This window comes from Escherichia sp. MOD1-EC6842 (genome assembly GCF_002965705.1).
GTDB lineage: Bacteria > Pseudomonadota > Gammaproteobacteria > Enterobacterales > Enterobacteriaceae > Escherichia > Escherichia ruysiae.
The window spans coordinates 1-57,671 of the sequence record NZ_PTRF01000020.1; the positions used below are offsets into that span (position 1 = coordinate 1).

The 57,671-nt window shown below is 52.0% G+C and carries 52 protein-coding genes, 4 tRNA genes and 1 pseudogene (1 of these 57 running past the window's edge); 16 read left to right on the forward strand and 41 right to left on the reverse strand.

What is annotated here, in order from left to right; all coding sequences use genetic code 11:
• Positions 1 to 306: 306 nt before the first annotated feature.
• The 4 genes from hemG to pepQ are packed head-to-tail and all read right to left on the reverse strand — an operon-like array spanning position 307 to position 4,299.
• Positions 307 to 852 carry a menaquinone-dependent protoporphyrinogen IX dehydrogenase gene (gene hemG / locus A7Z29_RS19325; protein WP_000853955.1) on the reverse strand — a complete coding sequence of 182 codons (546 nt, stop codon included), beginning with the start codon at positions 850 to 852 and terminating at the stop codon, positions 307 to 309.
• An 11-nt stretch (positions 853 to 863) separates the two neighbouring features.
• The gene (gene trkH / locus A7Z29_RS19330) at positions 864 to 2,315 is read right to left on the reverse strand and encodes a Trk system potassium transporter TrkH (RefSeq protein WP_000545681.1); all 1,452 of its coding nucleotides are present in this window, start codon (positions 2,313 to 2,315) and stop codon (positions 864 to 866) included.
• Positions 2,316 to 2,353: 38 nt separating this feature from the next.
• Positions 2,354 to 2,968 (reverse strand): IMPACT family protein, encoded by a 615-nt coding sequence (locus A7Z29_RS19335; RefSeq protein WP_001353706.1) that lies wholly within the window; start codon positions 2,966 to 2,968, stop codon positions 2,354 to 2,356.
• Entirely contained in the window at positions 2,968 to 4,299 is a 1,332-nt protein-coding gene (gene pepQ, locus A7Z29_RS19340; RefSeq protein ID WP_000444561.1) for a Xaa-Pro dipeptidase, read from the reverse strand. The genes A7Z29_RS19335 and pepQ overlap by 1 nt, the downstream gene beginning before the upstream one ends.
• 189 nt (positions 4,300 to 4,488) lie before the next feature.
• Between pepQ and fadB the strand changes: the two genes are divergently transcribed.
• Both fadB and fadA read left to right on the forward strand, forming a co-directional pair.
• Positions 4,489 to 6,678, forward strand: coding sequence for a fatty acid oxidation complex subunit alpha FadB (gene fadB / locus A7Z29_RS19345; RefSeq protein ID WP_105290660.1), 2,190 nt, complete (start codon positions 4,489 to 4,491; stop codon positions 6,676 to 6,678).
• Positions 6,679 to 6,687: 9 nt separating this feature from the next.
• Complete coding sequence (gene fadA / locus A7Z29_RS19350) at positions 6,688 to 7,851, forward strand: acetyl-CoA C-acyltransferase FadA (RefSeq protein WP_000438749.1); 1,164 nt, start codon at positions 6,688 to 6,690, stop codon at positions 7,849 to 7,851.
• A 182-nt stretch (positions 7,852 to 8,033) separates the two neighbouring features.
• Here fadA and fre read toward each other — a convergent pair whose 3' ends face one another.
• Positions 8,034 to 8,735 carry an NAD(P)H-flavin reductase gene (gene fre, locus A7Z29_RS19355; protein WP_000209826.1) on the reverse strand — a complete coding sequence of 234 codons (702 nt, stop codon included), beginning with the start codon at positions 8,733 to 8,735 and terminating at the stop codon, positions 8,034 to 8,036.
• 45 nt (positions 8,736 to 8,780) lie between these two features.
• A complete protein-coding gene (ubiD, locus tag A7Z29_RS19360) occupies positions 8,781 to 10,274 on the reverse strand; it encodes a 4-hydroxy-3-polyprenylbenzoate decarboxylase (RefSeq protein ID WP_000339815.1) in 1,494 nt (497 codons plus the stop codon).
• A gap of 166 nt (positions 10,275 to 10,440) precedes the next feature.
• Here ubiD and rfaH point away from each other — a divergent pair, with 166 nt between their 5' ends.
• Positions 10,441 to 10,929: a transcription/translation regulatory transformer protein RfaH gene (gene rfaH / locus A7Z29_RS19365; RefSeq protein WP_001192393.1), complete on the forward strand. Its 489-nt coding sequence runs from the start codon at positions 10,441 to 10,443 to the stop codon at positions 10,927 to 10,929.
• On the opposite strand, the gene tatD is transcribed toward rfaH, so the two are convergent.
• The 9 genes from tatD to udp all read right to left on the reverse strand — a co-directional run bounded on the left by tatD (position 10,926) and on the right by udp (position 18,828).
• On the reverse strand, positions 10,926 to 11,708 hold the full coding sequence (gene tatD, locus A7Z29_RS19370; RefSeq protein WP_024212574.1) for a 3'-5' ssDNA/RNA exonuclease TatD: 783 nt from the start codon (positions 11,706 to 11,708) through the stop codon (positions 10,926 to 10,928). The genes rfaH and tatD overlap by 4 nt on opposite strands.
• Before the next feature lie 41 nt (positions 11,709 to 11,749).
• Complete coding sequence (gene tatC, locus A7Z29_RS19375; RefSeq protein ID WP_000109945.1) at positions 11,750 to 12,520, reverse strand: Sec-independent protein translocase subunit TatC; 771 nt, start codon at positions 12,518 to 12,520, stop codon at positions 11,750 to 11,752.
• 2 nt (positions 12,521 to 12,522) lie between these two features.
• A complete protein-coding gene (tatB, locus tag A7Z29_RS19380; protein ID WP_105290661.1) occupies positions 12,523 to 13,038 on the reverse strand; it encodes a Sec-independent protein translocase protein TatB in 516 nt (171 codons plus the stop codon).
• A 3-nt stretch (positions 13,039 to 13,041) separates the two neighbouring features.
• Complete coding sequence (tatA, locus tag A7Z29_RS19385) at positions 13,042 to 13,311, reverse strand: Sec-independent protein translocase subunit TatA (RefSeq protein WP_001295260.1); 270 nt, start codon at positions 13,309 to 13,311, stop codon at positions 13,042 to 13,044.
• 78 nt (positions 13,312 to 13,389) lie between these two features.
• Positions 13,390 to 15,030, reverse strand: a complete 1,641-nt coding sequence (gene ubiB, locus A7Z29_RS19390; protein ID WP_000187537.1) for a ubiquinone biosynthesis regulatory protein kinase UbiB — start codon at positions 15,028 to 15,030, stop codon at positions 13,390 to 13,392.
• Complete coding sequence (gene ubiJ / locus A7Z29_RS19395; RefSeq protein WP_001116106.1) at positions 15,030 to 15,635, reverse strand: ubiquinone biosynthesis protein UbiJ; 606 nt, start codon at positions 15,633 to 15,635, stop codon at positions 15,030 to 15,032. Before ubiJ ends, ubiB begins: the two co-directional genes overlap by 1 nt.
• Positions 15,636 to 15,648: 13 nt before the next feature.
• Positions 15,649 to 16,404: a bifunctional demethylmenaquinone methyltransferase/2-methoxy-6-polyprenyl-1,4-benzoquinol methylase UbiE gene (ubiE, locus tag A7Z29_RS19400; protein ID WP_000227958.1), complete on the reverse strand. Its 756-nt coding sequence runs from the start codon at positions 16,402 to 16,404 to the stop codon at positions 15,649 to 15,651.
• Between the two features lie 94 nt (positions 16,405 to 16,498).
• Positions 16,499 to 17,926, reverse strand: a complete 1,428-nt coding sequence (gene rmuC, locus A7Z29_RS19405; RefSeq protein ID WP_105290662.1) for a DNA recombination protein RmuC — start codon at positions 17,924 to 17,926, stop codon at positions 16,499 to 16,501.
• A 140-nt stretch (positions 17,927 to 18,066) separates the two neighbouring features.
• The gene (gene udp, locus A7Z29_RS19410) at positions 18,067 to 18,828 is read right to left on the reverse strand and encodes a uridine phosphorylase (protein WP_000045180.1); all 762 of its coding nucleotides are present in this window, start codon (positions 18,826 to 18,828) and stop codon (positions 18,067 to 18,069) included.
• Positions 18,829 to 19,089: 261 nt separating this feature from the next.
• On the opposite strand from udp, the gene A7Z29_RS19415 reads away from it, so the two are divergent.
• On the forward strand, positions 19,090 to 19,905 hold the full coding sequence (locus A7Z29_RS19415) for a dienelactone hydrolase family protein (RefSeq protein WP_010353608.1): 816 nt from the start codon (positions 19,090 to 19,092) through the stop codon (positions 19,903 to 19,905).
• 39 nt (positions 19,906 to 19,944) lie between these two features.
• Here A7Z29_RS19415 and metE read toward each other — a convergent pair whose 3' ends face one another.
• On the reverse strand, positions 19,945 to 22,206 hold the full coding sequence (metE, locus tag A7Z29_RS19420; RefSeq protein WP_000153913.1) for a 5-methyltetrahydropteroyltriglutamate--homocysteine S-methyltransferase: 2,262 nt from the start codon (positions 22,204 to 22,206) through the stop codon (positions 19,945 to 19,947).
• Positions 22,207 to 22,323: 117 nt separating this feature from the next.
• On the opposite strand from metE, the gene metR reads away from it, so the two are divergent.
• Positions 22,324 to 23,277: an HTH-type transcriptional regulator MetR gene (gene metR / locus A7Z29_RS19425; protein WP_000573632.1), complete on the forward strand. Its 954-nt coding sequence runs from the start codon at positions 22,324 to 22,326 to the stop codon at positions 23,275 to 23,277.
• On the opposite strand, the gene bioP is transcribed toward metR, so the two are convergent.
• The 3 genes from bioP to pldB all read right to left on the reverse strand — a co-directional run bounded on the left by bioP (position 23,165) and on the right by pldB (position 25,970).
• Positions 23,165 to 24,064, reverse strand: a complete 900-nt coding sequence (bioP, locus tag A7Z29_RS19430; protein WP_001196253.1) for a biotin transporter — start codon at positions 24,062 to 24,064, stop codon at positions 23,165 to 23,167. The genes metR and bioP overlap by 113 nt on opposite strands.
• Before the next feature lie 75 nt (positions 24,065 to 24,139).
• On the reverse strand, positions 24,140 to 24,940 hold the full coding sequence (yigL, locus tag A7Z29_RS19435; RefSeq protein ID WP_000285344.1) for a sugar/pyridoxal phosphate phosphatase YigL: 801 nt from the start codon (positions 24,938 to 24,940) through the stop codon (positions 24,140 to 24,142).
• A gap of 7 nt (positions 24,941 to 24,947) precedes the next feature.
• Positions 24,948 to 25,970: a lysophospholipase L2 gene (pldB, locus tag A7Z29_RS19440; protein WP_000487635.1), complete on the reverse strand. Its 1,023-nt coding sequence runs from the start codon at positions 25,968 to 25,970 to the stop codon at positions 24,948 to 24,950.
• A 110-nt stretch (positions 25,971 to 26,080) separates the two neighbouring features.
• Here pldB and rhtB point away from each other — a divergent pair, with 110 nt between their 5' ends.
• Positions 26,081 to 26,701 carry a homoserine/homoserine lactone efflux protein gene (gene rhtB, locus A7Z29_RS19445; RefSeq protein ID WP_000142514.1) on the forward strand — a complete coding sequence of 207 codons (621 nt, stop codon included), beginning with the start codon at positions 26,081 to 26,083 and terminating at the stop codon, positions 26,699 to 26,701.
• Positions 26,702 to 26,762: 61 nt separating this feature from the next.
• Here rhtB and rhtC read toward each other — a convergent pair whose 3' ends face one another.
• The 3 genes from rhtC to pldA all read right to left on the reverse strand — a co-directional run bounded on the left by rhtC (position 26,763) and on the right by pldA (position 30,278).
• Complete coding sequence (gene rhtC, locus A7Z29_RS19450; protein ID WP_000928824.1) at positions 26,763 to 27,383, reverse strand: threonine export protein RhtC; 621 nt, start codon at positions 27,381 to 27,383, stop codon at positions 26,763 to 26,765.
• Between the two features lie 63 nt (positions 27,384 to 27,446).
• Positions 27,447 to 29,276, reverse strand: coding sequence for an ATP-dependent DNA helicase RecQ (gene recQ, locus A7Z29_RS19455; RefSeq protein WP_105290675.1), 1,830 nt, complete (start codon positions 29,274 to 29,276; stop codon positions 27,447 to 27,449).
• A 132-nt stretch (positions 29,277 to 29,408) separates the two neighbouring features.
• A complete protein-coding gene (gene pldA, locus A7Z29_RS19460) occupies positions 29,409 to 30,278 on the reverse strand; it encodes a phospholipase A (protein WP_001259600.1) in 870 nt (289 codons plus the stop codon).
• Positions 30,279 to 30,440: 162 nt separating this feature from the next.
• Between pldA and yigI the strand changes: the two genes are divergently transcribed.
• Positions 30,441 to 30,908 (forward strand): acyl-CoA thioesterase YigI, encoded by a 468-nt coding sequence (gene yigI / locus A7Z29_RS19465; protein WP_001277144.1) that lies wholly within the window; start codon positions 30,441 to 30,443, stop codon positions 30,906 to 30,908.
• Between the two features lie 198 nt (positions 30,909 to 31,106).
• Positions 31,107 to 31,994 carry an EamA family transporter RarD gene (gene rarD, locus A7Z29_RS19470; RefSeq protein ID WP_105290663.1) on the forward strand — a complete coding sequence of 296 codons (888 nt, stop codon included), beginning with the start codon at positions 31,107 to 31,109 and terminating at the stop codon, positions 31,992 to 31,994.
• A gap of 46 nt (positions 31,995 to 32,040) precedes the next feature.
• Here rarD and A7Z29_RS19475 read toward each other — a convergent pair whose 3' ends face one another.
• From A7Z29_RS19475 to ysgD, 3 genes are all read right to left on the reverse strand, one after another.
• A complete protein-coding gene (locus A7Z29_RS19475; protein ID WP_000427365.1) occupies positions 32,041 to 32,340 on the reverse strand; it encodes a hypothetical protein in 300 nt (99 codons plus the stop codon).
• A gap of 624 nt (positions 32,341 to 32,964) precedes the next feature.
• A complete protein-coding gene (corA, locus tag A7Z29_RS19485) occupies positions 32,965 to 33,915 on the reverse strand; it encodes a magnesium/cobalt transporter CorA (RefSeq protein ID WP_000947159.1) in 951 nt (316 codons plus the stop codon).
• A 151-nt stretch (positions 33,916 to 34,066) separates the two neighbouring features.
• Complete coding sequence (gene ysgD, locus A7Z29_RS23825) at positions 34,067 to 34,123, reverse strand: protein YsgD (protein ID WP_211180520.1); 57 nt, start codon at positions 34,121 to 34,123, stop codon at positions 34,067 to 34,069.
• A gap of 161 nt (positions 34,124 to 34,284) precedes the next feature.
• Between ysgD and A7Z29_RS19490 the strand changes: the two genes are divergently transcribed.
• A complete protein-coding gene (locus A7Z29_RS19490) occupies positions 34,285 to 35,049 on the forward strand; it encodes a phosphodiester glycosidase family protein (RefSeq protein ID WP_105290664.1) in 765 nt (254 codons plus the stop codon).
• A 136-nt stretch (positions 35,050 to 35,185) separates the two neighbouring features.
• Here the strand turns inward: A7Z29_RS19490 and uvrD are convergent, their stop codons facing one another.
• The 6 genes from uvrD to lptM form a co-directional block, all read right to left on the reverse strand.
• Positions 35,186 to 37,348, reverse strand: a complete 2,163-nt coding sequence (gene uvrD, locus A7Z29_RS19495; RefSeq protein WP_000383446.1) for a DNA helicase II — start codon at positions 37,346 to 37,348, stop codon at positions 35,186 to 35,188.
• An 83-nt stretch (positions 37,349 to 37,431) separates the two neighbouring features.
• Entirely contained in the window at positions 37,432 to 38,148 is a 717-nt protein-coding gene (gene yigB / locus A7Z29_RS19500; protein ID WP_105290665.1) for a 5-amino-6-(5-phospho-D-ribitylamino)uracil phosphatase YigB, read from the reverse strand.
• Complete coding sequence (xerC, locus tag A7Z29_RS19505; RefSeq protein WP_105290666.1) at positions 38,148 to 39,044, reverse strand: tyrosine recombinase XerC; 897 nt, start codon at positions 39,042 to 39,044, stop codon at positions 38,148 to 38,150. Before xerC ends, yigB begins: the two co-directional genes overlap by 1 nt.
• Complete coding sequence (locus tag A7Z29_RS19510; RefSeq protein WP_000812782.1) at positions 39,041 to 39,748, reverse strand: DUF484 domain-containing protein; 708 nt, start codon at positions 39,746 to 39,748, stop codon at positions 39,041 to 39,043. The genes xerC and A7Z29_RS19510 overlap by 4 nt, the downstream gene beginning before the upstream one ends.
• The gene (gene dapF, locus A7Z29_RS19515; RefSeq protein ID WP_001160645.1) at positions 39,745 to 40,569 is read right to left on the reverse strand and encodes a diaminopimelate epimerase; all 825 of its coding nucleotides are present in this window, start codon (positions 40,567 to 40,569) and stop codon (positions 39,745 to 39,747) included. Before dapF ends, A7Z29_RS19510 begins: the two co-directional genes overlap by 4 nt.
• A gap of 36 nt (positions 40,570 to 40,605) precedes the next feature.
• Positions 40,606 to 40,809 carry an LPS translocon maturation chaperone LptM gene (gene lptM / locus A7Z29_RS19520; protein ID WP_000799886.1) on the reverse strand — a complete coding sequence of 68 codons (204 nt, stop codon included), beginning with the start codon at positions 40,807 to 40,809 and terminating at the stop codon, positions 40,606 to 40,608.
• 197 nt (positions 40,810 to 41,006) lie between these two features.
• On the opposite strand from lptM, the pseudogene A7Z29_RS23510 reads away from it, so the two are divergent.
• Together A7Z29_RS23510 and cyaY are read left to right on the forward strand one after the other, a co-directional pair.
• Positions 41,007 to 41,183 (forward strand): annotated as a pseudogene (locus A7Z29_RS23510) (DKNYY family protein); the annotation flags it as partial.
• A gap of 47 nt (positions 41,184 to 41,230) precedes the next feature.
• Positions 41,231 to 41,551, forward strand: a complete 321-nt coding sequence (gene cyaY / locus A7Z29_RS19525) for an iron donor protein CyaY (RefSeq protein WP_000999935.1) — start codon at positions 41,231 to 41,233, stop codon at positions 41,549 to 41,551.
• Positions 41,552 to 41,590: 39 nt separating this feature from the next.
• Here cyaY and cyaA read toward each other — a convergent pair whose 3' ends face one another.
• Positions 41,591 to 44,137: a class I adenylate cyclase gene (gene cyaA / locus A7Z29_RS19530; protein WP_000281706.1), complete on the reverse strand. Its 2,547-nt coding sequence runs from the start codon at positions 44,135 to 44,137 to the stop codon at positions 41,591 to 41,593.
• Between the two features lie 385 nt (positions 44,138 to 44,522).
• Between cyaA and hemC the strand changes: the two genes are divergently transcribed.
• The 5 genes from hemC (at position 44,523) to aslA (ending at position 50,930) form a co-directional block, all read left to right on the forward strand.
• Positions 44,523 to 45,464: a hydroxymethylbilane synthase gene (hemC, locus tag A7Z29_RS19540; RefSeq protein WP_094185021.1), complete on the forward strand. Its 942-nt coding sequence runs from the start codon at positions 44,523 to 44,525 to the stop codon at positions 45,462 to 45,464.
• Positions 45,461 to 46,201, forward strand: coding sequence for a uroporphyrinogen-III synthase (hemD, locus tag A7Z29_RS19545; RefSeq protein WP_000026036.1), 741 nt, complete (start codon positions 45,461 to 45,463; stop codon positions 46,199 to 46,201). Before hemC ends, hemD begins: the two co-directional genes overlap by 4 nt.
• 21 nt (positions 46,202 to 46,222) lie before the next feature.
• Positions 46,223 to 47,398 carry a uroporphyrinogen-III C-methyltransferase gene (gene hemX, locus A7Z29_RS19550; RefSeq protein ID WP_000139133.1) on the forward strand — a complete coding sequence of 392 codons (1,176 nt, stop codon included), beginning with the start codon at positions 46,223 to 46,225 and terminating at the stop codon, positions 47,396 to 47,398.
• Between the two features lie 2 nt (positions 47,399 to 47,400).
• A complete protein-coding gene (gene hemY / locus A7Z29_RS19555) occupies positions 47,401 to 48,597 on the forward strand; it encodes a protoheme IX biogenesis protein HemY (protein WP_000921807.1) in 1,197 nt (398 codons plus the stop codon).
• A 677-nt stretch (positions 48,598 to 49,274) separates the two neighbouring features.
• The gene (aslA, locus tag A7Z29_RS19560; RefSeq protein WP_105281094.1) at positions 49,275 to 50,930 is read left to right on the forward strand and encodes an arylsulfatase AslA; all 1,656 of its coding nucleotides are present in this window, start codon (positions 49,275 to 49,277) and stop codon (positions 50,928 to 50,930) included.
• Between the two features lie 100 nt (positions 50,931 to 51,030).
• Here the strand turns inward: aslA and A7Z29_RS19565 are convergent, their stop codons facing one another.
• The 9 genes from A7Z29_RS19565 to rffT all read right to left on the reverse strand — a co-directional run.
• The gene (locus tag A7Z29_RS19565; protein ID WP_105290667.1) at positions 51,031 to 52,266 is read right to left on the reverse strand and encodes an anaerobic sulfatase maturase; all 1,236 of its coding nucleotides are present in this window, start codon (positions 52,264 to 52,266) and stop codon (positions 51,031 to 51,033) included.
• Between the two features lie 147 nt (positions 52,267 to 52,413).
• Positions 52,414 to 52,490 (reverse strand) — tRNA-Pro (locus tag A7Z29_RS19570).
• A 42-nt stretch (positions 52,491 to 52,532) separates the two neighbouring features.
• Positions 52,533 to 52,619 (reverse strand) — tRNA-Leu (locus A7Z29_RS19575).
• A 20-nt stretch (positions 52,620 to 52,639) separates the two neighbouring features.
• Positions 52,640 to 52,715: transfer RNA gene (locus A7Z29_RS19580), tRNA-His, on the reverse strand.
• A gap of 58 nt (positions 52,716 to 52,773) precedes the next feature.
• Positions 52,774 to 52,850, reverse strand: a tRNA-Arg gene (locus A7Z29_RS19585).
• Between the two features lie 102 nt (positions 52,851 to 52,952).
• On the reverse strand, positions 52,953 to 54,338 hold the full coding sequence (gene thrP, locus A7Z29_RS19590) for a bifunctional threonine/serine APC transporter ThrP (protein WP_000774731.1): 1,386 nt from the start codon (positions 54,336 to 54,338) through the stop codon (positions 52,953 to 52,955).
• Positions 54,339 to 54,529: 191 nt separating this feature from the next.
• On the reverse strand, positions 54,530 to 55,270 hold the full coding sequence (gene wecG / locus A7Z29_RS19595) for a lipopolysaccharide N-acetylmannosaminouronosyltransferase (RefSeq protein WP_001064054.1): 741 nt from the start codon (positions 55,268 to 55,270) through the stop codon (positions 54,530 to 54,532).
• A 2-nt stretch (positions 55,271 to 55,272) separates the two neighbouring features.
• Entirely contained in the window at positions 55,273 to 56,625 is a 1,353-nt protein-coding gene (gene wzyE / locus A7Z29_RS19600; RefSeq protein ID WP_105290668.1) for an ECA oligosaccharide polymerase, read from the reverse strand.
• A protein-coding gene (gene rffT / locus A7Z29_RS19605) for a TDP-N-acetylfucosamine:lipid II N-acetylfucosaminyltransferase (RefSeq protein WP_105290669.1) crosses the window boundary here: on the reverse strand, positions 56,622 to 57,671 show its 3' portion. It continues 30 nt past the right edge of the window; only the last 1,050 of its 1,080 coding nucleotides appear in the window; its start codon lies beyond the right edge, outside the window; its stop codon occupies positions 56,622 to 56,624. The genes wzyE and rffT overlap by 4 nt, the downstream gene beginning before the upstream one ends.

Below are 57,671 nucleotides of genomic sequence, written 5' to 3' on the forward strand. Positions count from 1 at the left end.
TTTATCGTCTTGCGACGTTAAGAATCCGTATCTTCGAGTGCCCACACAGATTGTCTGATAAATTGTTAAAGAGCAGTGCCGCTTCGCTTTTTCTCAGCGGCGCGGGGTGTGCATAATACGCTTTCCCGCTACAGAGTCAAGCATTTTTTGCTTTTCTCTGTTGAGATTCTCAGGAGAATCCCTCTGACCCGGCGGCGTGTTTGCCGTTGTTCCGTGTCAGTGGTGGCGCATTATAGGGAGTTATTCTGAGCTGACAAGAGGAAATTTAAAATAATTTTCCGAATGCGCGTTTTTTATCCTTTATGCTTATTTCAGCGTCGGTTTGTCGGTTAAATGGGCGATTTCTCGGGCGAAATTCGCCACTTGCTCCCAATCGGTGTAGACAACTTCTTTGCGCGTATCCGTTTCTCCGCCTGACATCTTCATAATCAGCTTGATCATAAAGCGGTCGTACCAACGATAGCGTGGATAACGCAGCGCCCCGGCAATGACTGCACAGCGATCGGGACGCCATTGTGAGTTCATCAGAAACTTCCGCGCGTAGCTATTGGTCTGCACAGTACGCTTCTCCGGTTTGCGCGCCACCAGATTCACGGAGTAAAAGGCGCTCGGCATCGAGTTCAGCTGCGTCGCATGTTTTTTGACAAATTCCTGGAACGCAGAATGGTAGTGACCGTAGCGAATAGAAGCGCCAATAACCACGCGATCGTAGTTTTCCCACTGTGGCTCTTCAATGCGGTGCACATTAGCGACATCCGCCTGTATCCCCAGTTCTTTCAATTCCGAAGCCAGGTAGGAGGCAATCTCGCGCGTTTGTCCGTCCCTTGTTGAGAAAAGAATTAATGTTTTCACGTATTACTCCATCATTCACGCCAGAAAGTCGGGGTAAAGAGCACCAGCAATGTAAAGACCTCCAGACGACCAAACAGCATGTTGGCAATCAGGATCCATTTAGCCACCGGGTTCATACTGGTAAAGTTATCAGCAACCACGCCAAGCCCTGGCCCCAGGTTATTCAATGTCGCAACAACCGAGGCAAAGGCAGAAAAGTCATCCACGCCCGTGGCGATAATCGCCAGCATACTGACAATAAACACCAATGCATAGGCGGAGAAAAATCCCCAAACGGCTTCGAGGATACGTTCCGGCAGTGCGCGATTCCCCAGCTTAATGCTATAGACGGCGTTCGGATGCACCAGTCGTTTCAGCTCACGGTTCCCCTGCTTGAACAGCAGCAGGATGCGGATCACTTTCAGGCCACCGCCCGTTGACCCGGCGCAACCACCGATAAAAGCAGAGCATAACAGCAGTACTGGCAAGAAGAGCGGCCAACGGGCAATGCTGTCTGTCGTAAATCCGGCAGTCGTCGCCATAGACACCACCTGGAAAAATGCCTGGTTAATCGTCATCAGCGCCGAACTGTAGACATTATGAAACCACAGAACGAGTGTACAAATAACCACCAGCGTAAACTGTACGCCGATAAACATGCGAAATTCCGGATCGCGCCAATAAACCTTCAGACTGCGCCCACTTAACAGCGAAAAGTGCAGACCGTAGTTACAGCCGGAGATCAGCAGGAAGATAGCAATGATGGTGTTAATCGTCGGGCTGTCGAAATAGCCAACGCTGGCATCATGGGTTGAGAAGCCACCAATGGCGATTGTAGCGAAGCTATGTCCGATGGCATCAAAGGCATTCATTCCGGCAAACCACAGCGCCAGCGCACAGGCGACGGTCAGCAAGACATAAATCAGCCACAAGGTTTTCGCCGTTTCCGCAATACGCGGGCGCATTTTGTTATCTTTCAGCGGGCCGGGCATTTCCGCGCGATAGAGCTGCATCCCACCAACGCCGAGGATAGGCAGTATCGCTACCGCCAGCACGATGATCCCCATCCCGCCAAACCATTGCAGCATCTGGCGATAAAAGAGGATAGCGTGAGGGAGTGAATCCAGCCCCACCAGCGTAGTGGCCCCGGTGGTGGTCAGGCCGGAGAAAGATTCAAAAAACGCATCGGTAATCGTAAGGTTCGGGCTTTCCGAGAAGATAAAAGGGAGCGCACCGACGCTACCCAGCACCGTCCAGAACAGCACCACAATCAGAAACCCTTCGCGGGATTTCAGTTCGCCCTTCTCTTTACGGTTCGGCCACCACAGCATAGAGCCAATGGCGAGGGCGACAAAAAAGGTCTGGGTAAAAGCGCGGCCTGCCCCATCCCGGTAGATGAGTGCTACCAGCCCAGGGATAATCATGGTCCCTGAAAATAAGATGACCAGTAGTCCAACGATTCGGGTAATGGCGCGAAAATGCATCTCTGCCGCTTCCTTAGTTCTGCAAAACGAAGTGGGGATTATTCTTCAATCGCTAACAATTGCAATGAACCACGGCTAAAATCCGCCAGCTTTGCGGAAAATTCAGCCACTTTCGCCGCCGGAAGCGCCACCCGCAGCAGAACGAATGCCTGATAATCACTGTTGATAATTTTGCCGCCACACTGCCCCAGCAACGCTTCAATGCCGGTTAACTGACTATATTCACATTGCAAAGTATATTCGGTTAATGGCGTCTTGCGTTGGGTCGTTAGCTGGCGCAGCGCCTGATTCACGCCACCGCCATACGCTTTCACTAACCCACCAGTGCCCAGCAAGATGCCGCCGTAGTAGCGCACCACCACAGCGGTAATTTCCCCGACGCCGCTGCCCATTAGTTGGGCGAGCATCGGTTTACCTGCCGTTCCTGCCGGTTCTCCATCATCAGAGAAACCCAGTTGTTGAGAATCATCCGGTGCGCCAGCTACCCACGCCACGCAATGGTGGCGGGCATCGGGGTGCTCTGCCCTTACTGATTCAACAAACGCTTTCGCCGCCTCGACGCCATCGGTATGTGCCAACAGCGTAATGAAGCGGCTCTTTTTGATCTCTTCAACAACCGTGACCGGTGCCGCAGGAATTAACCAGCTTTCCATCACGCCAGTTTCAGATCCCGGGTCATGTTTTCCACGTTGTTTTCGTGGATCACCACGTTGTCTTCGATACGAATGCCGCCGAACGGTTTCAGTGCTTCAATTTTCTGCCAGTTGAAATGTTTGCTGAACTGCCCTTCACGCCACGGCGCCAGCAACGATTCGATGAAGTAGATACCCGGTTCGATGGTTAAAACCATGCCTGGCTGGAGAATACGGGTGCAACGCAGGTACGGATATTTTGCCGGTGCCGCGAGGTGCGTACCGCTATCATCCTGCATAAAACCGGCTACGTCATGCACCTGCAGACCAAGCGGATGGCCAATACCGTGCGGCATAAACGGTCCGGTGAGATCGTTTTCGACCATCGCTTCTTCACTCATATCGGTGATGATTTGATGTTTACGCAGCAGTTTGGCGATGCGCTGATGGAACTGGATGTGGTAATCCACATAGCTTACGCCTGCTTTCATGGTGGCGATCAGCGCCAGTTGTTCATCATTTACGTCTTTCACCAGCTGTGCATAGTCGTTGTCGCTTTTTGCTGACCAGGTACGGGTCAGGTCAGCCGCATAGCCGTTATATTCTGCCCCGGCATCCAGCAGGAAGCTGCGCATCTCTTCCGGCGCCTGATGATCCAGTTTGGTGTAATGCAGCACCGCAGCATGTTCGTTAAGCGCCACAATGTTGCTGTAAGGCACGTCGGTATCACGATGACCAGTCGCAGTCAGATAGGCAATATTGATATCGAACTCGCTCATGCCAGAACGGAAGGCTTCTTCTGCCGCGCGATGACCGTTGACTGCCATTTTCTGCGCTTCACGCATACAGGCCAGTTCGTACTCGGTTTTAAAGGAGCGGTAATAATGCAGGTAGTCGATAACCCCTTTCGGGTTAATGTTACTGGCCTCAATGCCCAGTTGCAGCGCACGTTCCGGCACAGGGCCGATATAACCGATATTGCCGCGCGCAGCGGGCAGCAGGCTACCAATGCCATCGGCTTTCGGCAGCGCGATCACTTCCACATCCTCAGTCCAGAAAGAGGTCGGCAGCGGTTCGACGTTGTGCCAGTAATCAACCGGCAGATAAAACCACAGTTTCGGCTTGTTCACGCCATCCACCAGCAGCCAGCAGTTTGGCACCTGAGTTACCGGCACCCACGCTTTGAATTGCGGGTTCACTTTAAACGGATAGGGATGATCGTCGAGAAAAACGTTGAATAGCTCGCCGGAGTGAATAAGTAATGCATCCAGCTTGAAACGCGCCAGCGCATCGCGAGTCCGTTCCTGTAAGGTAGCTATATGATTTTTATAGAGCGAGGCCAGTGATTCCATTTTTTACCCTTCTGTTTTTTTGACCTTAAGTCTCCGCATCTTAGCACAACGTTAATACAGAGCGTGATTTCTGCCGAGCGTGATCGAATTGGCATTTCTTTAATCTTTTGTTTGCATATTTTTAACACAAAATACACACTTCGTTTCATCTGGTACGACCAGATCACCTTGCGGATTCAGGAGACTGACATGCTTTACAAAGGCGACACCCTGTACCTTGACTGGCTGGAAGATGGCATTGCCGAACTGGTATTTGATGCCCCAGGCTCAGTTAATAAACTCGACACTGCGACCGTCGCCAGCCTTGGCGAGGCCATCGGTGTGCTGGAACAGCAATCAGATTTAAAAGGGCTGCTGCTGCGTTCGAACAAAGCAGCCTTTATCGTCGGTGCTGATATCACCGAATTTTTGTCCCTGTTCCTCGTTCCCGAAGAACAGTTAAGCCAGTGGCTGCACTTTGCCAATAGCGTGTTTAATCGCCTGGAAGATCTGCCGGTGCCGACCATTGCTGCCGTCAACGGCTATGCGCTGGGCGGTGGCTGCGAATGCGTGCTGGCAACCGATTATCGTCTGGCGACGCCGGATCTGCGTATCGGTCTGCCGGAAACCAAACTGGGCATCATGCCGGGCTTTGGCGGCTCCGTGCGTATGCCACGTATGCTGGGCGCTGACAGTGCGCTGGAAATCATTGCCGCCGGTAAAGATGTCGGCGCGGATCAGGCGCTGAAAATCGGTCTGGTGGATGGCGTAGTCAAAGCAGAAAAACTACTTGAAGGCGCAATGGCGATTTTACGCCAGGCCATTAACGGCGACCTCGACTGGAAAGCGAAACGTCAACCGAAGCTGGAACCGCTAAAACTGAGCAAGATTGAAGCCACCATGAGCTTCACCATCGCTAAAGGGATGGTCGCACAAACAGCAGGGAAACATTACCCCGCGCCCATCACCGCAGTAAAAACTATTGAAGCGGCGGCCCGTTTTGGTCGTGAAGAAGCCTTAAACCTGGAAAACAAAAGTTTTGTCCCGCTGGCGCACACCAACGAAGCTCGCGCACTGGTCGGCATTTTCCTTAACGATCAATATGTAAAAAGCAAAGCGAAGAAACTCACCAAAGACGTTGAAACCCCGAAACAGGCCGCCGTGCTGGGCGCAGGCATTATGGGCGGCGGTATCGCTTACCAGTCCGCGTGGAAGGGCGTGCCGGTTGTCATGAAAGATATCAACGACAAGTCGTTAACCCTCGGCATGACCGAAGCCGCGAAACTGCTGAACAAGCAGCTTGAGCGCGGCAAGATCGATGGTCTGAAACTGGCTGGCGTGATCTCCACAATTCACCCAACGCTCGACTACGCCGGGTTTGACCGTGTGGATGTTGTGGTAGAAGCGGTTGTTGAAAACCCGAAAGTGAAAAAAGCCGTGCTGGCAGAAACCGAGCAGAAAGTTCGCCCGGATACCGTGCTGGCTTCTAATACTTCAACCATTCCTATCAGCGAACTGGCCAATGCGCTGGAACGCCCGGAAAACTTCTGCGGGATGCACTTCTTTAACCCGGTGCACCGGATGCCGTTGGTGGAAATTATTCGTGGTGAGAAAAGCTCCGACGAAACCATCGCGAAAGTCGTCGCCTGGGCGAGCAAGATGGGCAAGACGCCGATTGTGGTGAACGACTGCCCCGGCTTCTTCGTTAACCGCGTACTGTTCCCCTACTTCGCCGGATTCAGCCAGTTGCTACGCGACGGCGCGGACTTCCGCAAAATCGACAAAGTGATGGAAAAACAGTTCGGCTGGCCAATGGGTCCGGCATACCTGCTGGATGTCGTGGGGGTTGATACCGCGTACCACGCTCAGGCCGTGATGGCAGCAGGCTTCCCGCAGCGGATGCAGAAAGATTATCGCGATGCCATCGACGCGCTGTTTGATGCCAACCGCTTTGGTCAGAAGAACGGCCTCGGTTTCTGGCGTTATAAAGAAGACAGCAAAGGTAAGCCGAAGAAAGAAGAAGACGCCGCCGTTGACGACCTGCTGGCAGAAGTCAGCCAGCCGAAGCGCGATTTCAGTGAGGAAGAGATTATCGCCCGCATGATGATCCCGATGGTCAACGAAGTGGTGCGCTGTCTGGAAGAGGGCATTATCGCCACTCCGGCAGAAGCGGATATGGCGCTGGTCTACGGCCTGGGCTTCCCTCCGTTCCACGGCGGCGCGTTCCGCTGGCTGGACACCCTCGGCAGCGCGAAATACCTCGATATGGCACAGCAATATCAGCACCTCGGCCCGCTGTATGAAGTGCCGGAAGGTCTGCGTAATAAAGCACGTCATAACGAACCGTACTATCCCCCGGTTGAGCCAGCCCGTCCGGTTGGCGACCTGAAAACGGCTTAAGGAGTCACAATGGAACAGGTTGTCATTGTCGATGCAATTCGCACCCCGATGGGCCGTTCGAAGGGCGGTGCTTTTCGTAACGTGCGTGCGGAAGATCTCTCCGCTCATTTAATGCGTAGCCTGCTGGCGCGTAATCCGGCGCTGGAAGCGGCTGCTCTCGATGATATTTACTGGGGCTGTGTGCAGCAAACGCTGGAGCAGGGTTTTAATATCGCCCGTAACGCGGCGCTGTTGGCAGAAGTGCCGCACTCTGTCCCGGCAGTTACCGTCAATCGCTTGTGTGGTTCATCCATGCAGGCACTGCATGACGCAGCACGAATGATCATGACCGGCGATGCGCAGGCATGTCTGGTTGGCGGCGTGGAGCATATGGGCCATGTGCCGATGAGTCACGGCGTCGATTTTCACCCCGGCCTGAGCCGCAATGTCGCCAAAGCGGCGGGCATGATGGGCTTAACGGCAGAAATGCTGGCGCGTATGCACGGTATCAGCCGTGAAATGCAGGATGCCTTTGCCGCGCGATCACACGCTCGCGCCTGGGCCGCCACGCAGTCGGGGGCATTTAAAAATGAAATCATCCCGACCGGTGGTCACGATGCCGACGGCGTCCTGAAGCAGTTTAATTATGACGAAGTGATTCGACCGGAAACTACCGTGGAAGCCCTCGCCACGCTGCGTCCGGCGTTTGATCCAGTCAGCGGTACGGTAACGGCGGGTACATCTTCTGCGCTCTCCGATGGCGCAGCTGCCATGCTGGTAATGAGTGAAAGCCGCGCCCGTGAATTAGGTCTTAAGCCGCGCGCCCGTGTGCGTTCGATGGCGGTTGTTGGTTGTGATCCGTCGATTATGGGTTACGGCCCGGTTCCGGCCTCTAAGCTGGCGTTGAAAAAAGCGGGGCTTTCTGCCAGCGACATCGGCGTGTTTGAAATGAACGAAGCCTTTGCCGCGCAGATCCTGCCGTGTATTAAAGATCTGGGACTGATGGAACAGATTGACGAGAAGATCAACCTCAACGGTGGCGCGATCGCGCTGGGTCATCCGCTGGGTTGTTCCGGTGCGCGTATCAGTACCACGCTGCTGAATCTGATGGAACGCAAAGACGTCCAGTTTGGTCTGGCGACGATGTGTATCGGTCTGGGTCAGGGTATTGCGACGGTGTTTGAGCGGGTTTAAACACTTGCCGGATGCGGCGTGACGCCTTATCCGGTCTACCGTTCCAGCACCAATTGTAGGTCTGATAAGACGCGACAGCGTCGCATCAGGCACTGTTTGCCGGATGCGACATAGATCTAAATGCCACTGATAAAGTTTTAGTTGCCGTTCTTCCCGCCTGTCAGGGGCGGGTTTTTTATGGCTTAGATAAACGCAAACGCATCGCCAAACAGGCGATCTTCCCGCGCATTACGCTCACTGCAAAACAGGTCACGGGCTATTTTCGCCATCTCAAAACGTCCGGCAATGTAGATATCATGCTCTGCCAGCGTACCGTGATCCTGCAATACCGCCGTTAACACTGTGCCAGTACGCCCACGCCAGCCCGCTTCCGGTTGTTCAACCACCGGCACCACTTGCAAACCTGGATGCTTAAGCGAAAGCGCCTCAAGCTCGCAGAGATCATAAAGATGCTGCTCTTCACGCCCGCCCCAGTAAATGGTGATATCACGATTGGGATTACGCGCCAGCGCCGTCAGCAAAATCGAGCGCGCATAAGAGAAACCGGTGCCGCCCGCAATCAGAATCATTGGTCGTTCTTCATCATCGCGCAGCCATGCCTCACCGTGCGGAATATCGACCACGATTTGATGATCTTTAAGAATGCGATCCATGACTGCTTTCGCGTAAAGGTTGATTTCAGAAGCGCCAATATGCAGCTCAATGAAACCTTTTTCATCCGGCGTCGAGGCCATTGAGAACGGACGTTTGTCGCGCTCATCCATCACTACCATCAAATACTGACCAGCACGAAAAGAAAAGGCCGCGTCTGGCACGATTCGGACACGATATACAGTATCCGTGATAGCTTCTACCGAGGTCACTTTACAGCTTAAGGTTGTCATGCGCTTTCTCTGTCGGATCGATAAATAGGGCAATACAAACGCGCCTCAGGCGCTTTTACCGTTGTTAAAAATAGCCAGCTCATCCCAGATTGCGTCAATACGCGCGACAACGTCCGGATCTTTTTTGATAGGACGCCCCCACTCGCGCTGGGTTTCCCCTGGCCATTTATTCGTGGCATCCAGCCCCATTTTTGAACCCAGCCCGGAAACAGGCGAGGCAAAATCCAGATAATCAATGGGCGTGTTTTCAACCAGCACCGTATCCCGCGCTGGGTCCATACGGGTAGTAATCGCCCAAATCACATCGTTCCAGTCGCGTGCGTTGACATCATCATCGCAAACGATCACAAATTTGGTGTACATAAACTGGCGTAAAAACGACCAGACGCCCATCATGACGCGCTTCGCGTGCCCGGCGTATTGCTTTTTGATCGTCACGACCGCCAGACGATAAGAGCAACCTTCCGGCGGAAGGTAGAAATCGACAATTTCCGGGAATTGTTTTTGCAGAATCGGCACGAACACTTCGTTCAACGCCACGCCCAGTACCGCAGGTTCATCCGGCGGGCGACCAGTATAGGTGGAGTGGTAAATCGCATCTTCACGCTGAGTAATATGCGTCACGGTAAATACCGGGAAACTATCGACTTCGTTATAGTAACCGGTGTGGTCGCCATACGGCCCTTCTGGCGCCGTTTCGCCTTGTTCGATATACCCTTCCAGCACAATTTCCGCACTGGCGGGCACTTCAAGGTCATTGGAGATACACTTCACCACTTCGGTCTTGGTGCCGCGCAGCAATCCGGCAAACGCATACTCTGAAAGTGTATCCGGAACGGGGGTGACTGCACCGAGAATAGTAGCGGGATCAGCACCCAGCGCCACAGAAACCGGGAAACGTTCACCCGGATGCGCCGCACACCACTCCTGGAAATCCAGCGCACCGCCGCGATGCGACAACCAGCGCATAATCAGTTTATTTTTACCAATCAACTGTTGACGATAAATACCCAGATTCTGCCGCTCTTTGTGCGGGCCACGCGTTACGGTCAACCCCCAGGTAATCAGCGGAGCGGCATCTTCCGGCCAGCAGGTCATAATGGGAATACGGTTAAGATCGACATCCTCGCCGGAGACGATTTTTTGCTGACAAGGCGCACCACGTAACCGTTTCGTTGGCATGTTCAACACCTGCTTAAACTGCGGCAGCTTATCAAACAGGTCGCGGAAACCTTTTGGCGGCTCCGGCTCTTTCAGAAACGCCAATAATTTACCGACTTCACGCAGCGCCGAAACATCTTCCTGCCCCATGCCCATCGCTACACGCTTAGGCGTACCGAACAGGTTACACAGCACCGGCATTGAGTACCCTTTAGGGTTTTCGAACAACAGCGCAGGCCCACCGGCGCGCAAAGTGCGGTCAGCAATTTCAGTGATTTCCAGATGCGGATCCACCGGGAGCGTGATACGTTTTAGCTCACCCTGCTGTTCAAGCAGCGTCAAGAAGTCGCGTAAATCGTTATATTTCATGGCGTCCATTGTAGCCTCTTAATCTGCGCCCATTATACGGCGTTCATCTTCGCGATGCTGTAAATTTGTTAAATTAGCGTGAACTCAGGCGCTATAACGCAAACCGGGGAATATAATTAACTTAACGCATCGCTTTTGCTATTCTTGCGCCCCGATTAAACGGATAAGAGTCATTATGCAATCCTGGTATTTACTGTACTGCAAGCGCGGGCAACTTCAACGTGCCCAGGAACACCTCGAAAGACAGGCCGTTAATTGCCTGGCGCCGATGATCACCCTGGAAAAAATCGTGCGTGGCAAACGTACCGCAGTCAGTGAGCCGTTGTTCCCCAACTACCTGTTTGTGGAATTTGATCCAGAAGTGATTCATACCACTACCATCAACGCTACACGTGGCGTCAGCCACTTCGTGCGCTTTGGTGCATCGCCAGCGATAGTCCCATCGGCAGTGATTCATCAGCTGTCGGTGTATAAACCGGAAAACATTGTCGATCCGGCAACACCATACCCAGGTGATAAGGTGATTATTACCGAAGGCGCATTCGAAGGTTTTCAGGCCATTTTCACCGAGCCTGACGGCGAGGCACGCTCCATGCTATTGCTTAATCTTATCAATAAAGAAATTAAGCACAGCGTGAAGAACACCGAGTTCCGCAAACTCTAGAACGCAATCCCAAACAGTGTTTTGACATTCGCATCTGTGGTAGCCGCCAGCCACGCAGCATCCTCCCCTCGCCAGTATGCAATACGTTGCAGAATATGGGGCAGATACGCAGGCTCGTTACGCCGTGACGATGGCTTTGGCGTGAGATCGCGCGGGAGCAAATACGGCGCATCGGTTTCGATCAGCAATTTCTCCGCAGGAATAAGTGGCAACAGATCACGCAATTCCTGCCCTCGTCGTTCATCGCAAACCCAACCTGTAATGCCGATATAAATTCCACGCGCCACGCACGCCTGCATCTCTTCGCGTGTGCCGGTAAAGCAATGAAGAACCGCACCAGGAAGTTTATCCAGCCACGGCTCCAGCAATGTCATAAACCGCTCGTGGGCATCGCGACAGTGCATAAATACCGGCATGTTTAATTCTGCGGCAATACGTAGCTGGGCAACAAAAGCACGTTCCTGCTCTTCCGGCGTAGAAAAGTTGCGGTTAAAGTCGAGCCCACACTCACCAATTGCCACCACTTCTGGCAGCGCGGCCAGCTCAATAATCGCTTCTTCGGTCGCAGCTTGCCACTGGCTGCTGTCATGAGGATGCACGCCCGCCGTTGACCAACAGTGCGGATACTGACGCGCCAGTTTTTGCGCCTGCTGGCTTTCTCGCAGGTTAGTACCGGTGATAAGTAGCCCATCAACTCCCGCGCCAAAAGCGCGCTCTACAACATCATCACGATCTTTCGCAAATTGTGAACTGGTCAAATTAACGCCGATATCAAACATCCTGCACTCCATATGACAACCGCCCTGACGGGCGGTTGAATTTATTCTTCAGTTTTTTCGCTTTCAGCGTCGTTTTCTTCTTCCCGGTTTCGGCCTTTACCAACATAAAAGCGTGAGAAGAAGACACCGATTTCAAACAGGCAGTACATCGGAATCGCCAACAGCGTTTGCGAGAAGACATCCGGCGGCGTCAGCAGCATCCCGACGACGAATGCGCCAACCAGCACATACGGGCGTTTTTTGCGTAAGTCTTCTGGCGAGGTGATCCCCATCCAGCACAGCAGCACAATGGCAACCGGCACTTCAAACGAAACACCAAATGCCATAAACAACGCCATAACGAAGCTTAAGTAGCTGGCGATGTCGGTGGATACCTGTACCCCTTCCGGCGCAGTATTGGCGAGGAAGCCAAATGCCAGCGGAAAGACCACGAAGTAAGCGAACGCCATGCCGATATAAAACAGCAGAGAGCTGGAAACCAGCAGGGGCACCACCAGGCGACGTTCGTGCTTATACAACGCCGGGGCGATAAACGCCCACACCTGATAGAGAATCACCGGCGCTGACAGAATCAGCGACACCATAAAAGTCAGCTTGATCGGCGTAAAGAACGGCGAGGCCACATCGGTGGCGATCATCGTTGAACCTTGCGGCAATTGCTTGATCAACGGCGCGGATACCAGGTGATAGATATCATTGGCGAAATAGACCAGGCACAGAAATATCACGATCACCGCGATAATGCAGTTCAGCAGACGCTTACGCAGCTCAATCAGATGCGTGATAAGCGGTTGAGTATCTTCTACAGACATGTTTACGGTTTATCACTCGACGAAGGGGAAGGTGCAGCGGTTTTTGGTTCAACGTCCGCAGCAGGTTTTACCACCGGCTCTGGCGTGGTTTCTGGCTTCTGTTCCGGCGAACTGGCCTGCGTTTGTGCAGAGGCAGGGGTTACTCCCTCATGCGCAGCTTCATTATCTTTCACCACCGGGTTATGGATGGTGTGCGCTTCATCGCTCGCCTTTTCAGGATCGTTTGCAACATAGGAACGCTTCATCGATTCCGCAGCCTGGCGCAGTTCATCCATTGACGCTTTCAGTTCAGGCGTCAGGTTGGTCAGGCTTGCCTTTTCAACCTTTTTCAGGCTGTCCTGAAACTCCTGGAGTTTTAACTCCTGAGTCAGTTCGTTCTGCACCGTTGTCGCCAGTGAACGCAACGCGCGAATCCAGCCCGCTACCGTTTTTACCGCCACAGGCAGTCGTTGCGGCCCCAGAACGACGAGGCCGATGATGAACACCAATAGCAGTTCGCTAAAACCGATATCAAACACGGATTACACCTGCTCTTTATCGTGGCGCTTTGCGTCTTCTGTTTTAGCCTGTTCCTGATTCGTATCCGCCTGCTTATCGGCGATAGTTTTCGCAGTAAAATCAGCATCCTGACTGGTTTTATCCTGCTTTGGTTCATCATCGCTCATTGCTTTTTTAAAGCCTTTGATCGACGCACCAAGATCGGAACCGATGGAGCCGAGCTTTTTGGTGCCAAAAAGCAGTACAACGATGACGGCAATAATCAATAACTGCCAAATACTGATACCACCCATACATGTTCCTCTGTGGTAGATGATGATTAAACAAGGCCGCATTATACGTTACACGGCCCGCCTTGAGCGATGAAAAAATCAGCGTGTTTTGCGCCAACCGACAAACCAGGCGATCAAACCACCTGCCATTAACCAGCCGGGCATCAGCCCCCATTCAGGTCGGTTGACCAACAAGAATGTGCCGCTTAATACTAACGTCGCGCCAATTCCAAGAAAATAACGCGATTGTCCCTGACGTACATGATTTGACTGAAGCTCGCGGGCAATCTTATCAACACTGTGCTGTAAATACTTGCCCTGGCGCAAACTGTCGTAAACCAGTTCAGGCAGTTCTGGCATTTTTTCGACCCAGAACGGCGCTTTTTCTTTAAATGCTCTCACCAGCGCAGGAATACCGACCTGATCTTTAATCCACGACTCCAGGAAAGGCTTCGCCGTTTTCCATAAATCGAGCTGCGGATAAAGCTGGCGTCCTACCCCTTCGATGTAGAGCAAGGTTTTCTGGAGTAACACCAGTTGCGGCTGTACTTCCATATTGAAGCGACGCGCCGTATTAAACAGATTTAACAGCACATGTCCAAACGAAATTTCGGCCAGGGGTTTCTCAAAGATTGGTTCACAGACAGTACGAATAGCAAATTCGAACTCTTCAACGTTGGTATCTGGCGGCACCCAGCCAGAATCAACGTGCAGCTCTGCCACTTTGCGATAATCGCGGTTAAAGAAGGCGATAAAGTTTTCTGCCAGATAGCGTTTATCTTCTTTGTTTAGCGAGCCAACAATCCCGCAATCAATGCCGATATATTTCGGGTTTTCCGGGTGTTCATAGCTTACGAAGATATTGCCAGGGTGCATATCGGCATGGAAAAAGCTGTCGCGAAAGACCTGAGTGAAGAACACCTGCACGCCGCGTTCAGCCAGCAATTTCATGTTGGTGCCGTTTTTCTCCAGCGCCGCAACATCAGACACCGGAATGCCGTAAATGCGCTCCATCACCATCATCCCTTCACTGCAATAGTCAGGGTAAACCTCCGGGATGTAGAGCATCGGGCTATTTTCGAAATTACGCCGAAGCTGAATGGCGTTGGCAGATTCCCGCAGCAAATTCAGTTCATCAATCAACGTCTTTTCGTACTCGCGCACCACTTCGGTTGGACGCAGACGGCGACCATCCGGCAGTAAACGCGGCACCCAACGCGCCAGACGATAGATGAGTTTCAGATCCGCTTTTATGACCGGCAAAATATCCGGGCGAATGACTTTAATCACCACCTCTTTGCCATTCGATTTCAGCCGCGCAGTATGTACCTGTGCAACGGAAGCCGATGCCAGCGGCTTAATGTCAAAATCATCAAACCACGCTTCCACCGGCAGACCGCCCATCGCCGCTTCAATTTGTGCTTTCGCCAGTTCGCCGTCAAAAGGCGCGACTTTATCCTGCAAGAGCGCCAGTTGGTCAGCAATATGCGGCGGAAAAAGGTCACGGCGGGTCGATAGCATCTGTCCAAATTTGATCCATACCGGACCCAGTTCTTGCAGCGCCAGTCGCAGTCGTTCACCTAATGGTTTGTCTTTATGCCGATTCGGCATCCAGAATAACGAGTATCGCCATAACCGCAACGGCAAAGTGATACGCATTTTAGGGATCAGTTCATCAAGTCCGTAACTTAAAAAAGTGCGAATGATGAAATACAGGCGCCGTACTTCACCTGGCGTCATTAAACTGCCTCCAGTTTTTCCAGCCGTTTGGTTAGCGCATCGACAGCACGTTCAACGGCGGATGTCTCTTCCGCAAACCAGGCCACTTCAAGCGGACCAGGTGCCATACGCCACTCTTCAGTAATGGCTTCAGCCACGTAGCGTTGCTGGCGTTTAATACCGTGATGCAGGAACTTCGCGCCACCACGCAGGGCTTTGCTGATGCCTTCGGCGGCGATATCACCCGTATAAGGTGCCAGCAGTTCAGCAGGGTCGAACTCCGCCAGATCTGCCAGCGCAACAAAGTTTTGCACCACCTGAATATCGCCCTGCACTTCCAGCTCACCACTGCGAATCAGTGCAGCAAGCTGCTGGCGATCGCGAAGTTTCGGCAACACGCTGGCATAAGCGATAACAGTGCAGTCAGCATCGCCTGCCCATTCTCCCAGTACATCGACCTGACGTTCGCTGAACACCAGAATCAACGATGTCGAAAAGCCTTTTACCTCCACGCGCAATACTTTACCCAGCAGACGCGAGCGGGCGGTTTTCAGCGCGGGTGAGCGATACAGGAAGGTGTTGAGCAGACTTTCGATTCCTGCCGTCACTAAAGGTTTAAAAGGCATTTCCGGTCTCCTGTCAGAACTTATAACCACGATGCAGCGCCACAACGCCAGCCGTCAGGTTGTAATAATCGACACTTTCGAATCCGGCATCTTGCATCATGGCTTTCAGAGTATCCTGATCGGGATGCATACGGATGGATTCAGCCAGATAACGGTAGCTGTCGGCGTCATTCGCGACTAGCGAGCCAATACGCGGCAGAACATGGAAGGAGTAAGCGTCATAAGCTTTGCTTAATGGTTCGATAATCGGTTTCGAGAACTCAAGCACCAGCAGGCGGCCGCCGGGTTTCAGCACGCGATACATTGAACGCAGTGCTTTATCTTTATCGGTGACGTTACGCAGACCAAACGAAATGGTGATGCAATCAAAGGTGTTATCCGGGAACGGCAGCGCCTCGGCGTTCGCCTGAACATACTCAACGTTGCCAATCACGCCGATATTACGCAGTTTCTCGCGCCCCATTTTGAGCATGGATTCATTGATATCGGCGAGGACTACCTTGCCAGTTTCACCGACCAGGCGGGAGAATTTCGCTGTCAGGTCGCCGGTGCCGCCAGCCAGATCCAGCACAGTTTGCCCACGGCGTACGCCGCTGCAATCGATCGTGAATCGCTTCCACAAACGATGAATACCAAATGACATCAAATCATTCATAACATCGTATTTCGATGCCACGGAATGGAAAACGTGGGCGACCATATCCGCTTTTTGCTCTTTCGCGACGGTCTGAAAACCAAAGTGCGTCGTTTCTTGTGACTTATCCACCATCTCAATGCCTGCTCATCAAAAAATTGTTCCAGAAGTGTAACAGATTGGGCGTCGATGCCCTAGATTTCTACCCGGCGTAACTACCCCCAATGGGCTAGCGCGACTGCTGATTATATTCATCATCGCGTTGATAAGCTTCATCATTCGGCTGCCCCGGAACCGACCGCAGTCGATACTCTTCATCCTGACTCACCGCCTGTTCAGCCAAATCCGGATTAATCTCGCGTTTAATTTCTACCCCTAAACCGCGGAACGCTTCTGCCTGCGCCAGCACATTTCCGCGACCTGAAGAGAGTTTTTTCATTGCCTGGCGGTAGTTATCCTGCGCTTTGTCGAGACTTTGACCAATCGCTGACATGTCATCGACGAACAAACGCATCTTGTCGTACAGCTTGCTGGCGTGATCGGCTATTTTCTGGGCGTTACGACTTTGATGCTCATAGCGCCACAGGTTGGCGATAGTACGCAACGCCACCAGCAGCGTGGTCGGGCTAACCAGCATGATATTGTTTTTCAACGCTTCTGTTATCAGCTCCGGCTGGCGGTCAAGCGCCAGTAAAAACGCAGGTTCGACGGGGATAAACATCAGCACGTAATCCAGCGTTCTTAGCCCTGGTAGCTGTTGATAATCTTTACGCCCCAGCAAGCGGATATGGTTACGCACCGACGCGATATGTTCCTGTAGCGCGCTTTCGCGGGTGTAGTCGTCTTCGGCGTTAAAATAGCGTTCATAGGCGACCAGCGTCATTTTGGCGTCGATCACCACATCTTTTCCCTGCGGCAGCCGCACGATGACATCCGGCTGCATCCGCGAGCGGGCGTCATTTTCGATGCTGACCTGGGTTTCATATTCATACCCTTCACGCAGACCGGAAGCCTCCAGCACCCGCGTCAATACTACCTCGCCCCAGTTGCCCTGAGTTTTATTGTCGCCTTTCAGCGCGCGCGTCAGGTTGATCGCCTCCTGGGCCATTTGCGCGTTGAGTTGCTGGAGATTGCGAATTTCGTGGGTCAGGGTATGGCGTTCTTGTGCTTCTTTACCGAAGCTGTCCTGAACCTGACGGCGGAAACCGTCCAGTTGTTCACGTAGCGGCGACAACAGGCTGTTCAGACTCTGACGGTTTTGTTCATCAACCCGGCGATTGCTGTGCTCAAAAATACGGTTGGCGAGGTTTTCAAACTGCTCACTGAGGCGCTGCTCGCTGTTAATCATCTGGCGAATTTTATCGTCAGCATGTTGCTGTGCGGCTTCCATCCGCGTGGTTACTTCACGCAGATCGGCCTCCAGAGAGGTGTTAATACTTTGCAGGCTGCGCACTTCGTTATTGAGTAACTCGCACTCAGCGCGCCAGTGCTCACTTTGGGTAATTTGTTGTTTTGCCGCGCTTAACTCCGCGACCATCTCTTCACGTTCAGCTAATTGCTCGGCTTTTTGCTGCGCATGTTGATAACTGGCAAACAGCCAGCCAATTGCCACACCCACCAACGCAATAACTGCGTAAACCATGATTGAGAAATCCACAACGCCTCCTGACGCAACAACTTACCCGCACAAAATAGAATTGTGCTGTACAAACGTCCAGTTGGAAAGGCATTTCCTGCGAGGCGCTACGCAAAAATACAAAAGGCCGAACGCGTCGGCCTTCAGACAGGAGAAGAGGATTACAGCAGACGACGCGCCGCTTCCACCACGATTTTCACCGCTTGGCTTTCAGTTTGTTTCATCGTCTCAGCATTCGGGATCTCTTGCTGGGTGCGGTTAACGATAACACCCGCTACCATACCGGCACGTAGACCCTGACTTGCACACATGGTCAGCAGAGTCGCAGATTCCATTTCATAGTTCATCACGCCCATCGCCTGCCACTCTTCCATAGAACCTTTAAAGTGACGGACTACGCGACCAGAGTAAGTATCGTAACGTTCCTGACCTGGATAGAAGGTATCAGAAGAAGCAGTCACGCCAACGTGAGTCGTCGCGCCAATGGATTTCGCTGCTTCAACCAGCGCAGTCGTACATTCGAAATCAGCGACAGCCGGGAACTCCAGCGGTGCGAAGTGCAGGCTCGCGCCATCCAGACGAACAGACGCCGTGGTAACCAGTACATCACCAACATTAATATGCGGCTGAATAGCGCCAGTTGTACCGATACGCAGGAAGGTGCGAATGCCCAGCTGTGCCAGTTCTTCAACGGCAATAGAAGTAGACGGGCCGCCGATACCGGTAGAGCAGACAATAACAGGTTTACCATCCAGCTCTGCACGCCAGGTGGTGAATTCGCGGTGAGATGCCAGCTTAACCGGCTTATCCATCAGCGCGGCGATCTTTTCCACACGATCCGGGTCGCCAGGGACGATGGCAAGCGTAGCCCCTTGTAAATCGTTTTTAGTGAGGCCGAGATGAAAAACATCAGACTTGGACATATACAACTCCTCTGTGAATCGGTTTAGTCAGAAGAAGCAAAAAGGTACTTTACCGAAGGGATTAAGATTTTTTCGTGATAGTCATCACTATGATGCAAATGTGTTGCATACATTTACTCATCAAAAGTGACTTAAATCACATAATTTACTCTTAAGTCAGTAAGGCCGCTTAAAAGATGAGCCATTTGAGGCAATGTGAATTGTTGCACGCTGACTATAGTTAACATTGCGCAAAATTTTTATAAGGGTACGGAGAATACCATGACAACAACACAACACTCTGGATTTGCACCTGCTGCATCCCCCCTCGCCTCGACCATCGTTCAGACTCCGGATGATGCGATTGTGGCAGGGTTCACCTCTATCCCTTCACAAGGGGATAACATGCCTGCTTATCATGCCCGTCCAAAACAGAGCGATGGCCCACTACCAGTGGTCATTGTAGTGCAGGAAATTTTTGGCGTGCATGAACATATCCGTGACATTTGTCGCCGTCTGGCGCTGGAGGGATATCTGGCTATCGCACCAGAACTCTACTTCCGCGAAGGTGATCCGAATGATTTCGCCGATATTCCCACGTTGCTAAGCGGTCTGGTAGCAAAAGTGCCTGACTCACAGGTGCTGGCCGATCTCGATCATGTCGCCAGTTGGGCGTCCCGCAACGGCGGCGATGTCCATCGTTTAATGATTACCGGATTTTGCTGGGGCGGACGTATCACCTGGTTGTATGCCGCGCACAACCCGCAGCTGAAAGCGGCAGTGGCGTGGTACGGCAAGCTGACAGGCGATAAGTCGCTGAATTCACCGAAACAACCTGTTGATATCGCAACCGATCTTAACGCGCCGGTTCTCGGCTTATATGGCGGTCAGGATAACAGCATTCCGCAGGAGAGCGTCGAAACCATGCGTCAGGCGCTGCGGGCAGCAAACGCGAAAGCGGAGATTATCGTGTACCCGGATGCCGGTCATGCATTTAACGCCGATTATCGCCCGAGCTATCATGCCGAGTCTGCGAAAGACGGTTGGCAGCGTATGCTGGAATGGTTTAAGCAGTATGGTGGGAAGAAGTCGCTGTAATGAGAAAAGACCGGGTGGTATTACCACCCGGTTTGGAGTTTATCCCCGACGCAAATTCTGTGCCGCCTGCACCATGTTCGCCAGTGCCGCGCGGGTTTCTGGCCAGCCGCGCGTTTTCAGGCCGCAGTCCGGGTTGACCCACAGGCGCTCTGCCGGAATGCGTTTTGCCGCTTTCTTCAGCAGGGCTTCAATCCATTCCACGCTCGGTACGTTTGGCGAGTGAATGTCATAGACGCCTGGACCGATTTCATTCGGATAATCAAACTCTTCGAATGACTCCAGCAACTCCATGTCGGAACGCGAGGTTTCGATAGTGATGACGTCAGCATCCAGCGCCGCAATCGAATCCATGATGTCGTTGAACTCGCAATAACACATGTGAGTGTGGATCTGCGTTTCATCCTTCGCCACGGCGGCGTTGATACGGAAAGCTTCCACGCCCCACTGGAGATATGCATCCCAGTCGCTGCGACGCAGCGGTAAACCTTCGCGCAGCGCCGGTTCATCAATCTGGATGATGCCAATTCCAGCGGCTTCCAGATCGGCCACTTCATCACGCAGCGCCAGCGCAATTTGTTTGGCAATGGTTTCACGGCTGACGTCTTCGCGCGGGAATGACCAGCAAAGAATGGTCACCGGGCCGGTCAGCATCCCTTTTACCGGTTTGTCGGTCAGCGATTGCGCATACTTCGCCCACTCCACGGTGATCGGTGCCGGGCGGCTAACGTCACCAATAACAATCGGTGGCTTCACGCAGCGGGAACCGTAGCTCTGTACCCAACCGTTTTGCGTAAAGACAAAACCGTCGAGGTGCTCACCAAAGTATTCCACCATGTCATTACGCTCAGCCTCACCATGCACCAGCACATCCAGTCCTAAACGTTCCTGCTCAACAATGGCCTGTTTGATATGTTCCGCAATACCCGTGCGGTAGTTGTTGGCGTCGAGATTGCCCTTTTTGAAATCCAGACGCAGGGTACGAATTTCTGTAGTTTGCGGGAAAGAGCCAATCGTGGTGGTCGGCCAGGCTGGCAGTTTAAAACGCGCACGCTGGGCTTCAGCACGCACTTCATAAACGTTCGCACGCTGGCTGTCCTGGGCGGTAATCGCCGCCAGACGCTTTTCTACCGCCGGATTATGTACGCGGGTAGAGTGACGACGCGCCTGAATCGGGGCGCTCCACTCTGCCAGAGCTGCCGTATCACCACTGTTCAGCGCATCGCGCAGTAGAGCCAGTTCATGACATTTTTGCAGGGCGAAGGCAAACCAGCTTTTCACTTCTGCATCAAGACGCGTTTCCACGCTCAGGTCGATAGGGCTATGCAGCAGCGAGCAGGAAGATGCCACCCACAAATCACGTTTGCCGACAATGTCTTTAATTTGTGCATATTTCTCGGTGAGATCGGCGCGCCAGACGTTACGACCATTGACCAGTCCGGCAGACAGCAGCCAGTCAGAAGGCAGGCGCTTGTGCAGTTCTGCTACATCATCTTTGCCATGAATGAGGTCGACATGCAGACCCTGAACAGGCAGCGCCGTAATCGTGTCGAGGTTTGGCGTTACACCTTCAAAATAGGTGGTCAGCAGCAGTTTCACCTGGCCCTGGAGCGCATCGTAAGCAGGTTTATATGCGTCCAGCCACGCCTGCGGCAGTTCCAGCACCAGCGCCGGTTCGTCAATCTGTACCCACTCAATACCGCGTTTTGCCAGTTCTGCCAGAACCTGCTGATAAACCGGCAGAATATCGTTCAGCAGGCTCAGGCGGTCAAACTGTTCACCTTTCACTTTCCCCAGCCACAGATAGGTAACCGGCCCCAGAAGCACAGGTTTCACCTTGTGACCCAACGCCAGCGCCTCGTCTACTTCATCCAGCAGCTGCGTCCAGGTCAGTTTGAACTGTTGGCCTTTAACGAATTCCGGCACCATGTAGTGATAGTTGGTGTTAAACCATTTGGTCATTTCTGCCGCCGCCGCAGGTTCACCTGTTGGCGCACGACCGCGACCAATACGGAACAGGGTGTCGATATCCACCGAACCGTCTTTATTCTGATGACGCGCCGGAACGTTACCCAGCAGCAGGCTGGTGGTCAGAACATGATCGTACCAGGCAAAATCGCCCACCGGCAGCAGGTCGATACCCGCCTGCTTTTGTTGATCCCAGTGACGAGCACGCAATTCACGCCCTACTGCCAGTAATTCTTCACGCGTGGAGTTCCCCGCCCAATAACTTTCTTGCGCTTTTTTCAGCTCGCGACGCAGGCCAACGCGAGGGAAACCGAGGGTGTGATTAAGAATTGTCATTATATGCCCCTTATGGAATTTTTAGTATTTAGCCGTCCAGATGTTTACACATCCATAATTGGCGGTTACTGTATATTCCTCAAGCGCAAATTATTCATGCCGAAGTGAAGGACTTTCATGATCGAAGTAAAACACCTGAAAACGCTACAAGCGTTGCGGAATTGCGGCTCGCTCGCAGCCGCTGCGGCGACGTTGCATCAGACGCAATCCGCCCTGTCTCACCAGTTTAGCGATCTGGAACAACGCCTTGGCTTCCGGCTATTTGTGCGTAAAAGCCAGCCGCTACGTTTTACGCCGCAGGGAGAAATCCTGTTGCAACTGGCAAACCAGGTACTGCCGCAAATCAGTCAGGCACTGCAAGCCTGCAATGAACCGCAGCAGACGCGCCTGCGCATTGCCATTGAGTGCCATAGCTGTATTCAGTGGCTGACGCCCGCGTTAGAAAATTTCCATAAGAGCTGGCCGCAGGTCGAGATGGACTTTAAATCGGGCGTGACGTTTGACCCGCAGCCCGCGTTGCAGCAGGGCGAGCTGGATCTGGTGATGACCTCCGATATTCTGCCGCGCAGTGGCCTGCATTATTCGCCGATGTTCGATTATGAAGTACGTCTGGTATTAGCACCTGACCACCCACTGGCGGCGAAAACGCGAATCACGCCGGAAGATCTCGCCAGCGAAACGCTGCTGATTTATCCGGTACAGCGCAGCCGACTGGACGTCTGGCGGCATTTTCTGCAGCCCGCAGGCGTTAGCCCGTCGCTGAAAAGCGTCGATAACACCTTATTGTTGATTCAGATGGTTGCCGCGCGGATGGGTATTGCCGCTCTGCCGCATTGGGTCGTGGAGAGTTTTGAGCGCCAGGGTCTGGTTGTGACCAAAACCCTGGGCGAGGGATTATGGAGCCGACTGTACGCCGCCGTGCGCGATGGCGAGCAGCGTCAGCCAGTGACAGAAGCGTTTATTCGCTCGGCACGCAATCACGCCTGCGATCATCTGCCGTTTGTAAAGAGCGCGGAGCGACCCACTTCCGATGCACCCACAGTGAGGCCAGGATCACCAGCGCGCCTGTGATAAATGTTGGCCAGTGCGGCTGTTGGTGCCAGATAGCCAGGTTAACCAGCAGCCCTGCCGGAACGTGCATATTATTCATAATGCCCAGCGTTCCGGCGTCCACCTGCGTCGCGCCGTAGTTCCACATAAAGTAGCCAATCCCGGAAGCCACCACGCCAAGAAACACCAGAATGCCCCATTGCAACGTGGTTTGCGGCATTTTCTGCGCATTTCCCAGCAAGAACCATGCAACCACCGCCACCAGGAACGCGCCAAGATAGAACCACGCAAAGGCGTTATGCTGCGGCATCGGGCGAGTTTCCATCAGGCGTTTGTAACCCACCATGCCAATCGCGAAAGTGATATTGGAGAGTTGCACCAGCAGCAGGCCAGTCCAGAAATGGTCAGTGACCTGATCGTAACGAATAATTCCGGCACCAATCACCGCCAGTAACGCGCTGAACGCATAACCCCAGCGCAGACGACGTCTGCTCATAATGTCATAAATCAGCGTGATGTAGAGCGGCGTCAGCACGGTAAACAGCAGCAGTTCAGAGACCGTCAGGTAGAGATAGGCACGAAAACTGAGCATATACATAATGCCAAGCTGCATCGCGCCCACCAGCATATACAGGCCAATGGTTTTCAGGCTATTGCCACGGGTACGCAGGAACGGCAGGAAAACGAGCGCCGCCAGCCCAACGCGTACCAGCACCGAAAAATAGCTGTCGACGTGCCCCGCAAGGTACTCGCCATAAAAGCTAAAGGAGAAGGCCCACAGAATCGTGGTGATGATAAGTAGCGCCACAATGGAAAACTCTTTGATTAACGAGTATCCATTGTAGCGAAGTATCAGGTTGACAACTGACCAAATAAAGAACGATTACGATAAATAGAGCTTACGCAGATAATGCGGCACCGCGTCTTCGGCGTTAGTGCCAATCACTTCCAGCTCCGGATGCAGATCTTTCAGGCGCTGGTGCGCACTGCCCATAATGCAGCCTTTCCCCGCCATCGACAGCATTTCGGCGTCGTTCATCCCGTCACCAAACGCAATGCAATCCTTCAGACTGTAGCCCAATTTCTTCGCCACCGCTTCCAGCGCATGACCTTTAGAAACGCCGCCAGCCATCACTTCCAGACAAGTCAAAGTAGAGAAACTGACGTTGACGCGATCGCCCCAGCGAGCATTGATTGCTTGCTCCAGCGGTAACAATTTTTCATGGGAGTCGCAGGTGAAGAACACTTTGCTGACGCCTTCCGGCTCCAGCAAACCCGGCTCATACAGCGCATATTTAAATACTGCTTCTTTAAAAAAGCGCATCTCCTCCGGACGGTGGCGATTCATAAACCATTCATCATCACGATAAACATTAGTAATGATGTCCGGGTTGTCGTTGACCACGCCAAACAGGTCGCTGGCAATGTCATGATCCAGGTTATGCGCGAAAATCAGATTACCATCCAGATCGTGCACGCGCGCGCCATTGGAGGTAATCATGTAAGACTTAATCTCCAGATTATCGCGAATCTGACCCACGTCGACGTGGTGGCGACCCGTCGCAAACACAAAGTTGATGCCACGCGCGGTGAGCAGTTTCAGGGTTTCTTTGGCGTAAGGGGATAACGTATGGTCGGGAGAAAGTAACGTACCATCTAAATCAGACGCAACAACCTGATACATAAGAAATTTAAACCTCTATAGAGCGATTTCCGCTGGGTGAGTTATGCCGGTTGAAAAATTCAACGATGGCGTGGAGCGCGACTGAGCGCATTGCGTCCTTTTCAAAAAGGATCTCATGGTACGCACCTTTAATTACCAGCGGTCGCTCCCCTTCTACAGGATGACCCGCTGCGGCGCGGAGTTCACAAAAACGGTCGTGCATACGGTTATCCACCACGCGTTCCTCTTCAGCCTGCAAGAGAAGCGTTGGCGTGGCGTCATCACCCGCACCGGCTAACACCTGTTCGCCGGCCAGAATACTTTCGCGTACCCAATGGTAGGTCGGCCCACCGACGCGAATCGTTGGGTCATCAGCATAGAAACGTAAATTACGTCGATATCGTTGCCTGCTGTGGGTCAGTACATTGATGGTAAACGGCAGCGCGCGCCAGCGCCCGGTGCCAATCGCATAGCCATCACGAAAACGTGGATGCGCTTCTGCCCAGTTAAGGATCTGCCGCGCCATAAATGATGGCATACGAATCACAATCCCAAACATTGGCGCAGTTAGCGCAATGGCATCGCACACACCAGGGTGACGTTGCAGAAACAGCGTGGAAATCGCACCGCCCATCGAGTGCGCCAGTATATAGCGTTTACGCCACGGACCTGGCTGAACTTCTTGTTGCCAGAACGCCGCCAGATCATCAACATAATCATTAAAGCGATTAACATGACCAAGATGCGGATCGGCTAACAGTCGACCGGAACGCCCCTGACCGCGATGGTCGATGATTAAGACATCAAACCCCAGATGGAACAGGTCGTAGGCCAGCTCCGCATACTTTACATAGCTCTCAATACGCCCCGGACAAATGACGACCACCCGATCATGTTGTTGAGCGCGAAAGCGGACAAAACGCACCGGAATGTCATCCACGCCGATAAACTCTGCTTCGTCCCGCTGACGCCAGAAGTCAGTCAGTGGCCCCATCGTAAAAGCAGCAAACGCTTTTTCTCTTGTTTCCCAGTCTTTTTGCTGCTGAAACATCGGGTAATCTGCCTCTTAAACCACGTAAAATCGTTTTTTTAAGCGTGCCTGACACAACGCTGCGACAGTAGCGTATTGTGGCACAAAAATAGACTATCCGGGAGATTCCCATGACCTTTGAATGGTGGTTCGCCTACTTACTGACATCGATCATTTTAAGCCTCTCGCCAGGCTCTGGCGCAATCAACACCATGACCACTTCGCTCAACCACGGTTATCGCGGCGCGGTGGCGTCTATTGCAGGGCTTCAGACCGGACTGGCGATTCATATTGTGCTGGTTGGCGTGGGTTTGGGGACACTATTTTCCCGCTCGGTTATTGCTTTTGAAGTGTTGAAGTGGGCAGGCGCGGCTTACCTGATTTGGCTGGGAATACAGCAGTGGCGCGCCGCTGGTGCAATTGATCTTAAATCGCTGACGCCTACCCAATCGCGCCGCCACCTGTTCCAGCGGTCAGTGTTTGTGAATCTTACTAATCCCAAAAGTATTGTGTTTCTGGCGGCGCTATTTCCGCAATTCATCATGCCGCAGCAACCGCAACTGATGCAGTATATTGTGCTCGGCGTCACCACTATTGTGGTCGATATTATTGTGATGATCGGTTACGCCACCCTCGCCCAACGAATCGCTCTCTGGATTAAAGGGCCGAAGCAGATGAAGGCGCTGAATAAGATATTCGGCTCGCTGTTTATGCTGGTGGGGGCGCTGTTGGCATCGGCAAGACATGCGTGAAAAATAATGTCGGATGCGGCATAAACGCCTTATCCGACTTTCTCTGATGACGCGTCTGGTATCAACGCGAAATAATCAAATGAATGCCAAATCCGGCAAATAACGCCCCGGCAAAACCGTCGATCCACTTCGCCAGACGTTGATAACCCCGGCGCATTTGCGGTAGCGCAAACAGGCTGGCAACAACGGTAAACCACGCCAGCGTTTCGACAATAATCAGCGCGAAAATGCCCCAGCGCGCGGTAGTACCGACGTTATCACCGACAAACAATGAGAACACCGAGCCAAAGTAGATAATCGCTTTCGGATTGGCGAGATTGGTCAGTAAGCCTTTCAGGAAACTGCGCCCGCTTTTCGCCAGTTCCACCTGTGGTGCAGGCGCAGAAACAGCCTCTTTTTTCAGCGCACCGCGCAGCATCTGGTAACCCATCCAGCAAAGATACAGACCACCGCCAACCATAATTAGCGTATGCAGCCAGGCCATTTTTTCGATAATCAGATGCAGGCCAAGCAGCGCGATTCCTGCCCAGACCATTACGCCGCAGGTAATGCCCAGCACGCCCATCATCGCTTCTTTACGGGAACGACTAACGGCGGTCTGAGAGACAAAAAAGAAATCGGGGCCGGGGCTCATAAGCGCCACAATGTGCACCATGGCAACGGTGAGAAATAACATCAACATACATTTGACTCGCGGGGAAAACGTTTACGGAATGTTCATCCTGGCACTTTTTTATGCCGTTGACTACTCTTCGTCATCGCCGTCGACATGAGCGCGAATCAGCGTCATAAACGGTTTACCAAAGCGTTCCAGCTTGCGCATCCCGACACCGTTTACACTCAACATTTCGCTGGCGGTGATCGGCATTTGCTCTGCCATCTCAATCAGTGTCGCATCGTTAAACACCACATACGGCGGAACATTGCTTTCATCGGCAATCGATTTACGTAGTTTGCGTAATTTGGCGAACAGTTTGCGATCATAATTGCCGCCGAAGGATTTCTGCATCGCTTTCGGTTTGAGTGCCACAATACGCGGCACGGCGAGTTGCAAAGAGGATTCGCCACGCAGCACCGGACGCGCGGCCTCTGTCAGTTGTAGCGCAGAATGCTGGGCGATATTTTGCGTCACCAGACCGAGGTGAATCAGTTGACGGATCACGCTCACCCAGTGTTCATGACTTTTATCACGCCCCATGCCGTAAACTTTCAGTTTGTCATGGCCATAGTCGCGGATACGCTGATTATTAGCACCACGGATCACTTCCACCACATAGCCCATACCAAACCGCTGATTCACACGACCAATGGTAGAAAGCGCAATCTGCGCATCGGTTGAACCATCGTATTGTTTCGGCGGATCGAGGCAGATATCGCAGTTCCCACACGGTTCCTGACGCCCTTCGCCAAAGTAGTTCAGCAGTACCAGACGACGACAGGTTTGCGCTTCGGCAAACGCGCCCATCGCATTCAGTTTATGGCGCTCGATATCCTGTAGTTGCCCCTGCGGCTTTTCTTCCAGACAGCGGCGCAACCACGCCATATCTGCTGGATCGTAAAACAGCATCGCTTCTGCGGGCAGGCCGTCACGCCCGGCGCGACCTGTTTCCTGATAATAGGATTCAATATTGCGCGGAATATCAAAGTGCACCACGAAGCGGACGTTAGGTTTGTTGATGCCCATACCGAAGGCCACGGTAGCCACCACGATTTGCAGGTCATCACGCTGGAATTTTTCCTGCACGTCGGCACGGACATCGTTTTCCAGCCCTGCGTGATACGCCGCTGCGCTAATACCCCGACTTTGCAGGCGCGCAGCGGTGTCTTCTACTTTCGCACGGCTATTGCAGTAAATAATCCCCGACTTACCGCGTTGTTCCTGAACGTAACGCATCAGTTGATCGAGTGGTTTAAATTTCTCCATCAACATGTAGCGAATATTCGGGCGGTCAAAACTACTGATTTGGATCAGCGGATCATTAAGCCCCAGCAGGCGCACGATATCTTGCCGCGTGGTGTCATCGGCAGTAGCGGTTAACGCCATAAACGGCAACGTCGGGAAACGCTGGCGCAACTGGCCGAGCGCGGCATATTCCGGGCGGAAATCGTGACCCCATTGGGAAATACAATGCGCTTCATCAACGGCTAATAAGACAGGATCCCAGTGCGCCAGATGCTCAAGGAAGTTATCCAGCATCAGGCGTTCCGGCGCGATATATAGCAGGCGAATTTGCCCGGTACGGCAGCCTGTCATCACTTCAAGCTGCTGCTCGCGGTTCTGCGTCGAGTTAAGGCACGCCGCCGCCACACCGTTGGCTTGCAGTTGATCCACCTGATCTTTCATCAACGAAATTAGCGGTGAAACAACGACAGTAAGACCGTTCAATAACAACGCAGGGATTTGATAGCACAGGGATTTTCCGCCGCCAGTTGGCATGACGACGAGGCAATCGCGACCGGAAAGTACGGTGTCGATAATTTCTTCCTGACCGGGGCGAAACTGTTGGTAGCCAAAGGTTTCTTGTAAAACCTGTTTAGCTCCGAACTCCAGATTCAACACTTCCGCCTGCGCCACATTCACCCCAATTGCCTGAAATAAAAACAGGCGCTATTTTCAGCGCCTGCGCAAGAAACTGCAATGCTTTTAGTTTCTGAGAGGGTAATACTGGATGCTGGATTCCAGATTTGCCAACCACTCAACCGTTCATCAAAACAAGTCGTTTAGCATAACCCCCACACCGACGCGGGTCTGGTTAAAGTTATAGTCGATGAGCGATTCGCCGTAACCGCTGTAGACTTGGGTATAAAGTCGCACATGTTTGGTGATCGGGTAACTTAAGCCTAACTCCGCACCACCGTAACCGGTGTTCCAGTTGTACTGTCCTTTCGCGCTCAATACGGCATCACCCAAGTGGTAGCCGATTTTAAGCTGGTAGTACCCCATATATTTGGTGATATCCGGGTTATCGTCTGTATTACCCACTACATACCACGGTTTGACTTCCACCAGCCAGTTGCCGTTTTCTGCCATCAGGCGGGTATAGATACGGTTCCAGCTACGGGACGTCGGGTCAGATCGCCCGTTTGAATCGTGGTTGTAGCCCATTTCCACATCGCGCAGTGTCCAGCCAGCAAAGCGGTAATCGGTAGCAAAACCGAGGAATAATTGCGGTTCGTAATTAGTTTCACGAAACGGCGATGACTCTTCGCTATTAGAAAGCTGCCACCAGGATTTCTGGGTGTAAGACGCACCCAGTACAGAGTTTGCTCCCAAAATCCCACGCCAAAGCGGAAACGCCAGACTTAACTGGAACTTTACTTCATCCTTACGCGCGTTTTCTGCCCAGTCGTAACTGGCAATCGCTTCTTTATTCAGATCGCTGGTCTGGGTATAGATGATGTAGTTGGTGTCATAAGGATAAAGGGTGAAAGGATTATCATGTTCCTGCAACATATTGGCGATAATACTACCGCGCACAACAGGCGCATCATGCACCTCTTTCACCGTTGCCTCTTGTGCATGTACCGCCAGCGGCAGCATATATACAGGCAACAACCAGCCCAGAAGAGTCCGCATCGGTCATGTTCTCCGTGACGAATTATTGATTAGATGAATATTTCTGCAGGCTATTCTACATACTTAACTCAATTGCCGTTAGTTATCCCTTCCTAAAGTAGAAACCAACAACAAAGAAGCATAAAATCAACATTTCATTAACTATTGAAGTGTAAGGATGATATGTCTGCCGTACTGACTGCTGAACAAGCCCTGAAATTAGTGGGTGAAATGTTTGTCTATCACATGCCGTTTAACCGGGCATTGGGGATGGAACTGGAGCGTTACGAAAAAGAATTTGCGCAGCTGGCCTTTAATAATCAGCCAATGATGGTCGGTAACTGGGCGCAAAGTATTTTGCACGGCGGGGTGATTGCGTCGGCGCTGGATGTCGCCGCTGGCCTGGTATGTGTAGGCAGCACTTTAACGCGTCACGAAACCATTAATGAAGATGAACTGCGCCAGCGGCTATCGCGGATGGGAACCATAGATCTTCGCGTCGATTATCTGCGTCCAGGCAGGGGTGAGCGTTTTACAGCCACTAGTAGCCTGTTACGTGCGGGTAATAAAGTCGCCGTCGCCCGTGTCGAACTGCACAATGAAGAACAGCTTTATATTGCCAGTGCTACCGCCACCTATATGGTAGGTTGAAAATCTAAAAGCAGGTAAACTGCTTAAACTGATGACAAACGCAAATTGCCTGATGCGCTACGCTTATCTGGTCTACCAGAGAAATGCAATGTATTGAATTTGCATCCTTTTGTAGGTTGGGTAAGGCATGAACAAAGCGCACTTTGTCAGCCATCTGAGCAGGTAAACTGCAATTAACAACAAAAAATGAGTTTTCCAATGGATACAAAACAAACGCGGCAGGGCGTATTACTCGCTCTTGCCGCTTATTTTATTTGGGGTATTGCACCTGCGTACTTCAAACTGATTTATTACGTACCTGCTGATGAGATCCTGACGCATCGTGTAATCTGGTCGTTTTTCTTTATGGTGGTGTTGATGAGCATCAGCCGCCAGTGGTCCTATTTAAAAACCCTGATTCAGACGCCGAAGAAAATATTTATGCTGGCAGTCTCTGCTGTGCTAATTGGTGGCAACTGGTTACTGTTTATCTGGGCAGTGAACAATCACCATATGCTGGAGGCCAGCCTTGGATACTTTATTAATCCACTGGTGAATATATTGCTGGGGATGATTTTCCTCGGCGAGCGATTCCGCCGGATGCAATGGCTGGCAGTGATTCTGGCGATTTGTGGTGTGCTGGTCCAGCTCTGGACTTTTGGTTCGCTGCCAATCATCGCGCTGGGACTGGCATTTAGTTTTGCCTTCTACGGCCTGGTGCGCAAGAAGATTGCGGTAGAAGCACAAACCGGCATGTTAATTGAAACTATGTGGTTGCTGCCCGTGGCGGCGATTTACCTGTTTGCTATTGCTGATAGTTCTACCAGCCATATGGGGCAAAACCCAATGTCGCTGAATTTACTGCTAATCGCCGCTGGTGTTGTCACCACTGTACCGCTGTTGTGTTTCACCGCCGCTGCCACGCGCCTGCGTCTCTCAACGTTAGGCTTTTTCCAGTATATTGGCCCGACGCTGATGTTCCTGCTGGCAGTGACGTTTTATGGTGAAACACCGGGGGCAGATAAAATGGTGACCTTCGCCTTTATTTGGGTGGCGCTGGCAATTTTTGTGATGGATGCAATTTATACGCAGCGTCGAAAAAGTTAAGCATTAAAGTGGGTAGGCCATTTAAAAAGCCTACCCGCTGACTTATCTATCTTTTTTTGAAAAAAATTAAGATAAGAAAAAGAACAATGTTTGTTACAGGAAATATACCCAAAACTCCCCAGTACTTACTCCATCCTAGAGACATTGTATATCTACCAAGGATTTGACAAAACCCAAAACTTAACCCTACGCCTATACTTCTTAAATTTAATGTCGTAGTTAGGCTTAAAATAAATAGAACGAAGATGGCAATAACCCACCACAATAACCACGCCTTAACAAAATCAGATTTTTTGCTGTAAGGTTCTTTACCCAAGAACAACTGCCAAAAGTTACCATTTTCCATATGGAATCCATTCACCAAAAATATTATTAACAGAAAAAAATAGCATTTAATGATATTTAATTAAATCTATATCATGCTCTGAATGAAACTCACGCATCCTAAACCAGTACTGTAGCGTTATCAACATAAGAACTGATGAACATTATATAAAGTTACTTTTCAAAAAAATGAATATATACTAAAACAATTACCTATATAAACGAAAATATAACAATGATTAAATCATTTATTGAAACTATATTATACCCATCACGGGATGAACGTTTATCACGCCTGAAATTTATTATTTATACCTTAATATCCTGGATAACATTAATAACGCTGAATGATATCAACCTGATGTTGAGTTTTGTGTTGGTCATCGCCAACACATATATAAACATTAATATTGGGGCTAAAAGAATAAGAGATACTGGGTGTAAGGCAATCTATTTCGTATTGATTTCATTGAGTTTGACACTGTTTTCTATTGTTCATGCTGTAATAGAAGGGGTGAGTTGTGATTCATTAAGCGTCCAACTCAACGTGGCATGGATATTATTCACAACAATTATGTTATCTGCGATTCCCTCGGCTAAAATGTCGCTGTCAGCACACTAACTTACTCACAGCGACATCGTATAGTTACAACCAGTTCTTCCGCTTAAAGTACAGATATGGTGCCAGGCCCGCGAGGATCATAAAGATAATCGCGCCTGGGTAGCCGAAGCTCCACTTCAGTTCCGGCATAAACTCGAAGTTCATCCCGTAGCTGGAAGCGACCAGTGTTGGCGGCAGGAACACGACGGATACCACCGAGAAGATTTTGATGATGCGGTTCTGCTCGATGTTGATAAAGCCCATCGCCGCCTGCATCAGGAAGTTTACCTTCTGGAACAGGGATTCGTTATGCGGCAGCAGGGATTCGATATCTCGCAGAATTTCACGCGCCTGCTCCAGTTGCCCGCCAGGTAAACGCGCCTTGCGCACCAGGAAGTTGAGCGCGCGCTGGGTATCCATCAGACACAGACGAACTTTCCAGCCGATATCTTCCAGTTCCGCCAGCGTGGAGAGCGCCTCGTCGTACTCATCGCCCTGATGCCCCTCCATAATTACCCGGCTCAACTGCTCCAGATCGCTGTAGATGTTTTCAATTTCATCCGCCAGCTGTTCGATTTTGGTTTCGAACAGATCCAGCAGCAGCTCGTAGGCGTTACCGTCAACCATTGACTGGCTACGGGCGCGCATACGATACAGACGGAATGCAGGCAGCTCACGCTCACGTAGGGTAAACAGGCGACCATCGCGGATAGTAAATGCCACAGTAGAGTTACCGGCGTGATCTTCCGCATCTTCAAAGAAGAAGAAGGAGTGAATATGCAGGCCGTCGTCGTCTTCAAAGAAACGTGCCGATGCTTCGATGTCTTCCAGTTCCGGGCGGGTTGCCAGGCTCTGACCAAGTTCAGATTGTACGCGCAGTCGCTCGTCGTCGTCCGGTTCGACAAGATCAATCCATACTGCATTTACAAGGGGTTGTGACTCTTCGACTTCCAGCCGGGTCAGTCGGTTATTTTCCAGTTGAAATGCGCTCAGCATGACCGGGACTCCCAATGCTTAAAATATCGGACAGTTCGGTGGGCACACAGAAACAAATTGGGTTTCAGACCATTAAACAGCCTGACTCAGCGCGACTGGAAAAATTGAGGTCGCTGACAACCGCTAAGGCTATCAGCAAAAAGGGATAGCCTTAGGAGTTGATCCTGGATGACAGGATAGTGAGCCAGTATCTACTGGGTGTGTCCAAGGCGAATGTCCTCTTAGAGTGATCGTGCGCGCATGTTACGCCAGCAAAATTTTGCCGTCAACACGCAACAGAACACCACAGAACAATAGTTGAACTTCGCGCTTTTTGGTACTCGTCAAGGTCGCTAACAGGATAAAAAAATCCCACATCCAGGACCTATAATGGCGCATCGGCTACTCATTGGTAAAGGAATGATCACCTTGAATCTCAAACGGATTTTTCTCGCCCTCACCTTACTTCCCTTGTTTGCTGTTGCCGCTGATGATTGCGCACTCTCAGATCCGGCGCTGACCGTACAGGCGTATACCGTTAATCCTCAAACAGAGCGGGTGAAAATGTACTGGCAAAAAGCCAATGGCGAAGCGTGGGGAACGTTACATGCTCTGCTGGCGGATATGAATAGTCAGGGTCAGGTGCAAATGGCGATGAACGGCGGCATCTATGATGAAAGCTATGCGCCGCTCGGTTTGTACATCGAAAACGGTCAGCAGAAGGTGGCGTTAAATCTCGCTTCAGGTGAAGGGAATTTCTTTATCCGTCCTGGCGGCGTGTTTTATGTCGCGGGAGATAAAGTCGGCATCGTTCGTCTGGATGCCTTCAAAACCAGTAAAGAGATTCAGTTTGCGGTGCAGTCAGGGCCAATGTTGATGGAAAACGGCGTAATTAATCCGCGTATTCATCCCAACGTCGCCTCACGTAAAATTCGTAACGGTGTTGGGATTAATAAACAAGGGAACGCCGTGTTTTTGTTGAGCCAGCAGGCGACAAATTTTTATGATTTTGCCTGCTATGCCAAAGCGAAACTGGACGTAGAGCAGCTGCTTTATCTTGATGGCACGATTTCACATATGTATATGAAAGGCGGGGCAATCCCGTGGCAACGCTATCCTTTTGTCACCATGATTTCCGTCGAGCGGAAAGGTTAGAATGATAGTTTTGTGTCAGATACTTAATATGGTGCTGATGCCGGATGCGGCGTAAACGCCTTATCCGGCCTACCGGGTGCAATTCTCGTAGGCCGGATAAGGTGCGCAGCACCGCATCCGGCAACGTAATCGTAAATTACACCGTCTCCAGCCGGGCGTAAGCCGCTACCAGCCATTTAATACCCTGGCCCTGGAATGCCACCTGCAAACGACTATGTTCGCCGCTACCTTCCATATTAACGATAGTTCCTTCACCGAACTTGGCGTGACGCACGCGCTGACCGAGCTTGTAGCCGCTGTCGTTCTCAACCATCGGCGTACCCATACGCTGATGGCTAACCGGACGACTTACCGTGGCGCGCAGGCGTACCTCTTCCACACACTCTTCCGGCAGCTCGCCGATAAAGCGCGACGGGCGATGGTAAACTTCTTTGCCGTACAGGCGGCGGGTTTCCGCGTAGGTCAGCGTCAGTTTCTGCATCGCACGGGTTACGCCAACGTAGGCCAGACGGCGTTCTTCTTCCAGACGCCCGCCTTCATCCAGCGACATCTGGCTTGGGAACATGCCCTCTTCCATACCGACAATAAACACCTGCGGGAACTCCAGGCCTTTTGCCGAGTGTAGCGTCATCAGCTGTACCGCATCCTGCCAGGTATCCGCCTGCCCTTCACCTGCTTCGAGCGCCGCATGGGAGAGGAACGCCTGTAGCGGCATTAAATCTTCGTCTTCTTCGTTGTAGCTGAACTGGCGCGTTGCCGTCACCAGTTCCTCTAAGTTTTCGATACGCGTCTGGCCTTTTTCGCCTTTCTCCTGCTCGTACATGGTGCGCAGGCCGGAGTCTTTAATTACCCGGTCAGTCTGTACATGCAGCGGCATATCGGCAGTTTCTTGCGCTAAGGCGTCAATCAGTTCCATAAACCGCTGCAAGGCGCTGGCAGCACGTCCGGCGAGGGCTTTTTCCTGCAACAGTTCACGACACGCCTGCCAGAGAGTTAACTGGCGATCGCGCGATGTCTGACGTACCACGTCCAGCGTCCGGTCACCAATACCCCGTGTTGGCGTATTGACCACGCGTTCAAACGCCGCGTCATCGTTGCGGTTGGCGATCAGGCGCAGATACGAGAGCGCATCTTTGATTTCCTGACGTTCGAAGAAGCGCATACCGCCATAAATACGATACGGCATACTGGCCTGCAATAAGGCTTCTTCAAGTACACGCGACTGGGCGTTGCTACGGTAGAGAATGGCGCACTCAGCGAGCGCACCGCCGTTGTCCTGCCAGGTTTTGATGCGGTTAACGACAAAACGCGCTTCGTCGAGTTCGTTAAAGGCGCAATAGAGGGAAATCGGCTCACCGTCCGCGCCATCAGTCCACAGTTTTTTACCCAGACGCCCGTTGTTGTTTTCAATCAGGGCGTTGGCGGCGCTCAGAATGTTGCTGGTTGAGCGGTAGTTCTGCTCCAGACGAATAGTTTCGGCACCGGGGAAATCATTGAGGAAACGCTGAATATTCTCTACCTGCGCCCCACGCCAGCCGTAGATTGACTGGTCGTCATCACCAACAATCATCACTTTGCCGGTATCGCCCGCCAGCAGACGGATCCACGCGTACTGAATGTTGTTGGTATCCTGGAATTCGTCCACCAGAATGTTGGTGAAACGTTCGCGATAGTGCTGAAGGATATGTGGCTTGTTAAGCCACAACTCATGCGCGCGTAGCAGCAGTTCGGCGAAGTCCACCAGGCCTGCGCGGTCACACGCTTCCTGATACGCCTGATAAACCTTCTGCCAGGTCTGCTCCACCGGATTACCGTAGCTTTGAATATGGTGCGGACGCAGCCCTTCGTCCTTCTGGCTGTTGATGTACCACATTGCCTGGCGCGGCGGCCACTGCTTCTCGTCGAGGTTCATCGCCTTGATCAGACGCTTAAGCAAGCGTAGCTGGTCTTCACTGTCGAGGATCTGGAAATCCTGCGGCAGATTGGCGTCCATATGGTGCGCACGCAGCAAACGGTGCGCCAGTCCGTGGAAGGTGCCGACCCACATGCCGCCCTGGCTGGTGCCCATCAGCTGCCCAATACGATGACGCATCTCTGCCGCCGCTTTGTTGGTAAACGTTACCGCCATAATCGAGTATGGCGAGCAGTTTTCCACGCTCATCAGCCAGGCGATACGATGCACCAGTACGCGCGTCTTACCACTGCCCGCGCCCGCCAGCACCAGAAGATTGCTGCGTGGCGCGGCCACCGCTTCGCGCTGTTTGTCATTAAGGCTTTCGAGCAGGTAAGAAACGTCCATTGGCACCGCCGCGTAAAAATAGGTTGGGCGGAGAAGCGCAACGCCCTCCGCCAAAAAGCTGGGTATATATACAGATTTGCTGATTATATCAGCGAGGTCAGAGATGCCAACCGGGAAATTTCCAGATGTGGGAGTAAACGGCTGTCCCAGGTTTGCATCAGGCAGCCATTTTCCGGTCTGATCCAACAGGCCTGCATTCCGCTGCGGATCGCCCCACCCACGTCGGTGGTAAGATCGTCACCTACATGTAAGATCTCGCCGATCGGCACATTGAGTTTTTCTGCCGCCAGAAAGTACATATCGCTGAACGGTTTCGAGCGCCCGTGCGGGCCAGCGCGCAGCACAAACTCAAAGTAGTCGCCCAGACCAAACAGTTCCGGCTGCGCGTTACCGTTGGTGATCGCTACCAGCGGCCATTTCTTTGCCAGCTGTTTTAAGATGTCGTGGGTTTGCTGCGGAACATCGATTCGGCTGCGCCATTTGGCAAAGTTGATCATCGCCGCGTGTGCGCCTGCGCTGGCTTCTTCCGCGCTCAGCCCGGCGTCAAGCATCGCTTGTTCAATCGAGCGAAAACGCCAGCGCGTCACGTCGTGATAAATCTCGGGTTCTGCTTCCCGTACCGCCTGGCGCAGACGTTGCAGATCTTCATTCTGGAAGCTGCGCAGCGCCGGATGATAATTTTGCACAAAAGTCAGCGCCTCCCGCTCGGTGCGCAAAATCACCGGACGGTTGTCGTAAAGGGTATCATCCAGGTCAAAGGTGAGCGCCGAGATGCGCCCCAAAGGCCGGTAAAAACGCATTATTTCCCCCGTTTGGCGCGTGGATGCGCCGCATCATACACCGAGGCAAGGTGTTGAAAATCAAGATGAGTATAGATTTGTGTGGTTGAGAGATTGGCATGACCCAACAGCTCTTGCACACCACGCAGATCACCACTCGACTCCAGCATATGCGTGGCGAATGAGTGACGTAATTTATGCGGGTGAACGTGATTATTCAGCCCCTGTTTTATGCCCCATTCGGCAAAGCGTTTCTGCACATTACGCGCGGAGATACGCTTGCCCAGTTTCGACAGGAAAAGCGCGTCGTCTTCGCTACCAAACAGGTCACGCAAATCAAGCCAGTGCTCAATCCACGCCACGGCGTTGCGACCAATCGGCAGGCGGCGCTCTTTGCTGCCTTTTCCCATCACCCACACTTCGCCGGACTCCAGGTCGAGATGTTTGATATCCAGCCCCACCAGTTCGGAAAGACGCAGCCCCGCGCCGTACATCACTTCCAGCATCGCCCGGTCGCGCACGGCGAGGGGATCGTTGATATCGATATCCAGCAGCCGATTCATATCATCGACGTCGATATTTTTCGGCAGATGACGCGGCGCTTTCGGTGCCGAAACACCTTTTGCCGGGTTAGCTTTGAGTTCGTTCTGGCTGACCAGCCAGTCAAAAAAGCTACGTAGCGCAGAAAGCCGCAACGCGAGGCTTGCCGCTCCCAACCCTTTACGACGACTGCGTACAGCAAAATTACGCACCATCGTCACATCACATTGTTGCCAGCTTTGCAGGCCGTTTTCGCTGGCAAAATTGATGATCGCCTCAAGTTGGCGCTGGTAGTTAACCAGGGTAATCGGGCTAAGCTGACGCTCTACGCCGAGATAACGTAGGTAGCGTTCCACATCGGTATGTAAATCGGTCATACGCGTTCAATCCAACGCTCCAGAAGCTCCGGCATCATCAGCGCAATTTCATGGAGTAACTGCGTTCCCTGCCCTTGTTGATAATGGTTGGCATCGCGACTGGTGAACAGCACCACACCAAGATCAGCATCACTTCCCAGCATCGACATCGCCACCGACCCCACCGCTTTCGCTTCCGGCAGCACCACCAGCAGTTCCGGCCCGTTAAGCGGCCCCAGATAATGCTGTTCCTGCCCCAGACGCTGAATACGCAGCGGTTCGAAAGCCTGACGGCTTAATGCCAGATGGGTATGGTTCGACGGCGCACCTAAACGCCAGCGATCCGGAAACAGGCGCACACTCGCGCCAGCCAGGCCGAGATCGCGAGCCCAGCGGTGAAAGCGCATTAGCATATCGTCGAGGCTGCTGGCGGCAGTAAGAGTGCGCTGCAAATAGAGTAAGCGATAAAACAGGCCTTCGTTAGCGATAGCCTGTTCCATCAACAGCGCCATGTTCTCTTCCAGAACATGAATATGGTTACGCGCGCGAGCCATATGCCATTCGACGAGTGAAACGGTGCCACGTACCGGATGCGGCACACGAATTGACTCTACTGCGTGCGCATTGCGGATAAAAAACTCAGGATTTTTAATCAGATAATCGACAACCGCCCGGTCATCAAGCTCCGTGAGTGTTTCCTGTAGTTCTTCCCCTGGTTGCTTCATAGATGAATAAATCCGTCGTAAACATGTACTGCCGGACCCGTCATATATAACGGATGACCCGGACCTTTCCAGGCAATATCAAGGCGACCGCCTGGGAGTTCCACACGAACTTCTTCGGCCAGCAAACCTTGCTGAATCCCTACCGCTACCGCCGCACACGCGCCGCTGCCGCAGGCCTGGGTTTCTCCTGCACCACGTTCATAGACACGTAAACGAATATGCTCGCGCTTAACCACTTGCATAAAACCGATGTTGGCACGTTCCGGGAAACGTTCGTGGCTTTCCAGAACAGGCCCCAGTGTTTCTACCGCCGCAGTATCGACATCATCGACCTGAATCACGCAGTGCGGATTTCCCATCGACACCACGCCGCATAAGATTGTCTGCTCGGCGGCGCGCATGATATAGGTCTTTTCCGCTTTGTTGGCGCGAAATGGCACGGCGGAAGGTTCGAAATTTGGTTCCCCCATATTTACCCGTACCAGATCGTCATCAGTGACGGTCAGTACCATCCGACCATTGGCAGTGCTGACGCGAATATCGCGCTTATTGGTCAGCCCTTTCAGGCGTACAAAGCGGGCAAAGCAGCGTGCACCGTTGCCACACTGCGCCACTTCACTACCGTCAGCATTGAAAATGCGATAGTGGAAATCCAGTTCTGGATCGTACGGCGGCTCGACCACCAGTAGCTGATCAAAACCCACACCCAGGTGCCGATCCGCCAGGCGACGAATCAGATCCGGTGAAAAAAAGACATTCTGCGTTACCGCGTCGACGACCATAAAATCGTTGCCAAGGCCATGCATTTTCGAGAACTGCATCATTTACTCCAATCACGCGGGTACAGAAACTGACTTTTAGTAATTCACCTGAGATGGGCCATCGCCAGTGGCGCGGTCGTTTTTATCCGGCAACGTGGATTGTGTTTGCGTATCTACCGGTTTAGTCGGCGGTGGCGCATTTTTATCTGCGGGCGGGAAATAGAGCGGACCTTTCAAACCGCAGCCCGTCAGGCTGAAAAGAGTAAGTAATACAGTGAGTGCTTTAAACACGTTTTTCATTATGGATTGCCTGTAAAGTTCATCGCTTTCTGCTTTCTATCATCGCAGGAGAAGACGTAAAAGCAAGCGTTTAGCGACTCTTTATGAAGTCTGAAAAGTGAGGAATTGCTGCGAGTATAACGCTTACAAGAGAGGATTTATGTTTTGCTGGTAGTTTCGTGATCGGCACCTCGCGCCAGGATGGCTTTATGCACTATCGCAATGTTTATACCTGGACCGATACAGAGGTAAGGGTTACACCCTCCCCCTGCCCGGCGAAAACACACGTCAGAGAGGAAGATGTGCGTGAAATTCAAAACAGAGACATTATTATTTCGATGACGGAGGAATCATGCCGGAACGCAGCAGCAGACGGGCAAACTTTGATGCCCTGACGCCAGGCCGCTATACTGCCGCCATCACGTAAAAACAGGATACAACAATGAACGACAGTGAATTTCATCGCCTGGCTGACCAACTGTGGCTAACCATTGAAGAACACCTGGACGACTGGGATGGCGACAGCGATATCGACTGCGAAATCAACGGCGGCGTACTGACCATTACCTTTGAAAACGGCAGCAAAATCATTATCAACCGCCAGGAACCGCTGCACCAGGTATGGCTGGCAACCAAACAGGGCGGCTACCACTTTGATCTGAAAGGCGACGAATGGATTTGCGATCGCAGTGGCGAAACCTTCTGGGATTTGCTGGAACAGGCGGCGACGCAGCAGGCGGGAGAGAGGGTGAGCTTCCGTTAAGGTTTCATGCCGGATAAGCCTCGCTTTCCGGCATACTCATCACGAAAAATACTGCTGTAACAGCGGCGTGTCATTATCCTGATTGGCTGGCGGCATGTTGCCGATAGATTTGGTACGGAACGGAATGACCTGTTCGCGACCATCGACCTTCACAATCTGATAGAACTGCGGCAGGTTGAAGTTGATGAAACTGGAGCCGTAAGTGAAACGGTCGTGCGATGACGAGTAGAAACGGCTGACGTCACGCACCAACTCCTCTTTGCTACCTTCGCAGTGGTGATATACCTCAACCCGATTGCTTTCATCGAGAATGTAGATATTAAAGCCGTTCTCATCGTGCGTTTCTTCGAAGAAGAACTGGATGATCCCTTCGCTGGCAAAGCCATCCACTACTGCCGGTAATTTGACGTGATTGGTCTCAACCTGCACTGACAAACCATGCAGTTTGTTATGCGAGATCGCGCCATAAAACTCGATAGCATTTTCCAGTTTCTGCACAGACACATTCAGGCGTTCGAAGAACAAGCCCCAGGTTTGACCAGAAACGCGCAGCGCCTTGAAGCGCCCGGTTTCCTGGCGAGTGCTGGAAAGACGCAGTTCGATACACTCAGAAACCAGTTGTTGCACGCGAGTACGGATTAATCCGCGCAGATGCTGACTGTAGCAGAAGACTTCTACGCTATCAGGCGGAGCGGCGTCCTGATGCATTTTGCCAAGAATCGTTTTCAGGGCTTCAATCATCGACTGCTCGCCGTTGAAATGTAGCGTACGCACTTCATTCCACGAGTTGCGATACAACAGATCAACACTACCCACCAGGCATTTTTGTTCTTCGCCAAAGCTGAAGACATCCAGCTTACGGAAATCGAAATGTACTACCTGATTACGAAACGCTGTCGTCGGGTCATATTCCAGGTTGACGATAATCGCCAGATGGCGGATCTCACAAGGACTGTAGAGCGCCTTCGGCGTCGGCGCAGGTAAGCGCAACGGGAAATGGTGCGACACATCAGCCACCATCTCTTGCAACTTAGGCAGATCGACAATGCCGTTGCCTTTAATAAACAAATGCGTTCGTGATGTCAGCAAGCCATTAAACCACGCCCAGGCCACCAGCTTATTCAGATAGCGGTTATATTCCAGCGGCTGATGGCTGATGATCGACTCGATTGTCGGCGCACGATTATACAGATACCAGCCAGAACGATTAGCGCGGCCCGGCGGTACATAAATAAAGGTCAGGTTTGGCTCGGAAAGATCCGGTGAAATCTGCGGGTTTACCAGCGTCACTTTCCCCGGTAATGCTTCAAACGCAGCGTACAGTTTACGCGTCAGCACGCCGATATCCTGCGGGCTGGCGGAAACGCTAAGATTATTGCGACGGGCAAAGCGGATCAGATTACGGTAGCTCTGCATCATTGCATCAAGCAACTCGTTGTGCGCTTCACGCACCTGATCAATCTTCCAGTTGGCGCGATTATCGAGCATCGCCAGACGGGCTTCGTCCCATCCCCACTCTTTTACCAGTTGGCTTAAGACTTCCCGACGCCAGCCTACGCAAGCGCGCTCGCGGCTGAGTTTTTCGCACACTTTTAAATAGAAGCAGCGGCGCACTAAATCCAGACGGGTGAAATCTTCAATTGCCGTCAAATATTCAGTAACGCGTTCCAGCATCATGCAGTACGGATCGAGACCAAATGACACTATCTCGCCGTCGTGCAAACGCTGTTTGATATCTTTCGCCAGCAGGCGTGGGTCTGGATATTCCCAGGAATAAGCTTCCAGCAACAGTGTTTTCAGCACCGCTTTGTACGGAGAATCGATACTTTTGTAGAGTTGCCAAAGGCTGGCACCAAAGTACTCTTCAGCGGAAAGCGAGCTTAAGCCACCGAGATCCAGCCATTCATTTGGCGTTAATACACCCTGCGCGTAGAGCGTCATTACGTAGTCATCGTAATGCTCCTCTTCGTCGCACGGCACCATATTCCACAGAATACGCTTACCGGCGAGACGCACGGCGGTACGATAAAATTCGTCAAGCAGCAGTATATGCTGGGTAGAGCCACAATCTTCCCCCCCCAGACTGCCACTTTCATTATGGCGGAAACGGTTTTCATCAATCAGGAAGAAGCTGACTTCCACGCCCAGCGAGGCGGCCCAGCTTTCCAGCAGACTGCATTTACGTTGTAGTAACTGGCGCTCTTCGCTATCGAGCCAGGATTGATGGCAGACCCAGATATCCAGATCGGAGGAACAGCTTTGCCCTATAGACGAGGTGCTGCCCATGGTGTATACGCCAGTAATCGGAAGCTCGCCTTTTGGCGGGTCCTGTACTGACATTCCACGATACAGTTCCAGTTCGTTCAGGTAGTGGCGTTGGGTTTCATCAGGCGTGTAAAGGCAAATGCCCCTGGGAACATTACCATCAAGGTAACCCGGCATTAGCGGATGGTGATAGTGCAACAATGTCGGCAGCAGACTGTAGACCTGTTGGAATGCAGGCCCCATAGCAGCAAGCGCGCGATCCACGCGCAATTGATTTATGGCATCCAGTCTCTGTTTCAGAGTCTCAATATAGAGGTACAAGACGTATCGCCTGATTTGCTACCCGTCATGTCTGTGATTCCGCCAACATCAACGGAAACACGCGGCATTCGGGATATTTCGTATGTCAAAGGTAACCGTACCACTTTCCGCGCCTGGTTTTTTTAGTTTCACGACGAAAAAATGGTCTAAAACGTGATCAATTTAACACCTTGCCGGTTGACCGTAAAGAAAGATGCGCTACATACAAGTGTAGCACCGTTTATTCTCTGTAAATTCCTTATTACGACGGCTTGAAGCGCCTGTCAGGAACCACCGCCTGGCTACATTTTACGTTTTACACAGGCATCGACGTTTCACCACAACACTGACATCGCTCCGGCAAGGATGTTAGGATGGACCATGGATGATAATGACGGTAACAAGCATGTTAGACAATGTTTTAAGAATTGCCACACGCCAAAGCCCACTTGCACTCTGGCAGGCACATTATGTCAAAGACAAGTTGATGGCGAGCCATCCAGGGCTGGTGGTTGAACTGGTGCCGATGGTGACGCGCGGCGATGTGATTCTTGATACGCCGCTGGCGAAGGTTGGCGGAAAAGGCTTATTTGTGAAAGAGCTGGAGGTCGCGCTCCTGGAAAACCGTGCCGATATCGCCGTGCATTCAATGAAAGATGTGCCGGTTGAATTTCCGCAAGGTCTGGGGCTGGTCACCATTTGCGAGCGCGAAGATCCTCGCGATGCCTTTGTTTCCAATAACTATGAAAGTCTGGATGCGTTACCCGCAGGCAGCATCGTCGGTACTTCCAGCTTACGCCGCCAGTGCCAACTGGCTGAACGCCGTCCGGATCTCATTATCCGTTCTCTGCGCGGCAATGTCGGTACTCGTCTGAGTAAACTGGATAATGGCGAATACGATGCCATTATTCTTGCTGTGGCTGGCTTAAAACGTTTAGGGCTGGAGTCTCGCATTCGTGCTGCGCTGCCGCCTGAAGTTTCTCTTCCAGCAGTAGGACAAGGTGCAGTAGGCATTGAATGCCGCCTGGATGATTCGCGCACCCGCGAGGTACTCACCGCGCTGAATCACCACGAAACGGCGCTGCGCGTCACCGCCGAACGTGCCATGAATACCCGCCTCGAAGGCGGTTGTCAGGTGCCGATTGGTAGCTATGCCGAACTTATCAATGGCGAAATCTGGCTGCGTGCGCTGGTTGGCGCACCGGACGGTTCGCAGATTATTCGCGGTGAGCGCCGTGGCTCGCCGCAGGCTGCCGAGCAAATGGGCATTTCGCTGGCGGAAGAGCTACTGAATAACGGCGCGCGCGAGATCCTCGCCGAAGTTTACAGCGGAGATGCGCCAGCATGAGTATCCTGGTCACCCGCCCATCTCCCGCAGGAGAAGAGTTAGTGAGCCGTCTGCGCGCACTGGGACAGGTGGCCTGGCATTTTCCGCTGATTGAGTTTTCTCCGGGTCGGCAACTGCCACAACTTGCCGACCAGCTGGCGGCACTGAGCGAAGGAGATCTACTATTTGCCCTTTCGCAACATGCCGTTGCTTTTGCACAGTCGCAACTGCATCAGCAAGGTCTCCAGTGGCCCGCCCTACCCGCTTATTTCGCCATTGGTCGCACTACCGCACTGGCGCTGCATACCGTGAGCGGACACGAAGTTCGTTATCCGCAGGATCGGGAAATCAGCGAAGTCTTGCTACAATTACCTGAATTACAAAATATTGCAGGCAAACGTGCGCTAATTTTACGTGGCAACGGCGGTCGTGAGCTGATCGGGGACACCCTGACGGCACGCGGTGCTGAAGTCATTTTTTGCGAATGTTATCAACGATGCGCCATTCATTACGATGGTGCAGAAGAAGCGATGCGCTGGCAAACTCGCGAAGTGACAACGATCGTTGTTACCAGCGGTGAAATGCTGCAACAGCTCTGGTCGCTGATTCCACGATGGTATCGTGAGCACTGGTTACTACGCTGTCGACTACTGGTCGTCAGCGAGCGTCTGGCGAAACTCGCCCGGGAACTGGGCTGGCAAGATATTAAGGTCGCCGATAACGCAGACAACGATGCGCTTTTACGGGCATTACAATAACTCTCATAACAGGAAGCCATAATGACGGAACAAGAAAAAACCTCCGCCGTGGTTGAAGAGACCAGGGAGGTCGTGGACACCACGCCACAATCTGTCACAGTAGAAAAAAAGAGTAATAACAGTACTGCTCTGATTTTAAGTGCGGTGGCTATCGCTATTGCTCTGGCTGCAGGTGTCGGTTTGTATGGCTGGGGTAAACAACAGGCCGTCAATCAGACGACCACCAGTGATGTTCTGGCTAACCAACTCGCGGCTCTGCAAAAAGCCCAGGAGAGCCAAAAAGCCGAGCTGGAAAGCATCATCAAGCAACAGGCTACACAGCTAGAGCAGGCAAATCGTCAGCAGGAAACGCTGGCCAAACAGCTGGATGAAGTTCAACAAAAGGTCGCCACTATCTCAGGTAGTGATGCCAAGACCTGGCTGCTGGCGCAGGCTGATTTCCTTGTGAAGCTCGCCGGACGTAAGTTGTGGAGCGATCAGGACGTCACTACCGCTGCGGCATTGCTGAAAAGCGCAGACGCCAGCCTGGCGGATATGAATGACCCAAGTCTTATTACCGTTCGCCGGGCAATTACCGATGATATCGCCAGCCTTTCTGCGGTCTCGCAGGTAGATTATGACGGCATCATCCTCAAGCTGAATCAGCTTTCTAATCAGGTTGATAACCTGCGTCTGGCCGATAATGATAGCGACGGTTCGCCGATGGATTCCGATGGTGAAGAGCTTTCCAGCTCCATCAGCGAATGGCGCATCAATCTGCAAAAAAGCTGGCAGAACTTTATGGACAACTTCATTACGATTCGCCGTCGTGATGACACCGCCGTACCGCTGTTAGCACCGAATCAGGATATCTATCTGCGCGAAAATATTCGCTCTCGCCTGCTGGTCGCGGCACAAGCTGTACCACGTCATCAGCAAGAGACTTACCGCCAGGCGCTGGAGAACGTCTCCACCTGGGTACGTGCTTACTACGATACTGACGATGCCACCACCAAAGCGTTCCTCGACGAGGTGGATCAGTTAAGTCAGCAAAATATCTCGATGGTTCTCCCGGAAACCCTGCAAAGCCAGGCAATGCTGGAAAAACTGATGCAGACTCGCGTGCGCAATCTGCTGGCGCAACCAGTAACACCAGTAGCGGAGGCTGCACCTGCACCGCAAGCTGATACACCGGCAGCCGCGCCGCAAGGAGAATAACCATGCTAAAAGTGTTATTGCTCTTTGTGTTGCTGATTGCAGGCATCGTCGTTGGCCCAATGATTGCCGGACATCAGGGTTACGTACTGATCCAGACGGATAACTACAATATCGAAACCAGCGTCACGGGACTGGCAATCATTTTGATTCTGGCTATGGTGGTGCTGTTTGCTATCGAATGGTTACTGCGACGGATTTTCCGCACAGGCGCGCACACTCGCGGTTGGTTTGTCGGGCGTAAACGTCGCCGCGCGCGTAAACAGACCGAACAGGCGCTGCTGAAACTGGCGGAAGGTGATTATCAGCAAGTCGAAAAGCTGATGGCGAAAAATGCCGATCATGCTGAGCAACCCGTAGTGAACTATTTGCTGGCTGCCGAAGCCGCGCAACAGCGTGGTGATGAATCGCGCGCCAATCAGCATCTGGAACGCGCGGCGGAACTGGCGGGCAATGATACCATTCCGGTAGAAATCGCCCGCGTTCGCCTGCAACTGGCGCGTAATGAAAACCATGCAGCACGCCACGGCGTGGATAAGTTGTTGGAAGTAACGCCACGCCATCCAGAAGTATTACGTCTGGCTGAACAGGCTTATATCCGCACGGGCGCATGGAGTTCGCTACTGGACATCATCCCATCAATGGCGAAAGCCCACGTTAGCGATGAAGAACACCGCGCCGCACTGGAACAACAGGCATGGATTGGTCTGATGGATCAGGCGCGGGCTGATGACGGTAGTGAAGGCTTGCGTAACTGGTGGAAAAATCAAAGCCGGAAAACGCGTCATCAGGTGGCGTTGCAGGTGGCAATGGCGGAACATCTTATTGAGTGTGATGACCATGACACCGCCCAGCAAATTATCATCGACGGCCTGAAACACCAGTATGACGATCGTTTGCTGCTGCCGATCCCACGCCTGAAAACCAACAATCCAGAACAACTGGAAAAAGTGCTGCGCCAACAGATCAAAAACGTGGGCGATCGCCCGCTGTTATGGAGCACATTGGGTCAGTCGCTGATGAAACATGGCGAATGGCAGGAAGCATCCCTCGCCTTCCGTGCGGCGCTGAAACAACGCCCGGACGCCTATGATTATGCATGGCTTGCCGACGTGCTGGACAGACTGCACAAGCCGGAAGAAGCCGCAGCGATGCGCCGCGACGGTTTAATGCTGACCTTACAGAACAACCCGCCGCAATAGTTCTCTCTCACCCGGAGGCAAGCACCTCCGGGGGCTTTCTGATACATAAAAAAACGCCTGCTCTTATTACGGAGCAGGCGTTAAAACAGGTCTGTATGACAACAAGTGGGTGCTTCACTCAACGTTGTGTCCATGGTGTCTGATGAGGCAAAAGCGACATCTGTCAGTGGACGATAAGCACCGTAAACGGCTCTGCGTCATTCCTAAGTTTATGAGGCACTAAGGCGAACATAAGAGATGGAATGAGCATCTACCCAATTATTATGCCACACTGACCCTGGAAATAACATCCTTTAATACTTGTTATGAGACAATTCTGTACCCTGTTTTCATGCACTTGCAATAATTACATTAGTGAATGTTATCTCAAATCTGGCAACCGCGATTATATATTTCATGAATAATTAAAGTCGTTAAATAGGCAATATAAATATTAATTGAATTCAAAATAAAAACAGCATAAATAATCAATAATATATAATAAACCAGCCTTACATATCCGCCACGCTGGAGGTAGGATTGAAAATGCTCTCCTGATATTCATATACATTCCCACAGTATATAAATAATATATTTCCATAAATTATTTATATAACTATTTTATCAGGGAGAAGGATCTCAATTATCAATGCTTAATTACGTCATCATTTTGATGACATGAAACCGGAGCATTTTGCATGGAATTTTCGTTTTCACCCAAACTTCTTGTTGTTGCTGTCGCCGCCGCTCTTCCTCTCATGGCCAGCGCAGCAGATACCCCGTCAACTGCCACCGCACGCAAAGGCTTTGCCGGATACGATCACCCAAACCAGTATCTGGTTAAACCGGCGACCACTATTGCCGACAACATGATGCCAGTAATGCAGCATCCGGCGCAGGATAAAGAAACCCAGCAGAAACTGGCGGAACTTGAGAAAAAAACCGGCAAGAAACCGAACGTGGTTGTTTTCTTGCTGGACGATGTAGGCTGGATGGACGTTGGCTTTAACGGCGGCGGCGTGGCAGTAGGTAACCCAACGCCAGATATTGACGCCGTTGCCAGCCAGGGGCTGATTTTAACGTCTGCTTATTCACAACCCAGTTCTTCACCAACCCGCGCAACGATTCTCACTGGACAGTATTCCATCCACCACGGCATTTTGATGCCGCCGATGTACGGACAACCTGGCGGTCTGCAAGGGTTAACGACACTACCGCAACTGCTGCATGATCAAGGCTATGTCACCCAGGCCATCGGGAAATGGCACATGGGGGAAAACAAAGAGTCGCAGCCACAGAACGTCGGCTTTGATGATTTCCGTGGCTTCAACTCAGTGTCCGATATGTATACCGAATGGCGTGATGTTCACGTAAACCCGGAAGTCGCCCTGAGCCCGGATCGTTCTGAATACATCAAAAAACTGCCGTTCAGTAAAGATGACGTTCATGCGGTGCGCGGCGGTGAACAGGAAGCCATTGCCGACATTACGCCGAAATATATGGAAGATCTGGATCAGCGTTGGATGGAATATGGCGTTAAGTTCCTCGACAAAATGGCGAAAAGCGACAAACCTTTCTTCCTCTATTACGGTACTCGCGGCTGTCACTTTGATAACTACCCGAACGCAAAATATGCGGGAAGTTCTCCGGCGCGCACCTCTTACGGCGACTGTATGGTTGAGATGAACGATGTGTTCGCCAACCTGTATAAAGCACTGGAGAAAAACGGTCAGCTCGATAACACGCTGATTGTCTTTACCTCCGATAACGGCCCGGAAGCCGAAGTGCCGCCGCACGGTCGCACACCGTTTCGTGGCTCTAAAGGTTCGACCTGGGAAGGCGGCGTTCGCGTACCGACTTTCGTTTACTGGAAAGGGATGATCCAACCGCGTAAATCTGACGGTATTGTCGATCTGGCAGATCTCTTCCCTACCGCGCTGGATCTGGCTGGTCATCCTGGGGCGAAAGTGGCAAATTTAGTGCCGAAAACCACCTTTATCGATGGCGTGGATCAGACATCCTTCTTCCTGGGAACAAATGGTCAGTCTAACCGTAAGGCCGAGCACTACTTCCTCAACGGTAAACTCGCTGCTGTGCGTATGGATGAGTTCAAATATCATGTTCTTATTCAGCAGCCATATGCCTATACCCAGAGCGGATATCAGGGAGGATTCACCGGTACAGTAATGCAAACGGCGGGCTCTGCGGTATTTAATCTCTATACCGATCCGCAGGAAAGCGACTCCATCGGCGTGCGCCATATTCCGATGGGAGTACCGCTACAGACCGAAATGCATGCGTATATGGAGATCCTGAAAAAATATCCGCCACGCGCGCAGATTAAATCTGATTAAGCCGGCGCTATCGCTACATCGGGCCACACTGACCTTGCCGGATGCGGCGTGAACGCCTTATCCGGCAATCAACCGCAGGCGGCCTCCAAATGGCCGCTTTTTACTTACTCACTACCATCAAATGTGCCTGCATAATGTCACTGGCCGGGCGGCCGTGCGCCAGCAAATCAGCCATTGCTTTAAGATATGGCGGTAGATGGCGGAAATAACGCTGATACCCGGCACACAAATAATTCAGCCCCGGTTTGCCGCTGATATCGAGCATAAAGCGGTGTTTCGGGCAGCCTCCCCAACATGCTTTTAACACGTTACAACTGCGACACTGCGCCGGTAACTGCTTAAATTTATCTTCACCAAACGCCTGCTGCTGTGGGGAATCTACCATTTCTGCGAGGGTCTGCTGAAGCATATTCCCCAGCCGATATTGCGGATAAACAAAATGATCGCAGGCGTAAACGTCACCGTTGTGCTCAATAATCACCGAACGTCCACAGGTTGGCTGATGATGGCAAACCGCACCCGGCGCACCGACAAAATTGGCAAACGCCCATTCGATATTCATCACGAAAATCTTGCCGACGTCGCGTTTGATCCAGTGGTCGAATATCGCCACCAGAAATTCACCAAATTCATCGGGGCGCACTGACCATTCCGTCAGTTCCCCCTGAATATCACCAGGCGCCTGTAATTTTAGCCCGTCGCTGGCAGATTTTTCATCCGCCAGCCGCTCCACTACAGGAATAAACTGGATGAACTCCACGCCCGCATCACGCAAAAAGTCATAAACCTGCAACGGTTGCAGCGCGCTGGTGCGGTTAACGCACGCCAGCACGTTATAATCAACGTGATATTTTTGCAGTAGTTTAAGTGCGCGCATCACCAGCTTATGCGTTGGTCTGCCACCTTTAGTCACGCGATATTGATTGTGGATCTCAGCCGGGCCATCCAGCGATAACCCAACAAGAAAATGATTTTCTGCCAGAAATGCACACCATTCTTCATCAAGCAGCACACCGTTAGTCTGGAAGCTGTTACTTACCTTCCTGCCAGCACCATATTTCGCCTGTAGCGCCACTGCACGACGGTAAAAATCCAGCCCGAGTAACGTTGGTTCGCCGCCCTGCCAGGTAAATGCCACTTCGTTTTGGGGTTCGCTGGCAGCGATATAGTGACGGACATACGCTTCCAGCATTTCATCGTCCATATGCGTGACAGGTTGTTCGCGGTAAAGGGATTGTTTTTCGAGATAAAAACAGTAGTCACAGTTCAGATTACAATCTGAACCGCTCGGTTTCGCCATTACGTGAAAAGCACGCGTTGGAACCTGTTGCAGCATAGTCGCTCCTTGCCTGAAGTCGTCCTTCGATGAATTTAAGGGCGAAATAATACCGTTTGGCAATGATTAACTACGGGCGTTTATTGCGAAGGGAGAGTGATGGAATGCACAGAAAACAAAAAACCCCGCCGAAGCGGGGTTCAAAATTGGTCGGCGAGAGAGGATTCGAACCTCCGACCCACTGGTCCCAAACCAGTTGCGCTACCAAGCTGCGCTACTCGCCGAAATACTGCTTTTTGAATTTTTAGTTCAATTCTTTAAAGTCGTGGTGCGAGGGGGGGGACTTGAACCCCCACGTCCGTAAGGACACTAACACCTGAAGCTAGCGCGTCTACCAATTCCGCCACCTTCGCATTGTCACAACTTCTAATAATGGGGTGGCTAATGGGATTCGAACCCACGACAACTGGAATCACAATCCAGGGCTCTACCAACTGAGCTATAGCCACCACTACAAATCTTGTTACGCGGTATTACTACCACCGCAGCTCAAGCGCCGGGACTAAATGGCGCGCCCGACAGGATTCGAACCTGAGACCTCTGCCTCCGGAGGGCAGCGCTCTATCCAGCTGAGCTACGGGCGCTTAGCGCCGTTGCGGGGGTGGATAATACGGACTTCGCACCCCTCTGTCTAGTCCCTTTTTAAATAAAATGCGCGTTTGGTTACGGTTTGTGCATTTTGCTGCTTATTCCTCCAGTTTATGCGCTTTACCGTGGCGATTAAGCCCAAAAACTTTATAAATCGCCGTCACCGCCAGCATAAAGATGATGCCAACAAACAGCGACATACGCGTATCTTCATTAAAGTACATGCCGATCAAAACGCAAATCAGGAATGCCATTGTTACGTAGTTGGCCCACGGGAACAGAATGGAGCGGAACGGATGGCTGGCAATCGCCGCTTTGTGCGCACGACGAAAACGCAGTTGGCTTATCAAAATCACAAACCATGGCACCATCCCCGGAAGCACGCTGGCACTGTAGACGTAAACAAACACACGCTGTGGATTGGGGATGATGTAATTCAGGCATGAACCAATCAACAGAATGGCTATTGATACCGCCACGCCTGCAACCGGCACGCCGTGACGGGAAACTTTCGCCATCGCCGCAGGTAACTGGCGGTTTTTCGCCAGCGCGTAGAGCATACGTCCGCAACTGTACATGCCGCTGTTACAGCCAGAGAGAGCCGCCGTCAGCACCACAAAGTTGATAATGCCCGCCGCTGCGGTAATGCCGATTTTGGCGAAAGTCAGTACGAATGGGCTGCCGTTGCTGCCTATTTCATTCCACGGGAAGATAGTGACGATAACGAAAATCGCGCCTACGTAGAAAATCAGGATTCGCCATAGCACTTTGCCTACGGCACTGCGCAACGTCACCTGCGGATTCTTCGCTTCACCGGCGGTGATGCCAATCAGCTCCACGCCCTGGTAGGACGCCACCACGATACACAAGGCGGTGAGGAAGCCTTTCCAGCCACCCGCAAAGAAACCGCCATGCTCTGTGAGATTGCTAAAACCAATCGACTGCCCGCCATTGCCAAAACCAAAGAAAATCACGCCCAGGCCAATGACGATCATCACAATGATTGTGGTGACTTTGATCATCGCGAACCAGAACTCGATTTCGCCATACAACCGCACCGCCGCCAGATTCGCCAGCGCCACCAGCGCCACCGCGATCAATGCGGGTATCCACTGTGCCATCTCCGGGAACCAGAACTGGACGTAGACGCCGATGGCGGTAATTTCCGAGATCCCCACCGCCATCCACATAAACCAGTAAGACCAGGCGGTGAGATAGCCAAAGAACGGGCTCATATAACGATGCGCGTAAACGGCGAACGAACCGGTAACCGGTTCGAGGAACAACATTTCGCCCATTGAACGCATAATGAAAAAGACGAACAGCCCGGCGATGATATAGGCCAACAATACGGATGGCCCAGCCCATTTCAGGGTACTGGCGGCCCCCATAAACAAGCCAACGCCAATGGTGCCCCCCAGGGCGATGAGTTCGATATGTCGAGCTTCCAGCCCACGCTGTAGCTCTGGTTTGTTATCTGCCATAAATCCTCGTGTTGTGTTTGCATGCTTTTCCGGTGTTACCGGTTATCGTTATGGGTACATCGAGTGTTGCGAATGTTTTCGTAATTTAGAAGAAATGGCAAATGAAGCATTAAAAATTTGAATGCTTTGTGTAATAAAACGGCAGACAGGTGACGGAGTGACCACTCCGTCGCTTTACAGAGAGAGGAAAATCAGAGGTTGCCGGTGTAGTGCCAGCGTAAATAGCGCAGTAAACGAAGCTGGCGTTTAATGCGGCTTGGCTGCGAAAGCAGGCGATAGAGCCACTCCAGCCCCAGTTTTTGCCAGATTTTCGGCGCGCGTTTCACATGGCCAGTAAAGACATCATACGTCCCGCCAACGCCCATATACAGCGCATCTGGATGCACCAGACGGCAGTCGCGCATGAAGATCTCCTGCTTTGGCGATCCCATCGCAACGGTGACGATTTGCGCTCCACTGGCATGAATTCGTTCAAACAGCGCCTGACGCTGCTCGGGTTTAAAATAACCATCCTGACTGCCAACGATATTCACATTCCACTGGTTGCGCAGTTTAGCTTCGGTCTGCGCCAGCACTTCAGGTTTACCGCCAACAAGAAATACTGGCGTCCCTTCTTTGCCTGCGCGCGCCATCAGCTCTTCCCAGAGATCGGCCCCGGCAACACGGGAAACCTGCGCCTGTGGGTACTTTTTACGCACTGAACGTACAACGCTGATGCCATCAGCATATTTAAATTCGGCAGCGTTAATTAACTCCCTGACCTCAGCATTATCTTCAATGGTCAGCATTTTTTCGGCATTAATGGCAACCAGCGTTCCCTGCTTAAGCTGCCCTTCAGCGAACAGATAATCGAGGGCGTGCTGCATATCACGCCAACCGATTAACTGTAAGCCACGCAGCGTATAGGTCGGTGCCGTGGTGTTGTTATTCATTGTTATCCTTCAACCTGCGTCCGGAGCGATGATTTTGTGCGTTTATGAATGAGTCCGGCGCTTTCAAAAAGCCAGTACAACAGTTTTGCGATCATCAGACATGCGCCGAAGACCACGATAAAAAAGACCACGCGTGAGACAAACGAATCCAGCCCTTCACGCGCCAGCACGATCATATTGAAGATCGCCCCGAAGCAGAAACTGTGCAATATCGCGGCCTTATAACGATTGGTTTCGCGGTTGCCCAGCTCATACAGCCAGTCGAACCATTTAATGATCAGGCCAACCACAATCGCCCCCAGAGGAATAAACAGCGCGCCGCCCATAACAACCAGTGAACCAATAAGCGTAGGCGAGATTGCCAACCCGGAGTGATTGTTCAGCACTTCCCAGGTGAAATAGTTGGCAGAATTCAGCACCATGCTCGGCCGTCCCGGCCACAACCAGGAAGGAATAAAGACATAGAAATCGCGAACAATCGGCGCCAGCCCCTGGAAGTCGATGTTGTCGTAGTTCTGCAACAGCAACGCCAGATTCTCCCACGGCGAGAAGGTGTCGCGGGTGAGATAGAGAAACGTGTAGAACGCCTCATCGCCGCTCACGTTCATTCCATAGCGTTTTAGCGCCAGCCAGAACATACCAACAATCCCCAGCACGCCTGCCGCCGCCAGCATCCACAACGAAATCCAGCCGCGAATAATGCCAATAAACAGAAAGATAGCGAATGCAATGATGATATTGGCGCGAGTACCGCCGACAATCATATAAGTCAGCAAACCAAATGCGACCGTGCTGACGAGGAAAAACAGCCACGCTTTGCTGTCCTGGCGCAGAAAGTAGACCACCAGCATCGCCGGGATGAAAAAGTAAAAAAAGCGTTTTAGCGCCACGCCAGAGACTTCACTGGAGAAGATCTGGCTGTAGGAGTTAAGCCGGAACAGCAAAAAACCGTTGTGCATGAAGAAGATGCCGACGCTCACCAGCGCGATACCCATCAGGATCACCCATGTGAGATTGGTCTCCACACGGTTCATGGTAAACAGCGGGCGGCGCGGTACATCGGCAACGCGTTTGCGTAGGCGGGTTTTGTAGGTGACGTAGTAAACCGCGTAGAAGCAAGCAGCAGAAAGTAGCGCCTGAAGGAGAATGTCTGGCGGCGCAACGCCGACATTAAAGCGAAATACCAGCACGCTGGTCAGCGGAAAGCCAAAGAAAAAAGTGAGCAAAAACAGCAATGAAAAGAAGACATTGAAGTTAAAGCGCACGCGGCGAAACTCAAACCAGGTCAGCGTAGCAATAAACAGTGAGCAAAGCAGCCAGACAACAAACAGGCCGCTAAATTGCAACAGGCTCATGCGTCCTCCCCGCTGGCAATAGCCAACGCCCGCCGCCAGCCTTGCAGATAGTTCGGGCTAAAGAAGGCAATGTTGTTTTTATCCACCGACGCCAGCTGGCGCTGCGCTTCACGCACAATATCCTCGTTGAGATCATCAGTGGTAAACAGCACCGGTAAATGTTGTTCCGTCATATCTTGCCAGAATGGGTTTTCCCGGTTAAGTACGCAGGGAATGCCTGCCTGAATCAACAAGCACAGAGTACCAATGCCCTGCTGGCGGGCAAAAATAAAGTAGCCGAGATCGCACTGGCGAAGTAGCGCCAGATAGGCGTCAAAATCCAGTTTTTCGCTCAAAATTTGCAGATTTTCTTCGCTGAACAATTTCAGCCCCGCCTGACGAACTTCGTTGATATACACATCGTTATTGGGCGGATACCCCATCGGCACCACCACTTTTACCGTATCGCCAAACTGCTGATGAACAGCATTTAAGGCGGCAATGTGTTCATTGCTGCGATCGCCGGAGTTCCCCACCAGAATGGTCATTTTCCCTTCACGTTGCCGATCGTTCGCCATCGTATTGAGAGATGGATCCATCCGCGTCGGGAAGTAAATCAGTTCGCCCCTCACCTTAGGATGCGTTTTAGCAAAAAAGCTCAAATCACCGCGAGTAGCAAATACGCAGCCAACTCGCTTTTGTGCCAGCCGGCGGATAGGGTAAAACAGTTTGAATTTCAGCCCGCTGGAGACCTCATAGAGATCTGCCCCCCAGATATGCCAGTAAAACTGGCTGGGTTTGATACCACCACTCAGCAACGCCAGCCACAGCGTGGTGTTGAACTGACCGTGGAAGAAAAATCGCTGCTGCCGGTTAGCTTTCGCCTTTGCGATGACCGCTTCTGCCAGGGATTTTTTACCTGGGTAAAATTGCACAGAAAGTGCCGGACAGCTGTCACTTAAGCCGTAGTCCTTGCCAGCAACCATAAACTCGCGCGCGTGCTCGCTCGTTGCGGCCAGCGCGTCGTTGAAAAACCGTAAAACGGTTTGGTTATGGTGAGGGATATC

Excerpts from the sequence above, each read along its gene's own strand:
- trkH (WP_000545681.1), bottom strand. The coding sequence starts at position 2,315 with ATGCATTTTCGCGCCATTACCCGAATCGTTGGACTACTGGTCATCTTA.
- A7Z29_RS19335 (WP_001353706.1), bottom strand. The coding sequence starts at position 2,968 with ATGGAAAGCTGGTTAATTCCTGCGGCACCGGTCACGGTTGTTGAAGAG.
- pepQ (WP_000444561.1), bottom strand. The coding sequence starts at position 4,299 with ATGGAATCACTGGCCTCGCTCTATAAAAATCATATAGCTACCTTACAG.
- fadB (WP_105290660.1), top strand. The coding sequence starts at position 4,489 with ATGCTTTACAAAGGCGACACCCTGTACCTTGACTGGCTGGAAGATGGC.
- fadA (WP_000438749.1), top strand. The coding sequence starts at position 6,688 with ATGGAACAGGTTGTCATTGTCGATGCAATTCGCACCCCGATGGGCCGT.
- fre (WP_000209826.1), bottom strand. The coding sequence starts at position 8,735 with ATGACAACCTTAAGCTGTAAAGTGACCTCGGTAGAAGCTATCACGGAT.
- ubiD (WP_000339815.1), bottom strand. The coding sequence starts at position 10,274 with ATGGACGCCATGAAATATAACGATTTACGCGACTTCTTGACGCTGCTT.
- rfaH (WP_001192393.1), top strand. The coding sequence starts at position 10,441 with ATGCAATCCTGGTATTTACTGTACTGCAAGCGCGGGCAACTTCAACGT.
- tatD (WP_024212574.1), bottom strand. The coding sequence starts at position 11,708 with ATGTTTGATATCGGCGTTAATTTGACCAGTTCACAATTTGCGAAAGAT.
- tatC (WP_000109945.1), bottom strand. The coding sequence starts at position 12,520 with ATGTCTGTAGAAGATACTCAACCGCTTATCACGCATCTGATTGAGCTG.
- tatA (WP_001295260.1), bottom strand. The coding sequence starts at position 13,311 with ATGGGTGGTATCAGTATTTGGCAGTTATTGATTATTGCCGTCATCGTT.
- ubiB (WP_000187537.1), bottom strand. The coding sequence starts at position 15,030 with ATGACGCCAGGTGAAGTACGGCGCCTGTATTTCATCATTCGCACTTTT.
- ubiJ (WP_001116106.1), bottom strand. The coding sequence starts at position 15,635 with ATGCCTTTTAAACCTTTAGTGACGGCAGGAATCGAAAGTCTGCTCAAC.
- ubiE (WP_000227958.1), bottom strand. The coding sequence starts at position 16,404 with ATGGTGGATAAGTCACAAGAAACGACGCACTTTGGTTTTCAGACCGTC.
- udp (WP_000045180.1), bottom strand. The coding sequence starts at position 18,828 with ATGTCCAAGTCTGATGTTTTTCATCTCGGCCTCACTAAAAACGATTTA.
- A7Z29_RS19415 (WP_010353608.1), top strand. The coding sequence starts at position 19,090 with ATGACAACAACACAACACTCTGGATTTGCACCTGCTGCATCCCCCCTC.
- metE (WP_000153913.1), bottom strand. The coding sequence starts at position 22,206 with ATGACAATTCTTAATCACACCCTCGGTTTCCCTCGCGTTGGCCTGCGT.
- metR (WP_000573632.1), top strand. The coding sequence starts at position 22,324 with ATGATCGAAGTAAAACACCTGAAAACGCTACAAGCGTTGCGGAATTGC.
- yigL (WP_000285344.1), bottom strand. The coding sequence starts at position 24,940 with ATGTATCAGGTTGTTGCGTCTGATTTAGATGGTACGTTACTTTCTCCC.
- pldB (WP_000487635.1), bottom strand. The coding sequence starts at position 25,970 with ATGTTTCAGCAGCAAAAAGACTGGGAAACAAGAGAAAAAGCGTTTGCT.
- rhtB (WP_000142514.1), top strand. The coding sequence starts at position 26,081 with ATGACCTTTGAATGGTGGTTCGCCTACTTACTGACATCGATCATTTTA.
- rhtC (WP_000928824.1), bottom strand. The coding sequence starts at position 27,383 with ATGTTGATGTTATTTCTCACCGTTGCCATGGTGCACATTGTGGCGCTT.
- pldA (WP_001259600.1), bottom strand. The coding sequence starts at position 30,278 with ATGCGGACTCTTCTGGGCTGGTTGTTGCCTGTATATATGCTGCCGCTG.
- yigI (WP_001277144.1), top strand. The coding sequence starts at position 30,441 with ATGTCTGCCGTACTGACTGCTGAACAAGCCCTGAAATTAGTGGGTGAA.
- rarD (WP_105290663.1), top strand. The coding sequence starts at position 31,107 with ATGGATACAAAACAAACGCGGCAGGGCGTATTACTCGCTCTTGCCGCT.
- A7Z29_RS19475 (WP_000427365.1), bottom strand. The coding sequence starts at position 32,340 with ATGGAAAATGGTAACTTTTGGCAGTTGTTCTTGGGTAAAGAACCTTAC.
- corA (WP_000947159.1), bottom strand. The coding sequence starts at position 33,915 with ATGCTGAGCGCATTTCAACTGGAAAATAACCGACTGACCCGGCTGGAA.
- A7Z29_RS19490 (WP_105290664.1), top strand. The coding sequence starts at position 34,285 with ATGGCGCATCGGCTACTCATTGGTAAAGGAATGATCACCTTGAATCTC.
- uvrD (WP_000383446.1), bottom strand. The coding sequence starts at position 37,348 with ATGGACGTTTCTTACCTGCTCGAAAGCCTTAATGACAAACAGCGCGAA.
- yigB (WP_105290665.1), bottom strand. The coding sequence starts at position 38,148 with ATGCGTTTTTACCGGCCTTTGGGGCGCATCTCGGCGCTCACCTTTGAC.
- xerC (WP_105290666.1), bottom strand. The coding sequence starts at position 39,044 with ATGACCGATTTACATACCGATGTGGAACGCTACCTACGTTATCTCGGC.
- A7Z29_RS19510 (WP_000812782.1), bottom strand. The coding sequence starts at position 39,748 with ATGAAGCAACCAGGGGAAGAACTACAGGAAACACTCACGGAGCTTGAT.
- dapF (WP_001160645.1), bottom strand. The coding sequence starts at position 40,569 with ATGCAGTTCTCGAAAATGCATGGCCTTGGCAACGATTTTATGGTCGTC.
- lptM (WP_000799886.1), bottom strand. The coding sequence starts at position 40,809 with ATGAAAAACGTGTTTAAAGCACTCACTGTATTACTTACTCTTTTCAGC.
- cyaY (WP_000999935.1), top strand. The coding sequence starts at position 41,231 with ATGAACGACAGTGAATTTCATCGCCTGGCTGACCAACTGTGGCTAACC.
- hemC (WP_094185021.1), top strand. The coding sequence starts at position 44,523 with ATGTTAGACAATGTTTTAAGAATTGCCACACGCCAAAGCCCACTTGCA.
- hemD (WP_000026036.1), top strand. The coding sequence starts at position 45,461 with ATGAGTATCCTGGTCACCCGCCCATCTCCCGCAGGAGAAGAGTTAGTG.
- hemX (WP_000139133.1), top strand. The coding sequence starts at position 46,223 with ATGACGGAACAAGAAAAAACCTCCGCCGTGGTTGAAGAGACCAGGGAG.
- hemY (WP_000921807.1), top strand. The coding sequence starts at position 47,401 with ATGCTAAAAGTGTTATTGCTCTTTGTGTTGCTGATTGCAGGCATCGTC.
- aslA (WP_105281094.1), top strand. The coding sequence starts at position 49,275 with ATGGAATTTTCGTTTTCACCCAAACTTCTTGTTGTTGCTGTCGCCGCC.
- A7Z29_RS19565 (WP_105290667.1), bottom strand. The coding sequence starts at position 52,266 with ATGCTGCAACAGGTTCCAACGCGTGCTTTTCACGTAATGGCGAAACCG.
- thrP (WP_000774731.1), bottom strand. The coding sequence starts at position 54,338 with ATGGCAGATAACAAACCAGAGCTACAGCGTGGGCTGGAAGCTCGACAT.
- wecG (WP_001064054.1), bottom strand. The coding sequence starts at position 55,270 with ATGAATAACAACACCACGGCACCGACCTATACGCTGCGTGGCTTACAG.
- wzyE (WP_105290668.1), bottom strand. The coding sequence starts at position 56,625 with ATGAGCCTGTTGCAATTTAGCGGCCTGTTTGTTGTCTGGCTGCTTTGC.